The following is a 55,943-nucleotide window of genomic DNA, read 5'->3' on the forward strand; positions in this document are numbered from 1 at the left end:
ACTCTCCGTTGAAAACAACACCCAGGCACACCCCGAAGAGCACACCCAGAAAAAGAGATGCCTGACAGGAGACACTGACTAAATTGTCAGAATCATTGTCAAAGAAACCATCAACCAGCCACCTGACAAAGCAGGCAACCAGCCAACGGGGCATTACAAACTAATTCGTCGACTATGACACACTGTTGAGTTCTCAAGAATCAGACGCACCCGACCCTGACCCTCGCGGGCCCGGTGGCGGGGCAACCTGCAAAAACTTACCGGCTCCGACCCACCCCGTCAACTCGGGGCGATCCTCGCTGGTGCCGGGCGCGCGCCAACTCCGCTCGGTTGGCCTCGCGGCCCGAAGAGGGAGTCGCTCACCGCGACGAGAAGAACGTTAGCACCGGCGTCTCACGACCCCAAATCGGGTCGGCCCCGGGGCCGCAGCGGCGCCGCCGGGCGGTACGCCGACACGGTCGGCTCCCCCACCGCCCAGAACCGCCACGGGCGGTCGGCGGCGGCGCGCAGACCCACCCGCGGGCCGGTCGCGACCTCCGCCGGCGGCGGGCCCGGCTCGAGGGTCACCGGACCCGACGTCAGGTCGGTGCCGTCGTGGTCGAGGGTGATGCCGAGGGCGTTGCAGAGCCGGGCCGGACCCCGCGCCAGGTCGCGGTCGGACGCGCCGGGGCGGCGGGCCCGGGCCACGTCGACGCCGTCGACCACCTCGCCGGCGCGCAGCAGCACGGCGCTCGCGGTGCCCTCCGGCCCGCAGACGACGTTGCAGCAGACGTGCATCCCGTAGGTGAAGTAGCAGTAGAGGTGCCCGGGCGGCCCGAACATCACGGAGTTGCGCGGGGTGCGGCCCCGGAACGCGTGCGAGCCGGGGTCGTCCGCGCCGTCGTACGCCTCGACCTCGGTGAGCCGGACCGCGACCTCCCCGTGGCGCAGCACCGCGCCGAGGAGCCTGGGGGCGGTCTCGAGGACCGGTCCCGACAGGTCAGCCGAGCCGGGCACGGTGGTCGGCAGCGACGGCGACGACCTGGTCGAGCTGCTCGCGGACGCGGACCGGAGCCGTGCCGCCCCGCCCGTCGCGCGAGGCCACCGACCCCTCGACGGTCAGGACGTCGCGGACCGCGGGCGTCAGGGCCGGCGAGATCTCGGCCAGCTGCTCGTCGGTCAGCCCGTCCAGTCCGACCCCGAGCTCCTCGCAGCGCCGGACGCACGCACCGGCGACCTCGTGGGCGACCCGGAACGGCACCCCTTCGCGCACCAGCCACTCGGCGACGTCGGTGGCCAGCGAGAAGCCCTGCGGGGCCAGCTCGGCGAGCCGTTCGGTGTCGAAGACGAGGGTCGCGACCATCCCGGTGAACGCCGGCAGCAGCACCTCCAGGGTGTCGACGGAGTCGAAGACCGGCTCCTTGTCCTCCTGCAGGTCGCGGTTGTAGGCGAGCGGCAACGCCTTGAGCGTCGCCATCAGGCCGGCGAGGTTGCCGATCAGCCGCCCGGACTTCCCTCGGGCCAGCTCGGCGATGTCGGGGTTCTTCTTCTGCGGCATGATGCTCGACCCGGTCGACCACGAGTCGTGGAGCGTGACGAACCCGAACTCCCTCGTCGACCAGAGGATCACCTCCTCGGCGATCCGGCTGACGTCCACGCCGACCTGGGCGGCCACGTACGCGAGCTCGGCGACGAAGTCGCGGGAGGCGGTCCCGTCGATCGAGTTCGGGGAGGTGCCGGCGAACCCGAGCTCGGCGGCCACCAGCTCCGGGTCGAGCCCGAGGCTGGACCCGGCGAGCGCTCCCCCGCCGTACGGCGACTCGGCGGACGTGCGGCGGCGCCAGTCGGCCAACCGGTCGACGTCGCGGAGCAGCGTCCACGCGTGCGCGAGCAGGTGGTGGGACAGCAGCACCGGCTGGGCGTGCTGGAGGTGCGTGCGGCCGGGCATGATGCTCTCCTGGCCCGGGACCAGGTGGTCGCGGGCCTGGACGACCAGCGCGTCGACGAGGTCGAGCAGCAGCCCACCGACCGTGAGCGAGTGGTCGAGCAGGAAGCACCGGAACAGCGTGGCGATCTGGTCGTTGCGGCTGCGACCGGCACGGATCCGGCCGCCGATCTCCGGACCGACCTCGGCGACCAGGAGCCGCTCGAGGGCGCCGTGCACGTCCTCGTCGGACGGGTCGGGCTGCAGGTCACCGTCGGTGTACGCCTGGGCGAGCACGTCGAGGCCGCGGTGGACCTCCGCCTCCTCCGCCGGGCTGAGGTAGCCCGCAGCACCGAGTGCCTTCGCGTGCGCGTGCGACCCCGCGATGTCGTAGAGCGTGAGCCGCCAGTCGAAGTGGGTCGAGCGCGAGAGCGCCTCGAGCTCGGGCGAGGGACCGCCGGCGAACCGGCCGCCCCAGAGCTTCCCGGTGTTCGTGCTGCTCACTGCTGTCCTCTCACCGCGGCGATGGCGCTGGTCATGATGTCAGGGAGGTCGGCGGGGCGGACCGGGACACCGGCCATCGTCGTGGGCAGCCACCAGCCGGCGCCCAGGACGTTGCCGACCTCCTCCGGCTCCAGCTCGTCGAAGCTGATCTCCGCGCCGCGGTCGAGGGGCACCGCGAAGTAGGTGTGGTCGCCGACGTAGTCGACCCCGCCCCAGGAGTAGGGCTCCCGGTGGGAGAACACCGGGCCGAGCAGCCGGTCTGCGTCCGCGCGGATCCCGGCCTCCTCCCGGAGCTCTCGCACCGCCGCCGCCCGCAGCGACTCGCGCGGGTCGGGCGCACCTCCGATGCTGGACCAGTAGCGCTCGCCGAGGCGCGCGGGGTCCTGCTCCTCAAGCAGCAGCACGGCGCCGTCCGGGCTGACCGGGAGCACGCGGGCGGTGGCGCGGTGGACGGGCTCCATCAGTCGGTGCCGAACTCCATCGCGGCGCTGTCGAGCGCGACCTCGTCCGGCTCCTCGAGGGCCTCCGGGTTGGCCGTGATCCGGTCCGCCCCGCCCGCCTCGAGCTCGCCGTAGAGCGTGCCGTTCTCGACGAGGACCTGGCCCTGGTCGAGCGGCTGGGCGGCGTACTGCTCGAGCTTCGCGCGGGAGTCCGCGATGTCGAGGTTGCGCAGGGTGAGCTGGCCGATCCGGTCGAGCGGCCCGAACGCGGCGTTCTCGGTGCGCTCCATCGAGAGCTTGTCCGGGTGGTAGGAGAACGCGGGCCCGTCGGTGCGCAGGATCGAGTAGTCCTCGCCGCGACGCAGCCGCAGCGTGACCTCGCCGTCGACGAGCGAGGCGATCCAGCGCTGGATCGCCTCGCGCTGCATCAGCGCCTGCGGGTCGAGCCACCGGCCCTGGTAGAGCAGGACGCCGAGGCGGCGGCCCTCGAGGTGGTAGCTGGCGATCGTGTCCTCGTTGTGGATCGCGTTGAGGAGCCGCTCGTACGCGATCCACAGCAGTGCCATGCCCGGCGCCTCGTAGATGCCGCGGGACTTGGCCTCGATGATCCGGTTCTCGATCTGGTCGGACATGCCCAGGCCGTGCCGCCCGCCGATCGTGTTGGCCTCGTGGACCAGCGCGACGGGGTCGTCGTAGGAGACTCCGTTGATCGCGACCGGCCGACCCTCGCGGAACGCGATCGTGACGTCCTCGGGAGCGATCTCGACCAACGGGTCCCAGAACTTCACGCCCATGATCGGCTCGACGGTCTCGAGCGAGACGTCGAGGTGCTCGAGGGTCTTGGCCTCGTGGGTCGCCCCCCAGATGTTGGCGTCGGTGGAGTACGCCTTCTCCTTCGAGTCGCGGTAGGGCAGGCCCCGCTCGGTGAGCCACTGGCTCATCTCGGCGCGCCCTCCGAGCTCGGTGACGAAGTCGTGGTCGAGCCAGGGCTTGTAGATGCGCAGGTCGGGGTTGGCGAGCAGCCCGTAGCGGTAGAACCGCTCGATGTCGTTGCCCTTGAACGTCGAGCCGTCACCCCAGATGTCGACGCCGTCCTCGTGCATCGCGCGGACCAGCATGGTGCCGGTGACGGCGCGGCCGAGCGGCGTGGTGTTGAAGTAGGCGCGGCCTCCGGACCGGATGTGGAAGGCGCCGCAGGCCATCGCGGCCAGGCCCTCCTCGACCAGCTGGCGGCGGCAGTCGACGGCGCGGGCGATCTCGGCGCCGTACTGCTTCGCCCGGTCGGGCACGCCGGAGACGTCCGGCTCGTCGTACTGCCCGATGTCGGCGGTGTAGGTGCAGGGGACGGCGCCCTTGTCGCGCATCCACGCGACGGCCACCGAGGTGTCCAGGCCTCCCGAGAACGCGATGCCGACGCGTTCGCCGACCGGGAGGGACGTCAGGACCTTGCTCACGGGGTGTCTTCTCTCTGCTGGTGGCTGTCGGACGTGTGCGTGTCGGCGAGGGCGAGGAAGCGCCGGGCGAGGTCGTCGCCGCCCTGCGGGTCCCGGCCGATCACGAGGACGGTGTCGTCGCCGGCGATGGTGCCGAGGACGTCGGGGAACTCGGCCCGGTCGAACGCCGAGGCCAGGAACTGGGCGGCGCCGGGCGGGGTGCGCAGGACCACGAGGTTGGCGCTCGCGTCGGCGCTCACGAGGAGCTCGGCGCACAGCCGGGCCAGCCGGCTCGCGGCCGCGGCAGTCTCGCCGGGCGCCGCGGGTCGTCGGTCGCCGCCCTCGGCGGGGACCGCGTAGACCAGGGCGCCGGAGGGTGCGCGGACCTTGATCGCGTCGAGCTCGACGAGGTCGCGCGAGAGCGTCGCCTGGGTGACCCGCAGCCCGCTCTCGGCGAGCAGGTCGGCCAGCTCGCTCTGCGAGCGCACCTCCTGGTGGCTGACCAGCTCGAGGATGAGCTGGTGCCGGGCGTTCTTGGTGCCCGGACGCAGGGCGGTGCTCATGTCGACTCCTCGAGCAGGAACGTCAGGATCGCCTTCTGGGCGTGGCGGCGGTTCTCGGCCTCGTCCCACACGACGCTCTGCGGCCCGTCGATGACCTCGGCGTCGATCTCCTTGCCGCGGTAGGCCGGCAGGCAGTGCATCGCGATCGCGTCCGGCTTCGCCTGCTCGAACAGGGAGGTGGTGACGGAGTACGGCGCGAACACCTCCGCACGCGCCGCGGCCTCCTCCTCCTTGCCCATCGAGATCCAGGTGTCGGTCACGACGACGTCGGCACCGGTCACGGCGGCGACCGGGTCCGGCTCGAGCACTGCCGAGCCCCCGGTGGTCGTGGCGATGGCAGCAGCGCGGGCGACCATCTCCCCCGCCGGCGCGTAGCCCTCCGGCGAGCTCACCCGCACGTGCATGCCCGCGGTGGCGCCGGCGAGCAGCCACGAGTTGCCCATGTTGCAGGCGCCGTCCCCCACGAAGGCCACGGTGATGCCGGCGAGCTGCTGCTTGTGCTCGCGGACCGTGAGCAGGTCGGCGAGCAGCTGGCAGGGGTGGAAGTCGTCGGTGAGCGCGTTCACGACCGGGACGCCGGCGTGCTCGGCCATCTCCTCGAGACGGCTCTGGGCATAGGTGCGCCACACGATCATCGAGGCCTGGCGGCCCAGGACGCGGGCGACGTCGTGGACGGACTCCCGCACCCCGATGCCGGCCAGTGCGCCGTCGACGGTCATCGGGAACCCGCCGAGCTCGGCGACACCGGCGGCGAACGACGCCTGGGTGCGCAGCGTCTGCTTGTCGAAGATCATCGCGACCGTGCGCGGGCCGGCGAGCGGCTTGGCGTCGTACGGCGCCTGCTTGAGCTCGAAGGCGAGGTCGAGGACCCGGGCCTGCTCCTCCGGCGTCAGGTCGTCGTCGGCGAGGAAGTGTCGCGTTCCGGTGGCAGTCATCCGATCGCTCCGTCCAGGATGCCCGGCCAGGCGGCCAGGAACGAGGTGACGTCGTCCTCGGTGAGGACGAGCGGGGGCGCGAGCCTGATCCGGCGCGGCGTGGGGTTGTTGACGATGAACCCGGCCGCCTGCGCCGCCGCGACGACCTCGGCGGAGGCGTCGGCGGTCAGGTCGAGCCCGATCAGCAGCCCCTCGCCGCGGACCTCGGCGACGCGCGGGTCGGCCGCCAGGCCGTCGCGCAGCTTCTGGCCGAGCACCGTGACGTGCTCGAGCAGGTCGTCGTCCTCGATCGTGCGCACCACCGCGAGGGCGGCGGCGCACGCGACGGGGTTGCCGCCGAACGTCGTGCCGTGGTTGCCGGGCTGGAGCAGCCCACCCGCGTCGCCGACGCCGATGCAGGCGCCGATCGGGAAGCCACCGCCGAGTCCCTTGGCGACCGTCACGACGTCCGGGGTGACGCCGGAGGCCGCGTGGGCGAACCAGTCGCCGGTGCGCCCCATGCCGGTCTGCACCTCGTCGAGCCAGAGCAGCGCGCCGTGCTCGTCGGCGATCGCACGGGCCGCGCCGAGGTAACCCTCGGGCGGTACGACGACGCCCGCCTCGCCCTGGATCGGCTCGAGCAGCACCGCCGCGGTGTCGTCGGTCACCGCCGCGGCGAGCGCGTCGGCGTCGCCGTAGGGGACGAAGGTGACCTCGCCGGGCAGCGGCTCGAACGGGGCGCGGTAGGCCTCCTTGGCGGTGAGGGCGAGCGCCCCCATGGTGCGGCCGTGGAAGGAGCCCTCGGCGGCGACCACCTGGGTGCGGCCGGTGCGGCGGGTGAGCTTGAACGCGGCCTCGTTGGCCTCGGTCCCCGAGTTGGTGAAGAACACCTTGCCGGCCCCCGCCCCGACCCCGAGCACGTCGAGCAGCTTCTCCGCGAGCTCGACCTGAGGGGCGGTGGTGAAGAAGTTGGAGACGTGACCGAGGGTCCGCAGCTGCTCGGTGACGGCGTCGACCAGGGCCGGGTGGCCGTGGCCGAGCGCGTTGACGGCGATGCCGCCGAGCAGGTCGACGTACTCCCGGCCGTCGGCGTCCCAGACGTGGGACCCCGCGCCCCGGGTCAGCACCAGCCTCGGCGGACCGAAGGTGTTCATGAGGGAGGCGGCGTAGCGCTCCTGGTAGCTGCTCGTGGAGTCGGTCACTGGCTCGCGTCCCTCGCCTTCCGGGTCTTGGTCTCGACGCCCGGCAGCACCTGGGTGCCGACGCCCTCGTTGGTGAACAGCTCCAGCAGCACCGCGTGCGGCTCGCGGCCGTCCACCACGGTGGCCCGCGGGACGCCGCGCTGCACGGCCTGAAGGCAGGCGCTCATCTTCGGGATCATGCCCGAGGCGAGGGTCGGGAGGATCTCGGCGAGCGCCTCCGGACCGATCTCGCCGATCACGTCGTCGGCGTCCGGCCAGTCGAGGTAGAGCCCTTCGACGTCGGTGAGCACGAGCAGCTTCTCGGCGCCGAGCGCGACGGCGAGCGCGGCGGCGGCGGAGTCGGCGTTGACGTTGTGCACCACGCCGTCCACGTCGGGGGCGACGCTCGAGACCACCGGGATCCGCCCGGCCTCGATCAGGTCGAGGACCGACTCGGGACGCACCTGGGTCACCTCGCCGACCAGACCGAGGTCGACCTCCTCGCCGTCGACGACGGTGCCGGTGGTCGTCGCGGTGAACAGACCGGCGTCCTCGCCGGAGCAGCCGACCGCGAGCGGGCCGTGCTCGTTGATCAGCCCGACGAGCTCGCGCTGCACCTGGCCGACCAGGACCATCCGGACCACGTCCATCGCCTCGGGGGTCGTCACCCGCAGGCCGCCGCGGAACTCGGACTCGATGCCGAGCCGGTCGAGCATGGTGGAGATCTGGGGACCGCCCCCGTGCACGACGACCGGCTTGAACCCGGCGAACCGCAGGAACGCGATGTCCTCGGCGAACGCGCGCTTCAGCGTGTCGTCGGTCATCGCGTTGCCGCCGTACTTCACCACCACGATCTTGCCGTGGTAGCGCTTGAGCCAGGGCAGGGCCGCGGCCAGGGTGCGCGCCTTGGCCGGGTCCGGCTTGCTCGGGTCGTGGGGGGTGTGCTCGATGCTCATCGTCGTCCTTAGGAGGAGTACGCGCTGTTCTCGTGCACGTAGGCGTGGGTGAGGTCGTTGGTCCACACGGTCGCCCGCTCGGAGCCGGCCTTCAGGTCGATGGTCACCGTGACCTCGCGCGGCTCGAGGTCGACCGTGGCCGGGTCCGCGTGGGGGGTCGACCTCCGGCAGACCCAGACGCCGTTCATCGCGACGTCGAGGTCGGCGGGGTCGAACTGCGCGCTGGTCGTGCCGATGCTGGCCAGCACCCGGCCCCAGTTCGGGTCCTTGCCGAAGACGGCGGCCTTGAACAGGTTGGACCGCGCGACGCTGCGACCGACGTCGACGGCCTCGTCCTGGGTGGCCGCGTTGAGGACGGTGATCGCGATCTCGTGGTCCGCCCCCTCGGCGTCCTTGAGGAGCTGCATGGCGAGGTCGGTGCAGGCCTGGGTGAGGGCAGCGGTGAAGTCGCCGAGGCTCGGCGTGATGCCGCTGGCGCCGCTGGCCAGCACCGTCACGGTGTCGTTGGTGGACATGCAGCCGTCGGAGTCGAGCCGGTCGAAGCTGACCCGCGTCGCGGCGCGCAGTGCGGTGTCGAGGTCGGCGGCCGGCACGACGGCGTCGGTGGTGAGCACGACCAGCATCGTCGCCAGCTGCGGGGCGAGCATGCCGGCGCCCTTGGCCATCCCGCCGATGCTCCACCCGGCCCCCTCGACGAGGACTTGCTTGCTCACCGAGTCGGTGGTCATGATCGCGTGGGCGGCGTCGTCGCCCCCGTCGACCGCGAGCGCGTCGTACGCCGCCCGCGCGCCGGCGAGCACCTGGTCGCGGTCGTTGGTCAGCCCGATCAGCCCGGTGGAGCACACCACGACGTCGATCGGGCCGATGCCCAGGCACTGCGCCACGGTCTCGGCAACGGCGTGGGTGGTCTGGAAGCCCTCGGGGCCGGTGTAGCAGTTGGCGCCGCCCGAGTTCAGGAACACCGCGCGGACGGTGCCGTCCTTGACGACCTCCTGGCTCCACAGCACGGGGTTGGCCTTGCAGCGGTTGGCGGTGAAGACGCTCGCGGAGTCGAAGGCGGGGCCGTCGTTGACGACGAGCGCGACGTCCTTCGCGCCGGTGGACTTGAGGCCGGCGGCGACGCCGGCGGCGCGGAAGCCCCGGGGCGCGGTGATCACGGCGCCACCCCCACGGTCGAGAGGCCGGTGGTCTCGTCGAGCCCGAGGGCCAGGTTCATGCACTGGACGGCAGCACCGGCGGTGCCCTTCGCGAGGTTGTCGACCGCGCCGACGGCGACCAGCCGCCGGGCGTCCTGGTCGACGGTCACCTGCAGGTGCACCGCGTTGGAGCCGGTGACCGACTTGGTCTGGGGCCACTGGCCCGGCGGCAGCACGTGGACGAACGGCTCGTCGGCGTACGCCGTCGCGTACACCTCGTGCGCCTCCTCCGCCGTGAGCTCCGCGGTGAGCGTGGCCGAGCAGGTCGCGAGGATGCCCCGCGGCATCGGGACGAGCAGCGGGGTGAAGCTGACGCGGACCGACCCGTCGACCAGCCCGGAGAGGTTCTGGGTGATCTCCGGCGTGTGGCGGTGCACGCCACCGACGCCGTACGCGCTGGCGTTGCCCATCACCTCGCTCCCGAGCAGGTGCGGCTTCGCGGCCTTGCCCGCGCCGCTCGTGCCGGAGGCGGCCACGACGGTGACGTCGGGCTCGACGATCCCGGCGGCGACCGCCGGGGCCAGGGTCAGGGTGGAGACGGTCGGGTAGCAGCCCGGGATCGCGACCCGCGTCGCGCCCCGCAGGACGTCGCGCTGCCCCGGGAGCTCGGGCAGGCCGTAGGGCCAGGTGCCGGCGTGCGCACCACCGTAGAACCGCTCCCAGGCGGCGCTGTCCGCGAGCCGGAAGTCGGCGCCGCAGTCGACGACGACCGTGTCGTCGCCGAGCTGCGCGGCGAGCGGCCCGGACTCGCCGTGCGGGAGTGCGAGGAAGACCACGTCGTGGCCGCCGAGGGTTTCGAGGGACGTCTCCTCGAGCACCCTGTCGGCGAGGGGCACCAGGTGCGGCTGCAGGCCGCCGAGCGGTTGCCCCGCGTTGGAGGCGCCGGTGAGCGCGCCGATCTCCACGGCGGGGTGGCCGAGGAGCAGGCGCAGCAGCTCGCCCCCGGCGTACCCGCTGGCTCCGGCGACGGCGATCCTGGTCGACATGTGCATGACTATACATGCGTTCGCATGTCTATGTAATCGAGGTGCGTCTGTCGGTGCTGCCGCCTAGGTTCGCGACCATGACCCGACTTCCGGACGCCGAGTACCTCCGCCACATCGCCCAGGACTCCGCCCGCTTCCGCGCCGTCCTCGCCGACTGCGACCCGGGGACCCCGGTGCCCAGCTGTCCGGACTGGGCGGCCCGCGACCTCCTGTGGCACCTCGGCGAGGTCCAGCACTTCTGGGGGACGATGCTGCGCCAGCGTCCGGTGGGGCCCGAGGACTACAGCCACGCGCCGGTGCCGGAGACGCTCGCCGGCCTGCTGGACTACTTCGACGAGGGTGCCCGGCTCCTCCTGGACCAGCTGACCTCGGTCGACCCGGCCGAGGAGACCTGGACCTGGTCGCAGGACCACACGGCCGGCTTCATCCTCCGGCGCCAGGCCCACGAGGCGCTCATCCACCGGCTCGACGCCGAGCTCACCGCCGGTGCGGTGACGCCGCTGGACCCCGCGCTCGCCGCCGACGGGGTCGACGAGGCGCTGGACGTGATGTTCGGGGGCAAGCCGCCCTGGGGCACCTTCACCCCGCTTCCCCAGCACGTCCGGGTCGACATCGCCGATCGGGGCGAGTCGGTCTGGGTGCAGCTCGGGCGCTTCACCGGCACCGACCCCGAGAGCGGCACCCACCACGAGGACATCGACGACCTCGGGGTCGTCCCGGACCCCGGGACTCCCGCCGACGTCGTGCTCACCGGACCGGCCGGAGCACTGGACGCCTGGCTCTGGCGCCGCGGCGAGGACACGGAGATCTCGGTCGCCGGCGACGCGGAGGTCTACGACCGGTTCCGGTCCTGCGTGAACCACCCCATCAACTGACCGGTGAAACCGGCGTGAAGGCGGGCTGAAACCGCCGGGCTGCAGGGTGGGCACATGACACGAGTCACGGACACCGACCTGGCCGTCGCGGCCGCCGGGCTGGTCAAGACGTTCGGCGAGCAGCGCGCGGTCGACGGTGTGGACCTCGAAGTGCGGCGCGGCGAGGTCTTCGGCGTGCTCGGCCCCAACGGCGCCGGCAAGACCACCACCCTCCAGATGCTCGCGACGCTGCTGCCGATGGACGGGGGCAGCGCCCGCATCTTCGGCGTCGACGTGCGACGCGAGCCGCACGTGGTCCGTCAGCTCCTCGGCGTGACCGGGCAGTACGCGTCGGTCGACGAGAACCTCACCGGCTTCGAGAACCTCTGGCTCTTCGGGCGCCTCCAGGGCCTGCGCTCCGCGCGCGCGAAGCAGGTGGCGACCGACCTGCTCGGCCGGTTCGGCCTGGAGGACGCCGCCGACAAGCAGATCCAGCAGTTCTCCGGCGGCATGCGCCGACGGCTCGACCTCGCGGCGAGCCTGATCACCCGGCCGCCGCTGATCTTCCTCGACGAGCCGACCACCGGCCTGGACCCGCGCACCCGCGGTCAGATGTGGGAGACCATCCGGGAGCTGGTGCGTGACGGCTGCACCGTGCTGCTGACCACGCAGTACCTCGACGAGGCCGACCAGCTGGCCGGCCGGATCGCCGTGATCGACCGTGGCCGCAAGGTCGCCGAGGGCACTCCCGACGAGCTCAAGACGTCGATCGGCAGCTCGACCCTGCACCTACGGATGTCCGATCCCGCGGACACGCCTGACGCCGCCGCCGTCGTACGCCGGGTTCTCGGCGAGGACCCGGTCCTGACTCCCGAGGCGGGCGGGATGAACGCGGCCCTGCTCGACGCCAACCAGGCGGCCGACGTGCTCATCGCCCTGCGCCAGTCCGGCCTGTCGATCGCGGCCGCGACCGTGCAGAAGCCGACCCTCGACGAGGTGTTCCTCGCCATCACCGGCCACGGCACCGACGACGCACCCGCCCCGGACACCACCGACGACCGCACCCTGGAGGTGACCCGATGACCGTCCTGACGACCGACCCGACCAGCACCCCGCTGGACCGCGAGCTCGCGGCGCACCCCAGCATCGGCGACACCGTCGACCAGACCCTGGCCATGGCCTGGCGTGCGCTGAAGAAGATGCGCCGCAACCCCGAGCAGTGGTTCGACGTGACCATCCAGCCGCTGCTCTTCACGGCGATGTTCGCCTACATCTTCGGCGGCGCGATCTCCGGCAGCGTGCAGGACTACCTGCCGATCGTCATCACCGGGATCCTCGCCCAGACGGCGCTGACCGCCTGCATGGCGACCGGGATCCAGCTCCGCGAGGACATGGACAAGGGCGTCTTCGACCGCTTCAAGTCACTCCCGATCGCGCGGATCGCCCCGCTGGCGGGCCCGGCGCTGGCCGACCTGGTCCGCTACGGCACCGCGGCGACCCTGACGATCCTCACCGGCGTCGTGATGGGCTACCGCCCCGGTGGCGGGGTGCCGGGAGTGCTCGCCGGCTGGCTGATGACGGTGATCGCCGGCTGGTCGCTGGCGTGGATCTTCACCTACTTCGGCACCGTCGCCCGCAGCGCCCAGGCGGTCCAGGGCATCTCGATGCTCATCATGTTCCCGCTGACGTTCCTCTCGGACGCGTTCGTCCCGGCCGACACCCTCCCGGGTTGGCTGCAGACCTTCGTGAAGATCAACCCGGTCACCCTGGTCGTCAACGCGGTGCGGGACCTGATGAACGACGGGCAGTTCACCACCAACGTCGGCTGGGCGCTCCTCGGCTGCCTGGCCGTGGTCGTGGTCTTCCTGCCGCTCTCGGTGCGGTCCTACAGCCGGAAGATGTGATCCGAGAGGCAGCGGTGGGCAGCACCGTGGTGTCGAGGCTCGGCGCTGGCGCGCCTCACACCTCGACCACCGTGGCGAGGACTGGCGCGCCTCACACCTCGACCACCGAGCCGGGTCAGCCGAGCGCGGCGAGCAGCGCCTCGACCTCGTCGCGGAGGTCGACGGCCCGGCGGTCCCCGAGCCCGGCTCGCACCCGCGCCTCCTCGCCGGGGAGGGCCTGCTCGGCCAGCGCCAGGACCGGCGCCCAGGCCAGGCTGGGCAGCTGCCGGTTGTAGCCGAAGACGTCGGCGCAGACCAGCACCCGCACGGCTCGCCGGGCCCGCTCGGCGTCCGGGTCGTCGGTCAGCTCCCAGGTCGCGACGGCGAACAGCAGGGTGCCGAAGATCGGGTAGTCCAGGAACCCGGCGGTGCCACCCAGGACGACCGGCGCCTTCCCCAGCAGGCTGCGCCGCAGGCCCGCGGCGTGCTCCCGCCGGCCGTGGCGTGCGTGCGCGGCGACGGCCGCCGCCTCGGCGTACAGCACCCACGGCTCGTAGCCCAGCGTCGAGCCGAACGCGGGGAAGCTGCGCGCGGACAGCGTCGTGACGGCGTCCCGGTAGCGGCGCAGCCCGTCGTCCACCCGGCCGGCGGCGAGGTCGAGCTCGGCGCGCCCGCAGAGCAGGATGATCGCAGCGCCGAAGATCCCGGACCCGGCCTCGTTGGCCTCGATCTCGTCGAAGATCCGCTCGGCCTCGGCGAGCCGGCCGTCCTGCATGGCTCCGACGGCGAGCACGGCCTTGAGCTGGGCGGCGTCCTCGTCGGCGCCGAGGGCCTCCATGACGGGGATGGCGTCGCGGGCGTAGCCGATCGCCTCGGTCATGTCGCCGACCTGCATGGTCAGCCCGGCCAGCTGGGCGCGCGCCAGGGCACCGGTCCACGGCCCGGACGCGTCGTCGGCGAGCTCGAGCGCCCGGAGCGCGCGCTCCCGGGCGAGCCGGACCTCGCCCTGGTTCTCGTGGAACTGGCTCGACCACTGCAGCGCGAGGCGGGCGACCGCCGGGTCGTCGTCGTCGCAGAGCTGCTCGAGCTGGTGCGGACCCGGAGCCCGGCCGTCGCCCGGGGTCGCGATGCCGCTGCGGGCGGCCAGCAGGACCCGCGCCGAGACCTCGCTGCGGCTGCGCGCGGCGCCCCACCCGACCCGCTCGAGACGGTCGAACGCCCGACCCTCCAGCGAGTCGGTGAAGATCATCGTGTTGAACGCGATCGCGACCAGCGTCGTGCGCAGCGCCTCCTCGAGGCCGGCGCCGACCTCCGCGTCGGCGACCAGGTCCTCGACCTCACGGGAGAGGTTGACGACCTTGAGGTGGCTGCCCTCGATCGTCCAGAAGTCCGACAGGCACGCCATGATCGCGACCACGGCATCGACGTCGCCGTCACGCACGGCGGCGCGCAGCACGTCGACGAGGTTGCCCTCCTCCGCCCGGATCGCCGCCATCGTCACGACCTGCTCGGGTCCGAACAGCCGGTCGTCCGCGTCGAGCGCGAACGCCGTCGCCCAGGCGCGCTGCCGCCGGCGCGCCTCGGCCTCGTCGCCGGCACCGGCCAGCTGCAGCTGGCCGAACTCACGGACCGTCTCGAGCATCCGGTAGCGCAGCTGGTCGCCGCGCTCCTGCACGGTGGCCAGCGACTGGTCGACCAGCGCCGACAGCGGGACCAGGGCATCGCCGTCGACGACGGCATCGGCGCCCTCGAGGGAGAACCCGTCACGGAACACCGCCAGCCGGCGCAGGGCGGCGCGCTGCTCCTCGTCGAGCAGGTTCCAGCTCCAGTCGATGACGGCGAGCAGGGTCTGGTGCCGCTCGGGAGCGTCCCGCGTCCCGCCTCGCAGGAGCGCGAACCGGTCCTCGAGGCGCCGCTCGATCTCGGCCACCGACATCACGCGGACCTTGGCCGCGGCCAGCTCGACCGCGAGCGGCAGGCCGTCGAGGCGACCGACCAGGCTGCGCACCTCCTGGTCGTCGAGCCGGGCGCCGGGTCGCGCTGCCGAGGCGCGCTCGTCGAAGAGCTCGACGGCATCGTCGAGGCCGAGCTGCGGCAGCTGGTAGATGCGCTCGGCCGCGATGCCGAGCGGGGCCCGGCTGGTGGTGAGCACCTGCAGGGCCGGTGTCCGGACCACCAGCACCGACACCAGCTCGGCCACGGCGTCGACGAGGTGCTCGCAGTTGTCCAGGACCAGCAGCGCCGGTGCGGTGCCGACCTGGTCGACGATCCGGCTGAGCAGGTCGGTACGGCGGGCGACGGCACCGGTCAGCCGCCCGGTGACCGACTCGCGGACGCCCAGCACGTCGCCGACCTCGACGGCCACGCCCTCGGGAGACGTCACACCGGCGAGCTCGACGAAGTGCACGACCGGCTGCTCGGCGAGCCGGCCCATCAGGTGGGCGATCCGGGTCTTGCCGAGGCCGCCGGCTCCCACGATGGAGGTGACCCGTGAGCTGCGGATCATCGTCTCCAGCGCGGCGACGTCCTGCTCCCGGCCGATCAGGCGCGACGCCTCGTAGAGCAGCCCCTCGCGGACCGGCCGGTCGCGCGCGAGGAGCTCGGCGTGCAGCGCCCGCAGCTGCGGGCTCGGGTCGACGCCGAGCCGGTCGGCGAGGTCGGCACGGTAGGTCTCGTAGCGGTCGAGCGCGGCCGGGACGCCGTGGACCCCCGCGACCGCCCGCAGGAGGGCGGTGAGCACCTCGTCGTCGGGCTGCGCACGCTCGAGGAGCGGCAGCGCCGCGGCGTACTCCCCGGCGGCCGCCCGCCGCAGCCCCTCGGGGCGCAGCACCCACGCGTCGACGTCCGTGTCGGCGAGCGCGAGGCGGTAGCCGCGGTTCGTGCGCTCGATGACCGTCGGGCCGGTCACGGCGCGCCCGCGGGACACCACGACCTGCAGCGCCTTCGTGGGGTTGACCGGGACGTCGTCGCCCCAGACCTCCTCGACCAGCGCCGACTCGCTCAGGCCGCGGGACCCGGCCTCCACCAGGGCACGCAGCAGCGCGCGGGTCCGTTCTCCGGGGACCGGCGCACCCTCCCAGGTGACCTCGTCGAGGACCGCGAGCCGCGGAGCTGCCGGCTCGTCAGGTCCGCTGGACGGCACCGGTCCGTTCGGCCGCGACCGCCACGGCCGCGTCGCGCGCGGCACCGGTCTCCTCCTCGGTGAGGGTCCGGTCGGGCGCTCGGAAGCGCAGCGCGAAGGCCAGCGACTTGCGTCCGGCGCCGACCTGCTCGCCGACGTAGACGTCGAAGAGCCGGATCGACTCGAGCAGCGGTCCGGCGCCGGCTCGCAGGGCGGCCTCGACGTCGGCGGCCCGGACGTCGTCGGCCACGACCAGCGCGACGTCCTCCTTCGCGAGCGGGTAGGTCGAGAACTCCGGTCCCGGGACGACGTCGCGGGCGAGCCGCAGCAGGAAGTCCAGGTCGATCTCGACGGCGGCGCTGCGAGGCGGCAGGCCGAAGGCCTGGCAGACCTTGGGGTGCAGCTCGCCGGCGTGACCGAGCTCGGAGCCACCGGCGCGGATCTCGGCACAGCGACCCGGGTGCCAGGGCGCACGCGTCGCGGCGACGGCATCGACCTCGACGCCGAGCTCGGCACCGAGGCGCCGGACCAGGCCGATCGCATCGGACCAGCCGGCCTCGCGCCCCGCGCCCCACCAACCCGCACGCTCGCGCTCACCGGCGAGGACCACCGCCAGGAAGAGCGGCTGCTCGGGGATCGTCTCGAAGAGCTTGGCCAGCTCGTCGGGGCTCGGGCGCCAGTCGACGCCGAAGATCGGCGCCGGCCCGCGGTCGACGGGGAACGCGACCGTGCCGGTCTCGAAGAGCGCCACGCCGCTCGCGCCACGTCCGAGGTTGCGCGCGGCGGCCTTCAGCAGGCCGGGCAGCAGCGTCGTCGTGTACGACGGCTCCTCGCTCGACAGCGGGTTGGCCAGCCGGACGGTGCGGCGCCGCGGGTCGTCCGCAGGCAGCCCGAGCGCGTCGAACGCGGCGTCGCCGACGAACGGGAAGCTGATCACCTCGACGCAGCCGGCCCCGGCCAGGGTGCGGCCGACACGGCGGCGCAGCCGCTGCTCGCGGGACAGCCCGCGGCCGGCGGCCTCGCGCGGCAGCACCGAGGGCACCTGGTCGTAGCCGACGATCCGGGCGACCTCCTCCACCAGGTCGAACGGGTCGACGAGGTCCGGGCGCCACGGCGGCGGGGTGGCGGTCAGCGTGCCGTCGCCCTCCTCGAGCTCGCAGCCCACGGCCGCGAGGTTGGCGCTCGTGGTGGCTGCGTCGATGTCGATGCCGGTCACCCGGGCCGGCAGGTCGTGGCGGATCGTGATCCGGGGACGCTCGGGGGGCGTGCCCACGACCGTGACGCCGGGGTCGGCCGAGCCGCCGCCGTACGTCGTCAGCAGCTCGACGACGCGGTCGGCCGCCGCCGGGGTGATCACGGGGTCGACGCCGCGCTCGTTGCGCTTGCCGGCCTCGGAGCTGATCTTGTGGCGCTTGCCGGTGCGGAACATCGAGACCGCGTCCCAGTGCGCCGCCTCGACGAGGACGTTGGTCGTCGTCGACGACATCTCGGTCGTCTCGCCACCCATCACGCCGCCGAGGCCGATGATGCCGGAGTCGTCGGTGACGACGAGGTCCTCGGGCGAGAGCGCGCGGTCGACGCTGTCGAGCGTCGTCAGGCGCTCGCCCTCGTGGGCCCGCCGCACCCGGATCGGGCCCTGGAGCCGGTCCGCGTCGTAGCCGTGGATCGGCCGGCCGGTCTCGAGCATCACGTAGTTCGTGACGTCGACGGCCAGCGAGATCGGTCGCATCCCGGCCTGCTGGAGCCGCCGCGCCATCCAGTCCGGGGTCGGTGCGGCCGGGTCGAAGCCGGTGACCCTGCGGGCCACGAACACCGGGCAGCCGGCCGTATCGTCGACGACGACCGGGTAGCCGGCGTCGTTGGCCTCCGGGACCACGCGGTCGGCGGGGTCGCGGTACGGAGCGCCGTAGGCCAGCGCTGCCTCGCGGGCGATGCCGCGCAGGGAGAGCGCGTAGGCCCGGTCCGGGTTGATCTCGAACTCGATGACCTCCTCGCGGAGGCCGAGGACGTCGAACGCGTCGTCACCCGGCTCACCGGCGTCGGCCGGCAGCACGATGATCCCGTCGTGGTCCTCCCCCAGCCCGAGCTCGCGGGCCGAGCAGATCATCCCGGCCGAGACGTGGCCGTAGGTCTTGCGCGCGGAGATCTCGAACCCGCCGGGCAGCACGCCGCCCGGGAGCACCACGACCACGAGGTCGCCCGGGGCGAAGTTGTGTGCGCCGCAGACGATGCCCTGCGGCTCGCCGGTGCCGTTGGCGGCGCCGACGTCGACGGCGCACCAGTTGATGGTCTTGCCGTTCTTCTGCGGCTCGGGCTCCATCGTGAGCACGCGGCCGACGACCAGCGGGCCGCTGATGTCGGCCCCGGCGCTCTCGATCGCCTCGAGCTTGAGGCCGAGCGCGGTCAGCCGGTGGGTGAGGTCCGCGGTGGTCACGTCGGCCGGCAGGTCGACGTACTCGCGGATCCAGGAGGCAGGCGCCTTCATCTGGTCACAGCTCCGTTCCGAAGGCGGTGGTGAAGCGGACGTCGCCCTCGAAGAGCTCGCGCAGGTCCTCGATGCCGTGGCGGAACATCAGGGTGCGGTCGATGCCCATCCCGAAGGCGAAGCCGGTGTAGCGCTCCGCGTCGACCCCGCAGGCACGCAGGACGCGCGGGTTGACGACCCCGCAGCCGCCCCACTCGATCCAGCCCTCGCCGCGGCAGGTGCGGCACGGCGCGCCGTCGAGCTCGCCGGCACCGCGGCACACGAAGCAGACCAGGTCGACCTCGGCGCTCGGCTCGGTGAACGGGAAGTACGACGGGCGGAACCGCGTGCTGATGCCCTCGCCGAACATCTGCGCGGCGAAGTGGTCGAGGGTGCCCTTGAGGTGCCCCATGGTGATGCCCTCGTCGACGGCGAGGCCCTCGACCTGGTGGAACACCGGGCTGTGCGTGGCGTCGTACTCGTCGGTGCGGAAGACCCGTCCTGGGCACACGACGTAGATCGGCGGCGTGCGCGAGAGCATCGTGCGGGCCTGCACCGGCGAGGTGTGGGTGCGCAGCACCAGGTGGTCCTCGGGCGGGTCGGTCCAGAAGGTGTCCTGCATGGTGCGGGCGGGGTGGTCCGGACCCAGGTTGAGCGCGTCGAAGTTGAGCCACTCGGCCTCGATGACCGGGCCCTCGGCGACCTCCCAGCCCATCGCGACGAAGATGTCGGCGATCAGCTCGGCGCCGGTGGTCAGCGGGTGCCGCGCACCGGCCGGCACCCGGTCGGTCGGGAGCGTGACGTCGACGGTCTCCTCGACCAGCATCCGCTCCTCGTGCTCGGCCTCGAGCACCGCCTGGCGCGCGGCGAGCGCCTGGTTGACCGCACCGCGGGCCTGACCGATGCGCTGGCCGGCCTCCTTGCGCGCCTGGGGCGGCAGCGCCCCGATCTCGCGGTTGGCGAGCGCGAGCGGCGAGCGGTCGCCGGTGTGGTCGATGCGCACCTGCTTCAGCTCGGCGAGGTCGGCAGCGGCCGCGATCGCGGCGAGCGCCGCGTCGCGTGCGGCCTCGACCTCCTCGGGCTTCAAGGCGGTGACCTCCACGGGGTCGTAGTCGGTGTTGGGACCGGACACGGGGTGAAGTCTAGGAACGCGTCGGTCGCGGGCGCGAACCGGTTCCACCCGATGCGCACCGCCACCACGACCCGCGGGCGACAATCGGGGGGTGAGAACACCCCACACCGGGCGCACGATCGGCCTGGTCGCCCTCGTCTTCGCCCTGATCTGCCTGGTCGGCGGCGCCGGGGCGGCGGCCGCCGTCGAGTCCGACACGGTCCCGAGCTTCTGGGGTGGTCTGTGGTGGGCGCTGTGCCTGATGACGAACCTCGGGTTCGTCTACGGCCGACCGCACAGCGCGACCGGCGCCGTGGTCTCGGTCGTGCTGATGATGACCGGCTTCCTGCTGCTCTCACTGCTGAGCGCCACCTTGGCGGCGATGTTCATCCGCGCCGAGGCCGAGCCGGCGGAGCGGCTGAGCACCGACCTCGAGCGGGAGATCCTCGGACGCCTCGACGAGATCTCCCGTCGGGTCGAGGGCCTCGAGCAGCGGCTACCCGACAGGGAATGAGTCGACCGGGAGCATCACGGTCACCCGGGCTCCCCCACCGTCCGCGTCGCCGATCGTGGTCGTGCCCCCGTGCGCCTCGACCAGGCCGTGCACGAGGTAGAGCCCCAGCCCGGAGCCGCCACTGCGCCCGGACCTCCAGAACTTGGTGAAGACCCGGCGGCGCAGCTCGGGGTCGATCCCCTCGCCCTCGTCCGCCACGACCAGCCGGAGCCCGGAGACCCCGGGCGCCTCGCCCATCGGGTCGAGGGCGACCCGGACGGTGCCGGAGCCGTGCCGGACGGCGTTCTCGACGAGGTTGGTGACCACCTGGACGAACTTGTCCGGGTCGACCGTCACCCGCGGGACGTCCGGCGCGACGGTCAGCTCGATCGGCCGGCTGGTGCTGGCGCCGACCGACTCGACCACCCGGCGCACCAGCACCTCGGGCTCGACCGGTCGCGGGTGCAGCTGGAGCCGGCCGGTGTCGATGCGTGCGACGTCGAGGAGCTCCGCGATCAGCCGGCTCAGCCGGTCGGCGTCCGCGCTGACCGTGGTGAGCATCAGCTTCTTCTGCTCGTCGTTGAGCTTGTCCCAGCGGTTCAGCAGCGCCTGGACGAACCCCTTGACGCCGGTCAGCGGCGACCGCAGCTCGTGGGCGACCGTCGCGACCAGGTCGGAGCGCTCCCGGTCCAGCCGGGCTCGGCCGCGACCGGACCGGATGCTGACCGCGACCTGCTCGACCGGTCGGTCCAGCGCAGGTCGGTGCAGCCGGGCGACCACGAGCACCTCGGTGCCGTCGGGGAGCAGCCAGGACTGCTCGGGCACGGCCGTGCGCGTCGCGAGCCCGTCGTAGGGCTGGTTGGTGGAGCACCAGTCCCGACCGTCCTGGTCGCGGAGGGCCAGCACGTCGGCCAGGGGCCGCCCGGGGGCCCGGGCCGGGTCGACCCCGAGGTAGCGGCCGGCGACGGTGTTGACGGCCACCACCCGGCCGTCGGGACCGGCCAGCACGGCGCCGTCCGCGAGCGCGTCCAAGGCGTCCACGGCCGTCACCCTAGGCCATCAGCGCGCAGCGACACCGGCATGGACGACGGCAGCGCGCAGCCGGCGCGCCCAGGGGTCGCCGGCCCGCACGAAGGCGGCCGGCCGGCCGACCGGTGCGGACACCGTCAGGGTGCGGTCGCCGGCGTACCGGGTGCCGGTGAGCAGGTGCACCCAGGTCCCCGGGGGCAGCGTGACCTCGACGCGCCGAGCGCCTTCCTCGAGCACCGGCGCGACGAGCAGGTGGGCGCCGAGGAAGAACTGCCGGTCCGAGTCGGCGGCCGCGGTCCCGGGGACGACCAGCCAGCCGGGCCGCACCGCGGGCAGGCCGGTGCGGGTCGCCTGGTCGACGACCGAACGACGGTACGGCGCGAGTGCCGCGAACAGACGGGTCGCCCAGGCGAAGTCGCGAGCGGACGCACGGGTCGAGAACACCTGCCGGTTCGCGTCGGGACGGTTGCCCTCGTGGGTGCGCATGACGACCCCGAACGCCTGGTACTCCGCCCACCGCTGGAGCAGGTCGGGACCGCGGACGTAGTCCTTCACGAACGCGTTGACCGAGGTGTAGCCGCCGATGTCGGAGTGCACGAGCGGCCAGCCGGACACGCCGGCCGACAGCGTGCCGAGCAGCGCCGAGGCGAGCCCGTCCTGCCGGCTGTAGGTCACCAGCTGGTCGCCGTTCCAGAACAGCGGGGCCGACGCGGCCTGTCCGAGCGCGCCGCTGCGGAACCAGGTCACGCACCGGGGCTGGTCGGCGAGCCGGCAGGCCTGCCGGACCGTGCGCGCCCACAGGGTGGGCCACCGGTTGTGCAGCGCAGCCGCGGAGCCCGCGTGCAGCCGGGCGTCGAACGGCAGCCCCTCGGCGAAGTCCGCCATGAAGCCGCTGACCCCGTCGGCGAGCACGTAGCGGGCGATGGTCCGCGCGTACCAGGCGCGGGCGGCCGGGTCGGTCAGGTCGACGAGCGAGGCCTCGAACTCCCCCTGGTCCAGGAGGTACGGCGCACCGTCCGTCGTCTCCACCAGATAGCCCCGGTCCCGGGCGTCCGCCCAGAGGTTGCGGATCGTCGGGTCCCCCTTCGGGGCGGCGTCGACGAGGAACGGGTTGACGTAGGTCGTGGTGCGGATGCCCTGCCGGTCGAGTCGGCGGACCAGCTGCTCCCAGTGCGGGTAGCGCTTGCGGTCCAGCTGCCAGGTCCACCAGAGCCGGTCCCCGAAGGAGGTGGTGCGCTTGCCCGTCCAGTCCTGGAGCCAGACCCCGGCGACGTCGGTCCCGGCGTCGAGCAGGCGGTCGAGCTCCCGCTGGACCTCGCGGGTGCCGCCCTGCAGCCCCACGATCGCGCCGGCGGTCGCCCATCGGGCCAACGGCGGACGACGGTCCCCTGCCTGCTGCGCGACGACGAGCTGCGCCGGGGTCGCCGCCGCCGAGACCTGGGCCGCCATGGACGGCGACCACAGCTCCAGGGCCACCGCGTCCGGGGTGCGCGTGTCCGCGACGGCGAACGCGGAGGACGACGGCCGGCTCGCGTCCAGCCGCAGGCCGCGGACGTCGTCGGTCACGAACGACGGCCAGGCGGCGTAGGTCATCGCCTCGGTGCCGCCGGCCCCGTGGTTGGTCGCATCGGCCAGGTCGGTCAGGGGCTGCTCCCCGCGACCCACCCCCTGCTCGCGGACGACGAGCGGCACCAGCCGGCCGTCGAGGTCGAAGTCGGTGAACTGCTCGCCGAACCCGTGCACACCGGCACCGGCGCTGCGGCCGGAGACCAGGACCACGGAGGTCAGCGGCGTGGCCGCGGAGGTGGTGACCTCGACCGCCGCGCCGTCGGCCGGACGGGGACGGACCGTGAGCTCGTACGACGCGTCGCCGGCCGGGGCGACCGCGCCGGTGAGGGTCCCGCTGACGGTGACCGCGTCGTCGGTGACCGCGACGGCGTCGACGGACTGCTCGGTGAGCCGGTCGGTGTACGAGACCGTCGGCCAGAAGTAGCCCCGGTGCTCCTCCCAGGCCACCGCGCCCCGGCCACCGGCGACGAACGCGCTGCCGAGCGGCGACGACCAGACGGTGCGGTCCGCCACCGCCGCCTCCAGACCGTCCACGGACACCGTGACGGTGACGCCGCCGGCGGTCCAGGTCCCGACGGCCGCGGGGTCGACGGTCAGGGCACCGGGCGGGACCGTGTCCAGCGTGTCGACCGGGACGCCCGGCGCCGCTCGCGTGGCCGGGGACGCCTCTCCCGCGGGGACCAGCAGGAGCGACGCCAGCAGCGCCAGGGACGCGATCAGCAGCAGGCGCGGTCTCAGCACGACCCGCGACCCTACCGGCGTTGCGCCTGCGCCGAGGCGTAAAGGCAGACGGCGGCGGCGGTCGAGAGGTTGAGGCTCTCGGCCCGGCCGAGGATGGGGATGCGGACGCGGTGGTCCGCGGCCGCTGCGAGGTCGGGGTCGAGCCCGTGCGCCTCGTTGCCGAGCAGCCACGCGGTCGGCCGGGCGAGGATCTCGTGGGCGTCGAAGAGGTCGACCTCGCCGTGGGCGTCGGTGGCGAGCACCGAGAACCCGGCGGCCTGGGCGGCGTGCACGGCCTCGGCGGCCCCGACGCCGGTCGCGACCGGGAGGTGGAAGGCGCTGCCGGCGCTGGCCCGGACGGTCTTGCCGTTGTAGAGGTCGACCGAGCGGCCCGCCAGGACGACACCACCGGCGCCGGCGGCGTCGGCGCACCGGATCACGGTGCCGGCGTTGCCGGGGTCGCTCACGTCGGCGCAGAGCGCGACGTACCCACCGACGAGCGCCCGGTCCAGCGGCACGTCGAGGAAGCGGCACAGGGCGACGACGCCGGCAGGCGTGACCGAGTCGGTCAGCGCCTTGAGCGCCCGCTCGTCGACCCAGGTGAGCGGGACCCCCTCGGGGAGGTCGGGGAGCGAGTGGTCACGGTCCGGCTGGACGAAGACCTCCACCGCGACGCCGGCGGCGAGCGCGGCCTCGACGGCGTTGCGGCCCTCGGCGAGGAAGAGCCGCCGCTCGGAGCGTTCCGAGCGACGGCTCAACCGACGCAGCTGCTTGACGCGGGCGTTGCCCGCCGTCAGGACGGTGATGCTCAGGCCGAGACCTTGGGCGCGTTGACGTCCTCGGGCAGGGCGGCCTTGGCGGTCTCGACGAGCGCGTTGAACGCGGCGACGTCGTTGACGGCGAGGTCGGCGAGGATCTTGCGGTCGACCTCGACACCGGCCAGGTTCAGGCCCTGGATGAACCGGTTGTAGGTCAGGCCCTGCGCACGCGCGGCGGCGTTGATGCGCTGGATCCACAGGCGACGGAAGTTGCCCTTGTTCTTGCGCCGGTCGTTGTAGCTGTAGACCAGCGAGTGGGTGACCTGCTCCTTGGCCTTGCGGTAGAGCCGCGAGCGCTGGCCGCGGTAACCGCTGGCGCGCTCGAGGACGACCCGGCGCTTCTTCTGGGCGTTCACTGCCCGCTTGACGCGTGCCACTGTCTTACTCCTTGTTGCTCTCAGTACTCGGGTGCGGGGGTCGCGACGTGCTCGACCACCGGGTTCGTGCCGGTGCCACGGCGGGCGTGGTCACCGACGGGTGGGCGAGGTCAGAGACCCAGCAGCTTCTTCGCGCGCTTGACGTCGGCCTTGGCGACCTCGGTGGTGCCGCTCATGCGCCGGGTGACCTTGGAGGGCTTCTTCTCCAGGTTGTGGCGCAGCCCGGCCTTCTGGCGCCGGATCTTGCCGGACCCGGTCACGCGGAAGCGCTTGCTCGCACCGGAGTGCGTCTTGTTCTTCGGCATCTGTCTCTCTCTTCTCGTCCTGCTCTGGTTCGGTGTCCCGGCACGCTGGACCACGCACGTGGTCCGGCCCGGTCCACGGGACCGGTCTGGTCTCAGGCCTCGATCTCGGGATCGAGGTTCTCGGAGCGGCCGCGCTCCTTCTTCTTCGCGACCGGCCCGGCGGCGTGGGCGGCGTCGCGCTCGGCGCGCTCCTCGGCCTCCACGGCGGCCCGCTCGGCGGCGCGCGTCTCCTTCTCGGCCTTCATCTCGACCTTGGCGTCGGCCTTCTTCTTGTGCGGGCCGAGCACCATGATCATGTTGCGCCCGTCCTGCTTGGGCGCGGACTCGACGAAGCCCAGCTCGCTGACGTCCTCGGCCAGGCGCTGCAGCAGCCGGAAGCCCAGCTCGGGCCGGTGCTGCTCACGACCGCGGAACATGATCGTGATCTTGACCTTGTCGCCGGCGCGCAGGAACCGGACCACGTGACCCTTCTTGGTCTCGTAGTCGTGCGCGTCGATCTTGGGACGAAGCTTCATCTCCTTGATGATCACGTTCGTCTGGTTCCGACGTGCCTCACGGGCCTTCTGCGCGTTCTCGTACTTGAACTTGCCGTAGTCCATGAGCTTGCAGACGGGCGGCTTGCCCTGCGGGGCGATCTCGACGAGGTCGAGGTCCGCCTCCTGGGCGAGCTTGAGCGCCTGGTCCGTGGGAACGATGCCCACGGTCTCCCCGTTGGGTCCAACGAGACGGACCTCGGGAACCCGGATCCGATCGTTGATTCGAAGCTCGGTGCTGATGTGTCCTCCTGTGGCCATGCGATCGGAGGTCCCCCACCGTCCCGCAGCCCCCGAAGGCTCGCGAAATGACAGAAGGCTTCCGCTGTCAGCAAGCGGAAGCCAGTCCGACGACTCCCCACCGGGGGGAACGTCACCTACCGGCCCGGGTCTCCTCACGTACGGCGTACGTGCGAGGCCGAGGGCCTTCAGGACCGGACCCGACGACCTGTGGAGCAGGGCGGTCGATGCGGGTGGGAGGCGGTCGTGCGAGCCTCCGCTTGTAGATCCGTCCCACCGCGTGCACGGCGGAACTGATCGGTCAACGCTCGATGCTACTCGATGATTCCTCGTCCGGCCGAATCCAGGCGGACCGCTCGCCCAGGCGGGCCAGCGTCCAGCCCTCCGCGAGCCGCACCAGGTCGTCGCCCTCGACCACGAAGCGCACCGGCCCGGCGACGTCGACGACCAGGGCCGCCGCCCCGTCCTGGATCGCCGAGCGGGCGGCCAGGGCGGTCGCGACCGGCACCGGACGACCGTCGGGGTTCCAGGCACGGAGCGGGCCGGTGCCGGTGAAGGCGAGCAGCGCGAGCCGGCCGTCCGCGCCCCGCAGCAGCACCGTCGCCATGTCGCTGGTCTTCTCGCGGGCCAGGCCCGCCTCGTCGACCTCGACCTCGCCGAGCACCGCGACCACCGGCACCAGCACCCGGGACCGCTGCAGGGCCGCGAGCGCCTCGACGTACGACGTGGTGCCGGCCGCCCACCCGGCGAGGGCGTCGACGACCCCTCCCGGGGCCGAGCCGTCGTCGTCGGCGAACCCCGGATCGGGGATCACGCGGTCCTCACCCGGCTCGATCACCCGTCGATCGTCCCGCACGCCGCCGACCGCAGGCACATCGGCACGGATGTGAGCCACCGCACGTCCATTGTCGACTGTCTCAGTTGATTTAACTGGCTTAGACGTCTAGACATGGTGTCCATGACCGATCTCGTCACCGCCCAGCTGGCCGGACGCCGCCAGCACGATCCACCGCCGGTCGACCGCCCGCGCCGGTCGACCCGGTTCGCGTTCCTGCTCCGGTGGGTCTCGCCGGTCGTCCTCGTCGTCCTGTGGCAGGTCGCCTCGACCTCGGGCATCCTCGACGAGCGCAAGCTCGCCTCCCCCGGCCAGATCCTCACGACCGCGATCGAGCTGGTCCAGGACGGCACCCTCGGGACGGCGACGCTCGTCTCGGTCCAGCGGGTCGCGATCGGCTTCGCCATCGGCGCCGCCATCGGCATCTCCCTTGCGGTCGTCGCGGGGCTGAGCCGGTTCGGCGAGAACGCGGTCGACCCGCCGATGCAGATGCTGCGCATGCTGCCGCACTTCGGCCTGGTCTCGCTCTTCATCATCTGGTTCGGCGTCGGCGAGACGCCCAAGATCGTGCTGATCGCGATGGGCGCGACGTTCCCGCTCTACCTCAACACCTTCGGGGGCATCCGCGGGATCGAGCGCAAGGTCGTCGAGGCCGCCCGGTCGATGCACCTCAGCCAGGCCCAGCAGATCCGGCACGTGATCATCCCGGGTGCGCTCCCCCAGACCCTGGTCGGCCTGCGGCAGAGCCTCGGCATCGCCTGGCTCTCGCTGATCGTCGCGGAGACCATCGCCGCCCAGACCGGCCTCGGGGCGGTCATCAACAACGCCCGCGAGTTCCAGCAGACCGACATCGTCGTCGTCGGACTCGTGGTCTACGCACTCCTCGGCCTCACGACCGACTCCATCGTCCGCTTCATCGAGAGGAAGGCCCTGGCATGGCGGTCCTGACCCCTGACACCCGCGGGACCGACGCGACCGGACCGGTCGCCCGGGTCCGTGCGCACAGCCGCTCGTTCGGCGACACCCACGTGCTCCGGTCGATCGACCTCGACATCCGCGACGGCGAGCTGATCGCCCTGCTCGGCCGCAGCGGATGCGGCAAGTCGACGCTGCTGCGCAGCCTGGCCGGCCTCGACCCGGTCCCGCCCGGGGAGGTCGAGGTCACCGGTCGCACCGGCGTCGCGTTCCAGGAGCCCCGGCTCCTGAACTGGCGCACCGTGCACCAGAACGTGGCGCTCGCGCTGCTGAGCTCCCCGGAGCGCAAGCAGCGCTTCGAGCGCGCCGAGGGCGCGCTCGGCGAGGTGAGCCTGACCGACAAGCTGGACGCCTGGCCGCTGCAGCTCTCCGGCGGACAGGCCCAGCGGGTCTCGCTCGCGCGTGCCCTGGTCTCCAACCCCGCGCTGCTGCTGCTCGACGAGCCGTTCAGCGCGCTCGACGCGCTGACCCGCATCGAGATGCACCAGCTGGTCATCGAGCTGTGGCGCCGCCACGGCATGGCCATCTTGATCGTCACGCACGACGTCGACGAGGCGCTCGCCCTCGCCGACCGGGTCGTCGTCATGGACGGCGGCCGGATCGCCCACGAGTGGCGGATCACCGCCCGTCGCGACGAGCGGGACCACACCCGCCCCGAGATCGCCCGCCTGCGCGCGGACCTGCTCGAGGCACTCGGGGTCCCGCGAACCCCGCCCAACCAGAACCGCACCCAGCTCGAGAACCAAGGAGCAGCATGAAGCCCAGGTCCCTGATCCGCCGCCTCGCCGGCCCCCTCGCGATCGGCCTGACCGCCGCCGTCCTCCTCGCCGGCTGCGGCGGCGACGCGACCGGCAACGAGGACGCCGTCGGCGACGACGGGAAGGTCGACCTCTCCCAGGTCACCCTGATCGTCGGCGACCAGAAGGGTGGCTCGCAGGCCCTCCTGCAGGCCGCCGGCCTGCTCGACGACGCGCCGTACAAGATCGAGTGGAAGGAGTTCACCTCCGGTCCCCCGCTGCTCGAGGCGATGAGCAGCGGCTCGATCCACGTCGGCGGCGTCGGCAACACCCCGCCGCTCTTCGCGGCCGCGGCCGGCGGCGAGTTCAAGGTCGTGCAGGCCGCGACCTACGGCGGTGCCGGCGACGCGATCGTCGTGCCGAAGGACTCCCCGCTGAAGTCGGTCGCCGACCTCGAGGGGAAGGACGTCGCCGTCGCCGAGGGCAGCTCAGCAAACTACAACCTGCTCGCCCAGCTCCAGGAGGCCGGCTTGTCCTACGGCGACGTGACGGTGAAGAACCTCCAGCCGGCCGACGCGCTCGCCGCGTTCTCGGGCGGCCACGTCGACGCCTGGGCGATCTGGGAGCCCTTCACCTCCCAGGCCGAGATCGACGCCGACGCCCGGGTGCTCGCCGACGGCAGCAAGCTCGCCAACGGGTACACCTTCCAGGTGGCCTCGGACGCGGCCCTCGACGACCCCGCCACCGCAGCAGCGCTCGAGGACTACCTGGCGCGCATCGCCCAGGCCCAGCTGTGGTCCCAGACGCACAAGCAGGAGTGGGCCAAGGCCTGGTCGGAGGAGACCGGTCTGGCCGAGGACATCACCCTCTCCGCGGTCGACAACCGCCAGGTGCAGGTCGTCCCGATCGACGACACCGTCGTCGAGTCCGAGCAGCAGATGGCCGACGCGTTCACCGAGAACGAGCTGATCCCCGACGAGGTCGACGTGTCGTCGTACTTCAGCGACGAGTTCAACGAGGACACGACCGGGAAGGCCGTCAGCCAGGGGGCCGACCGGTGACCGGGGTGCGCCTGCACTGGTTCCTCCCGACCTCCGGCGACAGCCGCTCGCTCGTGGGCGCCGGCCAGGGCGTCCCGGGCGAGGTGCGGGGCGGGCTCCACGAGACGCTCCAGCACGGCTTCCGGCCGCCGACGATCGACTACCTCGCCGACGTGGCCCGGACCGCGGAGAAGGCCGGCTTCGAGGGGGTCCTCACCCCCACCGGCACGTTCTGCGAGGACGCATGGCTGACCACGGCAGCCCTGCTGCGCGAGACGTCGACGCTCAAGTTCCTGGTCGCGTTCCGTCCCGGTGCGATCAACCCGGTGCTCGCGGCGCAGATGGCGGCGGCCTACCAGCGGATCTCCGGCGGCCGGCTGATGCTCAACATCGTCACGGGCGGGGAGCCGCGCGAGCAGGCCCGGTTCGGCGACACCGCCTCGAAGGAGGTGCGGTACGCCCGCACCGACGAGTTCCTCACCGTGCTGCGCGGCGCCTGGTCGCAGGCGCCGTTCGACTTCCGTGGCGACCACTTCCAGGTCGAGGGCGCCATGGTGAGCGGCGGCCTCGACCCGGTGCCCGACATCTACTTCGGGGGCTCATCAGGGCCGGCCGGCCCGGTGGCCGCCCGGCACGCGGACGTCTACCTCACCTGGGGCGAGCCGCGCGAGCAGGTCGCCGAGAAGCTGGAGTGGATGCGCGGCCTGGCCCGCGAGCAGGGTCGCACCCTGCGCTTCGGGCTGCGGATCCACACGCTCTCGCGCGACACGGGCGCCGAGGCCTGGCAGCACGCCCAGTGGCTGCTGGACGGTCTCGACCCGGCGACGGTCGCCAGGGCCCAGGAGGCGCTCGGACAGAGCGAGTCCACCGGGCAGCAGCGGATGCTGGCGCTGCGCGAGGGGCGGTCGTCGTACACCGATGCCCGCGAGCTCGAGATCGCCCCGAACCTGTGGGCGGGCGTGGGCCTGGTCCGCGGCGGAGCGGGGACCTCGCTGGTCGGCAGCCACGAGGAGGTCGCCGACCGGATCGAGGAGTACCACGACCTCGGCATCGAGGAGTTCATCCTGTCCGGCTACCCGCACGTCGAGGAGGCCTACTGGTTCTCCGAGGGCGTGATGCCGCTCCTGCGGCGCCGCGGGCTGCTCGGCCCGGGCGCCGGCGCCACCGAGGACGAGGTGCGGGTGGCGGCCCTGGCCTGACGTGCGTCGTGTGGGACGCTTGACGTCGTGGACGACGCGGCCTGGGCAGCACTGACGCTGAGCCTCACGGTGCTCGGGGGGATCTGGACCTGGCTCTCCTTCCGGCGCCGGGGCGCGGCCTCCGGTCTGCGCGCCCTGGGCTTCACGCTGCTGCCGCTCGCGGCGTACCTCACCAAGACCCTCCAGATGTTCACCCACATCGCCGACGCCGTGACGAGCTGGGCGACCCACCTGGTCTTCAGCCCCGTCGTCTGGCTCGGGGTCGTGCTGGGCGGCGTGGGTATCACGCTCATCGTCGTCTCCGGGACCATGCGCTCGCGCCAGCTCGGCAGGACCGAGGCAGGGTCCTCGCACGAGCTCCCCCCGAGCCGGACGCCGGCGCGCGGCGCCCCCGCGATCGGGACCGACCCGGAGATGGCCGAGATCGAGGCCATCCTGCGCAAGCGAGGCATCCGCTGATGAGCACCCGACCGACCGGCCCCGCGCACGGGCCGAGCGCCGTGGACCGCAACCTGCTGTGGTCCCGGCTCGACGACGCCGTGGCCAAGCAGGGGGTGCCGCTCCCGACGCCGGTCTTCGTCGTCGACCTCGACGCCTTCGACGCCAACGCCGACGACCTGGTCCGGCGCGCCCACGGCAAGCCGGTGCGGGTGGCGTCGAAGTCCCTGCGCGTCCCGGCGCTGCTCGAGCGCGCCCTCGCGCACGAGGGGATGCAGGGCGTCCTGGCCTACACGCTGCGCGAAGCCCTCTGGCTGCACGAGCACGACATCAGTGACGACATCCTCGTGGCCTACCCGACCGTCGACCGCGGGGCGCTCGCCGAGCTGGTGGCCTCGCCCTCGGCGGCCGCCGTGATCACGCTCATGGTCGACGACGTGGCCCACCTCGACATGGTCGACTCGGTGCGCTTCTCCCCCGCCGTCCCGGTCCGGGTCGCGATCGACGTCGACGCCGGCCTCCGGGTGGCGGGCCAGCACGTCGGTCCCAAGCGCTCCCCGCTCGACGACGTGGGCTCGGTGCTGACCCTGGCCCGCGAGGTCGTCGCGCGCACCGGTTTCCGGCTGGTGGGCGCGATGACCTACGAGGGCCAGGTGGCCGGCGTGCAGGACGCCGTCCCCGACGCGCGGGTGCGGTCCGCGCTCATGCGCCGCATCAAGTCGATGTCGATCAGCCAGCTCGCCGTGCGCCGCCGCGAGGTGGCCGACGCCCTCGCGTCGCTCGTCGAGCTGGAGTTCTGGAACGGCGGTGGGTCCGGCTCCGTCGAGGAGACCGCCGCGGACCCGGTCGTCACCGAGATCGCCGCCGGCTCGGGGCTGCTCGTGCCGACGCTGTTCGACCACTACCGTTCCTTCGAGCCCCGGCCCGCGTCCTACTACGGCCTGCCGGTGACCCGCCGGCCCGCACCCGGCGTGGTGACGGTGCACGGTGGTGGGCTGGCGGCCTCCGGGGCTGCCGGACGGGACCGGCTGCCGACCCCGTGGGCACCGGCCGGGCTGGAGCTGACGGGCCTCGAGGGCGCCGGCGAGGTGCAGACGCCCCTCGTGGGGCCGTCCGCCGACCGGCTCGAGATCGGCGACCTGGTGTGGTTCCGCCACGCGAAGTCCGGCGAGGTCTTCGAGCACGCCACCACCGTGCACCTGCTCGCCGGGGACGAGCTCGTGGACGCCGTCCCGACCTACCGCGGGTGTGGACAGGCCTTCTGACGCGGAGCGGGTGCTGACCCTCGCCCTGGCCCGTCCGCCCACGCTCGGCACCGCGCGACTGGTGTGCGTCGACGGCCCGTCCGGGTCGGGGAAGACGACGCTGGCGACCGCGCTCGCACGGCACAGCAGCGACGTCCGGGTGGTGCACCTGGACGCGATGTACGACGGGTGGGGCGGCCTGCCGCGGATCGACGACCAGCTGCGGACGCTGGTGGTCCCCCTCGCCGCGGGCGGGCCCGGGCGGTACCGGCGCTACGACTGGCACGCGGGCCGGTACGCCGGCGAGGTCGTCGTCGCGCCCCGGCCGGTGCTCGTGCTCGAGGGCGTCGGCTCCTGGTCGCCGGCGTTCGCCGACCTGGTGACGCTGCTGGTCTGGGTCGAGGCGGCACCGGCGGAGCGGCTGGCCCGGGCGCTGCTGCGCGACGGCCCGGCCTCCGAGGGCCGGCTGCGGCAGTGGGCGCGCGACGAGGACGAGCACTTCGCCCGCACCGGCGCGCGGGAGCGGGCGGACCTCCTGCTGCACCGGTGACCCGCACCCCTAGGGTGTCGCCCATGCTCGCGCCCAGTGGAGACCAGTACGAGATCTCGGCGGGCGGCTACCGCGCCGTGGTCACCGAGAGCGGGGGCACGCTGCGGGTGCTCGAGCACGAGGGCCGGCCGCTGCTCGACGGCTTCCCCGAGGACGAGATGGCGGCGGGCGGGCGCGGCCAGCAGCTGGTCCCGTGGCCCAACCGGCTCCGCGACGGCGCCTGGACCTTCGGCGGCCACGACCTCCAGCTCCCGCTCTCCGAGCCGGCGCGGCACAACGCCTCGCACGGGCTGGTCCGCTGGGCGGCGTGGTCGGTGGAGGAGCACACGCCCCGCTCGGTGGCGCTGACCTACCGGTTGATGGCCCAGACCGGCTACCCGTGGACGCTGGACCTGCACGTGGTCTACGACCTCTCGGCCGACGGCCTGACGGTGACGCAGTCGGCGACGAACCTGGCGGCCGAGCCCGCGCCGTACGCGAGCGGTGCGCACCCCTACCTCGCCGTCGGTCCCGGGCCCGTCGACGGCTGGGAGCTGACGCTCCCCGCCGCGACCCGGCTGCTCGTCGACGACCGGCTGCTGCCGGTCGGTCGGGTAGACGTCGACGGGACGGCGTACGACTTCCGGATCGCGCGACCGATCCGCGACGTCGGCTTCGACGACGGGTTCACCGACCTGGTGCGCGACGACGAGGGCACCGCGACCGTCGTGGTCACCGACCGTGCGACCGGTCGCGGGGTGGCGCTGTGGGTCGACGGGCAGCACCGCTGGCTCCAGGTCTTCAGCGCCGACGACGTCCCCGGCACCGCCCGCCGGTCGCTGGCCGTCGAGCCGATGACCGCTCCGGCCGACGCGTTCCACAGCGGCACGGACCTCGTGGTGCTCGAGCCAGGTGGCGACTTCTCCGCGTCCTGGGGGATCCGGGCGCTCTGAGGGACCTGGCGCGGGCGGCGGCGAGCCGGCGATGAGCCGGGACCGGCGGGCCGGCGGGGCGGCGGTGAGCTGTCCACCTGCTGCCGGCGTCATTCGGTGGAAGAACCACCGCTGACCCCGCGCCACGCCGGGCCACGCCGCGCCGGCGGGCGGCGGCGGGCCGGCGGTGAGCCGTCCACCTGCTGCCGGCGTCGTTCGGTGGACCACCCACCGCCGGTCGGCCGCTCAGGCCAGGGCCGAGCGGTCCTCGACGACGGTGCGCAGCTCGCGCACGGCCTGCCGGGCCCGGCTGCCGTCGGAGCCCTGGATGCCCATCGCGGCCACGGTGGTGCCGTCGGCGAGGTCCAGGGTGACCCACGGCGCACCCGGGGGGAACCGGACCGCGACCACCTGGGCGTAGTCGTAGTCGTGGCGCCGGTAGCCGTTGACCACCACGAGGTGCTCGTCGGTCGCCAGCACCCGCGAGCGGACCAGGGCGTGGAACAGCATGAACACCCCCACGCCGATCGCGAGGAGCGTGAGCCGCTGGAACACCGTGAACTTGTCCCGGGTCTCCTGGTCGAAGGTGAACCAGGTCATCGCGCACACCACGAGCAGCCCGCCGCCGAGCACGGCCCCGGCGAGGCGGACGCCGAACGGCCGCCAGGTGCGCGGCAGCGACACCGGGCGCACCGGCTCAGAGCCGGCAGGCATGGATGTCGGTCAGCAGGATGCCGCGGGCGCCGATCTCGAACAGCTCGTCCATCAGGCGCTGGGCGCCGTCGCGCGGGACCATGGCACGCACCGCCGACCAGCCCTCGCGATGCAACGGGGAGACCGTGGGGCTCTCGATCCCGGGGGTGAGCCGGACCGCGTCGGAGACCCGGTCGCTGGGGATGTCGTAGTCCATCATCACGTAGCTCCGCGCGACCAGGACGCCCTCGATCCGGCGCCGGAAGATCTCGAAGCCGTCGGGCACCGCGCCGCTGCGCGTGACGAGCACCGCCTCGGACTCGAGGATCACCTCGCCGAAGACCTCCAGCCCGGCCTGCCGCAGCGTGCTGCCGGTCTCCACGACGTCGGCGATCACGTCGGCGACGCCGAGCTGGATGCTGGTCTCGACGGCGCCGTCGAGGCGGGTCACCGTGGCCTCGATGCCGCGCTCCTCGAGGAACGACCGCACCACGCCGACGTACGACGTGGCGATCCGCTGTCCCGCGAGCTGGCTCGGGTCGGTGAAGACCCCCTTCGGGCCGGCGAAGCGGAACCGGCTCCGGCCGAAGCCCAGCCCCATGACCTCCTCGGCCTTGGCACCGGAGTCCTTGAGCAGGTCGCGGCCGGTGATGCCGACGTCGAGCGTGCCCTCGCCGACGTAGAGCGCGATGTCGCGGGGACGGAGGTAGAAGAACTCGACGTCGTTCTCGGCGTCGGTGAGCGTGAGCTGCTTGGTGTCGTCGCGCTGCCGGTAGCCCGACTCCCGCAGGATGTCGGCGGCCGCGACGGCGAGTGAGCCCTTGTTCGGGACCGCGATGCGGAGCAGTGCCATGGGTCTGACCTCAGAGGTGTGCGTAGACGTCGTCGAGCTCGATGCCGGTCGCCAGCATCAGCACCTGGGCGTGGTAGAGCAGCTGGCTGATCTCCTCGGCGGCGCGGTCGCGTCCCTCGTGCTCGGCGGCCATCCAGGACTCGGCGGCCTCCTCGACCAGCTTCTTCCCGCAGGCATGGACGCCGGCGTCGAGCTGGCGCACGGTGCCGGATCCCTCGGGGCGGGACCGGGCCTTGTCGCTCAGCTCGGTCCAGAGCTCGTCGAACGTCTTCACGATCGTCCAGGGTACGGCGTCTGCTCGGCGAGCTCCGCCAGGGTCCGGGCGGTGAGCAGGGCGGCGGCGGTCGCCTCGTAGCCCTTGTCCTCCGCCGAGCCCTCGAGGCCGGCGCGGTCGAGCGCCTGCTCCTCGGTGTCGCAGGTGAGCACCCCGAACCCGATCGCGACGCCGTGGTCGAGCGCCACCCGGGTGAGGCCGTCGGTGGCCGCGCCGCAGACGTACTCGAAGTGCGGGGTCCCGCCGCGGATGACGACGCCGAGCGCCACCACGGCGTCGTACCCGCGGCGGGCCAGGGCGTCGGCGACCACGGGCAGCTCGAAGGTGCCCGGCGCGCGGACGACGTGGGCGTCGGTGCCGAAGTCCTGCAGGGCACGCCGGGCGCCGGCCAGCAGGCCGTCCATCACCTGGGTGTGCCAGCTGGCGGCGACGACGGCGACCCTCAGGCCGCTCGCGTCGAAGGTCTCGGTGTCGGGGGCGCCGTGTCCGGCCATCTCAGGCTCCGTCCTTCTCGAGGTCCGGCAGGTGGTGACCCATCCGGTCCCGCTTGGTGAGCAGGTAGGCGAGGTTGTGGTCGTTGGGGTGCGGGGTGAGCGGGACCCGGGCGGAGACGTGCACGCCGAAGTCCTCGAGGTTCGCGACCTTGTCGGGGTTGTTGGTCATCAACCGCACGTCGGTGACCCCGAGGTCGCGCAGCACCTGCGTCGCCGTGCCGTAGTGGCGGGCGTCGGCGGGCAGGCCGAGGTCCAGGTTGGCGTCGACGGTGTCGCGACCGCCGTCCTGGAGCTGGTAGGCCTGCAGCTTCGCCACCAGGCCGATCCCCCGGCCCTCGTGGCCGCGCAGGTAGACGACCACCCCGCGACCCTCCTCGACGACCCGGGCCAGCGCCTCCTCCAGCTGCGGTCCGCAGTCGCAGCGGCTGCTGCCGAACACGTCGCCGGTCAGGCACTCCGAGTGGACCCGGGTCAGCACCGGCTCCGGCCCGGAGATGTCGCCGTGCACCAGCGCGATGTGCTCGGAGCCGTCGACGGTGATCCGGTAGCCGTACGCCGTGAAGTCGCCGGCCTTGGTGGGCAGCCGGGTTTCGGCGACCCGCTCGACGAGGTTCTCGTGCCGGCGCCGGTAGCGCACCAGGTCGTCGATCGAGATCATCGCCAGCCCGTGCTCGTCGGCGAACTCCCGGAGCTGGGGCCCGCGCTTCATGGTGCCGTCGTCGTTGACGACCTCGACCAGCACGCCGGCCGGGGTGAGGCCGGCCAGCGTGGCCAGGTCGACGGCCGCCTCGGTGTGGCCGCGGCGGACCAGCACGCCGCCCTCGCGGTAGCGCAGCGGGAAGACGTGGCCCGGCCGGGTGATCTCCCAGGGCTCGGTCGCGGAGTCCGCGAGCACCCGCACCGTGTGGGCCCGGTCGGCGGCGGAGATGCCGGTGGTGACGCCGTCGCGGGCGTCGACCGAGATCGTGTACGCCGTGCGCAACCGGTCCTTGTTGTGCGGCGTCATCAGCGGGATCTCGAGCCGGTCGAGCATGTCGGCGGGCATCGGGACGCAGATGACGCCGCTGCTGTAACGGATCGTGAACGCCATCAGCTCCGGTGTCGCCTTGCTGGCGGCGAAGATGATGTCGCCCTCGTTCTCGCGCTCCTCGTCGTCGACGACCACGACGGCGCGGCCGGCCGCGATGTCGGCGATCGCCCGCTCGACGGGGTCGAGGCGGATGCCCTCGTGCTCGGTCATGCAGCCACCTCCTGGGTTCCTGACGGTTCGACCGTCCGTGGTGTCGCCCGGCTCGCCCGCCACCAGGTCACGAAGCCGACGACGCACAGGCCGCCGTAGAAGACGTAGAGGATCGCCGACGGGTAGTAGCCGGAGTGCCACAGCAGCGGCACGCCGACCAGGTCGACCGCGATCCACGCCAGCCAGAAGTCGTTCCAGCCGCGGGCCATCGCGTAGGTGGCCAGGATCGAGCCGACGAAGATCCAGGCGTCGCACCAGTAGTACCAGCGCGGTGCTGGCCAGCCGGCCCCGACGACGCTGAACGCCCACTGGCACACCACGACGCCGACCAGCGCCGCGACGAGGTAGCGGGCCCGCTCGCGCACGGTCGCCCAGCGGGGGTCGATCGCGGGGGCGTCGCCGCCCCCGCGCAGCCGGCGCTGCTCGCTCCAGCGGTACCAGCCGTAGATGCTCGTGGCGATGAAGAAGACCTGCCGCCCGGCCTGCCCGAACAACGGCTGCTGGGCCTGGGCGTCGAAGGTCGCGGCGACGAACACGGTGAAGAGCAGCACGTTGCCGACGATGCCGACCGGCCAGGCCCACACCCGGCGGCGCAGACCGCCGACGGCCGAGGCGAACCCGAACGCGTTCCCGACGATCTCCCGCCAGGTGATGGCGTGGCCCGCGACGGTCAGGTGGGCGTCGTACAGGGCGGAGATGCTCATGAGCGCTCCTGGTAGGGCAGCAGGCGCTCGACGTACTTGGCGATGACGTCGACCTCGAGGTTGACCCGGTCGCCCGGGCCACGGGTGCCCAACGTGGTGCGGGCGAGGGTCTCGGGGATCAGGCTGACCGTGAACCGGTCCTCGCCGGCCTCGACCACGGTGAGGCTGACGCCGTCCACGGTGATCGAGCCCTTGTCGACGAGGTAGCGCGCGAGCTCGGTCGGCAGCGAGATCTCGACGACCTCCCAGTGCTCGCTCGGCGTCCGGCTGAGCACGGTCCCGACCCCGTCCACGTGGCCCTGGACGATGTGGCCGCCCAGGCGCTTGTCGGCCGTGACCGCGCGCTCGAGGTTGACCGGGTCGCCGGGCCGCACGCCGCACAGGCTGGTCTTGTCGAGCGTCTCCTGCATGACGTCGGCGGTCCAGGTGTCGCCCTCGAGCGTCGTGACCGTCAGGCAGCAGCCGTTGACGGAGATCGAGTCCCCGAGCCCGGCGTCCTCGAGCACCGTCGTGGCCCGGACGGTGAGCCGGACGGCGTCGCCCTGGTCCACCACGGCGGCGACGGTGCCGAGCTCCTCGACGATTCCGGTGAACATCTCAGTCCTCTCCTGGTGCGAGGGTCAGACGAACGTTGGGCTCGTCGCCCTCCAGCACGGTGATGTCGGTGACGCGGGGACGGAACGCGTCGGCGATCGTGGTGATTCCGAGGTCGGCCACGGCGCTCCGTCCGGCGCCGAGCAGCATCGGGGCGACGTAGACGACGATCTCGTCGACCAGGCCGGCCCGGAGGAACCCGGCAGCCAGGGTCGGGCCGCCCTCGAGGAAGACGTGCTGCCGGTCCCGGGCGCGCAGCTCGGCGAGAGCCGCGTGCGGGTCGCGGGTGCGCAGGTGCACGGTCTCGGCGTCCTCGTTGAACACCCGGCGGTCCGCCGCGAGGTCGCGCTCCCCCATCACGGCCCGCAGCGGCTGGCGCTCGCGGGGCCGGTCCTGCTCGTCCCGGACGGTCAGCAGCGGGTCGTCGACCTCGACGGTGTTGGTCCCGACCAGCATCACGTCGGCGAGCGCCCGCAGCCGGTGGGTGTCCCGGCGGGCGGCCGGGGAGCTGACCCAGCGGCTGGTCCCGTCGGCGGCGGCGCTGCGGCCGTCCAGGGTGGTCGCGAGCTTCCAGGTGACGAACGGGCGGCCGTGCTCGACGGCGAAGGTCCAGTGCCGGTTGACCGACCGCGCCTCGGCGGCCAGCAGGCCCGACTCGACCTCGACGCCGGCCGCGCGCAGCGTGCCCGCGCCACCGGCGGCGGTCGGGTTGGGGTCGTCCTGGGCGAACACCACCCGTCGTACGCCGGCCTCGGCGAGCGCCTGCGCGCAGGGCCCGGTCCGGCCGGTGTGGTTGCACGGCTCGAGGGTCACGACCGCCGTCGTGCCTCGCGCCCGTGCCCCGGCCCGGGCCAGGGCGTCGGCCTCGGCGTGCGGGGTGCCGGCACCGCGGTGGAAGCCCTCGGCGACCGTGGTGCCGCCGGCGTCGAGGAGGACGCAGCCGACCCTCGGGTTCGGACCGAGCGGGACGCCCGGGGTCGCCGCCAGCGCGAGGGCGCGACGCATCGCGGCCTGCTCGGCGCCGGTGAAGCCCATCGGTCCTGCCCCTCGTGTCCGGTCGCGGACTCCGGGGCGTGATGGGTGCGGCGCACGTCGTCCGCGACGGGACGACGAGGCGGTCCTCACCTGCGTGCGCTTCCCATCCGGACTTTCACCGTCGGTCCAGGAGTTCCACCTGGTCAACCGCACACTGGCTGTGAGCGGGTCGCGGACTTCTGAACGAAGTTGCCTTCGTCCAGATCACCGCCGGCTCGGAATTACACCGACCCCAGAGCACGCGAGCTTCTCAACTCGTCGCGGCAAGTTTGCCACACGAGGCACCATGCGGCGGCGTGGCTCCGGTCACAAGGCTCCGTGCGGCCCGCGTGAGTTTCTCCGACCCCGCTCAGCCGGCGGCGGCCTCGGCGCGGGCGCGGAGGTCGGCGACCATCCGGTCGGGGTCGTCGGCGGAGTAGACGGCGGAGCCGGCGACGAAGACGTCGGCGCCGGCCTCGGCGCAGCGCTCGATCGTCTCCAGCGAGATCCCGCCGTCGACCTGCAGCCAGGTCTCGACGCCGTGCTTGGCCATCAGCTCGCGGGCACGGCGGATCTTCGGGAGGCAGAGGTCGAGGAACTTCTGGCCGCCGAAGCCCGGCTCCACCGTCATCACGAGCAGCATGTCGAGCTCGGGGAGCAGGTCCTCGTAGGGGTCGACGGGCGTCGCGGGCCTGAGCGCCATCGCGGCCCGCGCCCCGTGGGCGCGGATCTCGCGGGCCAGCCGGACCGGCGCCTGCGCCGCCTCGACGTGGAAGGTCACCGACCCGCAGCCGGCCTCGACGTACGCCAGGGCGTTGCGGTCGGCGTCCTCGATCATCAGGTGGGCGTCGAGCGGGACGTCGGTGGAGCGGGCCAGCGCCTCGACCATCGTCGGCCCGAAGGTCAGGTTCGGGACGAAGTGGTTGTCCATCACGTCGACGTGCACCCAGTCGGCGCTGCCGATCCGGGCGACCTCCTCGCCGAGGCGCGCGAAGTCGGCGTTGAGGATGCTCGGCGTGATCTGGATGCCCACGGACGGCAGCCTATTCGCCCGCGTCCTCGGGGTCGGCCGGTGGTGCGGCGCCGTCGCGCTCGTCCCGCGCGGCCCACTCCAGGAGCGGGGCGATGTCGAAGACGTGGTCGTCGATGTCGGCGTGCAGGTCGCCGATCTCGGCGAAGCGGTCGGGCACCGTGAAGATCGTGCAGTCACGCGGGTCGACGTCGTCGACCTCGTCCCAGCGGATCGGCGTCGAGACCCGGGCGTCCGGCAGGCCGCGGACCGAGTACGCCGCGGCGATGGTGTGGTCGCGCGCGTTCTGGTTGTAGTCGACGAAGAGCTGGTGCGGGTCTCGGTCCTTCTTCCACCAGGTGGTGGTGACGTCGTCGGGGGCCCGGCGCTCGACCTCGCGCGCGAAGGCGAGCGCGGCCCGCCGTACGTCCTTGAAGCCGTGCTCGGCGGCGATCCGGACGTAGACGTGCATCCCCTTGCTGCCGCTGGTCTTGGGGTAGCCCACCGCACCGAGCTCGTCGAGGACCTCGTGCGCGACGTGCGCGACCCGCCGGACCTGGTCGAAGTCGCTGAGCGGCCCCGGGTCGAGGTCGATGCGCCACTCGTCGGGCAGCTCGGTGTCGGGTCGCCGGCTGTTCCAGGGGTGGAACTCGACCGTGGACATCTGCACGGCCCAGATGACCGACCCGAGCTCGGTGACGCAGAGCTCGTCGGCGGTGCGGTTCCACCGCGGGAAGTGCAGCCGGACCGTCTCCACCCAGGGCGGCGCGCCGGCCGGGAGCCGCTTCTGGTGCACCTTGTCGCCGGCGAGGCCCTTCGGGAACCGGTGCAGCATGCACGGCCGCTCGTAGAGCGCGTTGACGATGCCCGGGCCGACCGCCAGGTAGTACTCGACCAGGTCCAGCTTCGTCGCACCGGACTCCGGGAAGTAGACGCGGTCCGGGTTCGACACCCGCACGACCCGGTCGTCGACCTCGATCTCGACCGACGGCGACTTCGAGGGCATGGCGCCAATCTAGGGGGTGGGTCGGCATACGGTTCGGACGTGGACTTCGACCAGCCGCCCGTGATGCGCGTCGAGGTGGATCCCGGGCGACAGCTCGCCCCGGACACCTGGCCGATGACCATCCCGGCCGTCGCGCAGCTCGCACGCGAAGGTCTCGACCTCTCGCCGTTCGTCACCTTCCTGGTCGGCGAGAACGGCTCCGGGAAGTCGACCCTCGTCGAAGCGATCGCGATGGCCTACGGCCTCGGCCCGGAGGGTGGGTCCACCGGCAGCCGGCACGCGACGCGGTCGTCGGAGTCCCCGCTCGGGCGGACCCTGCGCCTGCATCGCGGACTCGGCGCCGGGCGATGGGGCTTCTTCCTCCGGGCCGAGACGATGCACGGGTTCTACAGCTACCTGGAGGACAACCCCGGCCCCCAGGATGCCGCGCGCCGGGATCCCCGCTTCCACGAGATGAGCCATGGCGAGTCGTTCCTCGAGGTGCTCAGGACGCGCTTCGACTCCTCGGGCTTCTACTGCCTCGACGAGCCGGAGGCGGCGCTGTCGTTCTCCTCGACGCTCGGCCTGATCTCGACCCTCGGCGCCGTCGTCGAGGGCGGCGGCCAGGTCCTGTGCGCCACCCACTCGCCGGTCCTGGCGGCGATGCCGGGCGCCACCATCCTCGAGGTCGGCCCCTGGGGTCTGCGTCGCTCGAGCTGGGAGGACCTCGAGCTCGTCCAGCACTGGAAGGCGTACCTCGACGCGCCGGGGCGGTACCTGCGGCACGTCCTGGACTAGCCGCGTCCTACGAGGTCCGACGCAGCAGCGCCATGAACATCGCGTCTGTGCCGTGCCGGTGCGGCCACAGCTGGAGCGTGCCCGGCACCGGGCCGGCGCAGTCGGGGACGTCGGGGAGCAGCGGCGTGGCGTCCTCGAGGCGTACGTCGGCATGGCCCTCGAGCACCGACGCCACGACGCCCCGCGTCTCGGAGAGCACCGGCGAGCAGGTCGCGTAGAGCACCACCCCGCCCGGGCGCACCAGGTCGATCGCCGCCGCGACCAGCTGGCGCTGGAGCAGGACCAGGCCGAGCAGGTCGTCCGAGCGCCGCCGCCAGCGCGCCTCGGGGCGGCGACGGAGCGCTCCGAGCCCGGTGCACGGAGCGTCGACCAGGACCCGGTCGAAGACGCCGTGCCGGTAGGGCGGCGCGGTGCCGTCGGCCGTCACCACCCCGGCGACCCCGTCCGCGCCGCGCAGGGCGCGGCGCACCAGCCCGGCCCGGTGCTCCTGACGCTCGTTGGCGACGATCCGCGCGCCGCGCTCGGCGGCCAGGGCCGCCAGCAGCGCGGCCTTGCCGCCCGGCCCGGCGCACAGGTCCAGCCAGTGCTCGTCCCTGCCCTCCACCGCCGCGGCAGCCAGGGCGATCGCAACCAGCTGTGAGCCCTCGTCCTGCACCCCGGCCCGGCCCGCGGCCACGGCCGGGACCTCCCCGGGGTCACCCCCCGGGAGCACCGTGCCGTACGGCGAGAACGGCGTCGGCTCGCCCGGCAGCTCGTCGCGGGTCGCCCGTCCCGGGCGCGCGACCAGCGTCACCCGGGGCGGCTCGTTGTCGGCGGCGAGCAGCGCGTCGAGCTGGTCGGGGCCGACCGCGGCGGACAGCTCGTCGACCACCCACTCGGGATGGCTGAAGGCGATCGACGCGTACCGCGTCGGCGCGGTCCGCCGGTCGGGTGCGACCTGGGCGATCCAGGTGTCCAGGTCCTGCTGGGCGACCCGGCGCAGCACGGCGTTGGTGAAGCCGCCGGCGCCCGAGGTGCCCTTGGCGCGGACCAGGTCGACGGAGGTGCTGATCGCGGCGTGGGGCGGGACCCGCATCGACAGCAGCTGGTGGCAGCCCAGCCGGAGCGCGTCGAGCACCTTCGCCTCGACCTTGCGCAGCGGCCGGTCCACGCAGGAGGCGAGGATCGCGTCGTAGGTGCCCTGGCGCCGGATCGTGCCCGAGACCAGCTCGGTCGCGAACGCGGCGTCGCGCCCGTGCAGGTCGAACTGCCGGAGCACCGAGGGCAGCACCAGGTTCGTGTAGGCGCCGTCCACCCGCACCGCCTTGAGCACCTCGAGGGCCGCGAGCCGGACCGGGTCCACGCCCGGCCGGGGACCGCCCGGACGCCGCCCGCGTGCGGCCCCGCCACTGTCGGGCCCGGAGCCGGTCCGGCGGGTCGACCCGTCACCCATCCGTGGCGGACTTCCGCGACTCCCGAGTGGTGGACGGCCACGTCATGGGATGACCGTATCGACTCGACGCTCAGCGCTCATCGGTGGCTCCTACCGTGGACCCCGAGCCGACCCGGACGCCGCGGGCCCAGTCCGCGGCCGGCATCTGCTTGCGGCCGAACGGGCGCACCTCCCCCAGCCGCACGGCCCGGGTGCCGGTGCCGACGAGCACCTCGCGCTTGGTGACCAGCAGCTCGCCGGCCGGCAGCTCGACGTCGGCCAGGGTCACCGGGCCCAGCTTGAGCCGCTCCCCGTCGTAGGTCGTCCAGGCCCCGGGCGCCGGGGTGCAGGCGCGGACCTGTCGGTCGATCGCGACCGCCGGGTCGGTCCAGTCGACCCGGGCGTCCTCGACCTCGACCTTGGGGGCGTAGGAGACGCCCTCGGCCTGCTGCGGCCGGGCCTCGAGGGAACCGTCCTCGAGCCCGTCCAGGGTCGCGACCAGCAGCCCCGACCCACCCTCGGCCAGCCGCTCGAGGAGGGTGCCGGCGGTGTCGTCCGGGCGGATCAGCTCGGTCATCACGCCGAACGCCGGTCCGGCATCGAGCTCCTTGACGAGGCGGAAGGTGGTCGCCCCGGTGACCTCGTCGCCGGCCCAGATCGCCCACTGGACCGGGGCGGCACCGCGCCAGGCCGGCAGCGCGGAGAAGTGCAGGTTGACCCAGCCGAGCGGCGGGATGTCGAGGGCGGACTGCGGGACGAGCGCGCCGTAGGCGACGACCGGGCAGCAGTGCGGCTCGAGCGCGCGCAGATGCTCCTGGAACTCCGGGTCCCGCGGGTGGGCCGGCTTCAGGACCGGGACGCCGAGCTCCTCGGCGCGCTGGGCGACCGGGCTCGAGACCAGCCGGCGTCCGCGCCCGGACGGGGCGTCCGGGCGGGTGACGACGCCGACCAGCTCGTGGTGCGACGCGGCGATCGCGTCGAGGGAGGGGACGGCGACCTCCGGGGTGCCGGCGAACACGACCCGCATCGGCTGCTCAGAACCCCAGACCGTTGGTCGCGTGCGGCGAGACCTTGACCATCGGACGCTCGAGACCGAACCACTCGGACTCGCGGATCGCCCGCATCGCCGCCTTCCGCGCCTCCGCGTCGAGGCGGTCGATGAAGAGGATCCCGTCGAGGTGGTCGGTCTCGTGCTGGATGGCCCGGGCGAGCAGGTCGGACCCGGTCACGACCAGCGGCTCCCCGTGCATGTCGAAGCCGCGGGCCACCACCGACAGCGCACGCGTGCAGTCGAAGCTGAGGTCGGGCAGCGAGAGGCAGCCCTCGGGGCCCTCCTGGAGCTCGGCGGAGAGGTCGAGCCGCGGGTTGACCAGGTGGCCGACCTCGCCGTCGACGTTCCAGGTGAAGACGCGCAGGCCGACGCCGATCTGCGGAGCGGCGAGCCCGGCTCCCGGGGCCTCGAGCATGGTGTCGGTCAGGTCCTCGACCAGCTTGCGCAGCTCCTTGTCGAAGTCGACGACCTCGAGGGCGGGCTTGCGCAGGATCGGGTCCCCGAACAGGCGGATCGGCGTGACGGCCACGGACCCATCCTAGGAGGACCCCCAGGACGGTCACTCCCCCGCCGTCGCTCCCCCGCCGTCGCTCGCCCGTCGACGGGTCCGGCCGTCACAGCGTCGGCGGGTCCACCTGGATCCGGACCGCCTGGAGCTTGCGGCTCGACCGCAGCCGTTGCAGCTCGCGGAGCGCCGCGGAGAGCCCGGCACCCTGGGCACGTGGGACCCGGACGACGACGCGACTCTCGCCGTCGGCCACGTCGACCGGTCCGAGCACCTCGGCTCCGGCGGGTGCGACCAGGAGCGTGAGCGCGTCGTCGACGGCGCCGGGGTCCCCGGTGATGGTCGCCAGCCGGCTGGCCGGGGGCAGGTGCGCCGCCATCCGCTCGGCGGTCTCGCGGGCGGCGAAGCCGGCGGGGTCCCACCGCACCAGGGCCTGCAGGGCCGGGTGGGCGGGGTCACCGACCGCCACGACCCGGCCGCCGAGGCGGGCGAGCGCCGCGGCGCCGGCCCAGCGGCGCAGGGCCTCCTCCTCGGCACGCAGGTCGATCCGCGACAGCAGCAGCCAGGTGTCGAGCAGCACGACGGCGGCGTACCCGCCGGTCGCCACGGGCTCGGCGCCCGGCGTGGCCACCACGATCTCCGGGGTGTCCCCGACCGTCGCGAGCACCCGGTCGCCGGAGCTGGTGCGCACGGGCGTGCCGGGGAACGCCCGGCCCAGCTCCTCCGCGGTCCGCGCGTCGCCGAGCACGGGGGCGCGCAGGCCGCGGTGGCCGCACTCGGCGCACGCCCAGCCCTCGGCGGCGGTGCCGCACCAGCGGCACGCGGGCGGGGTCGTGGCGCCGGTGAGGCCCAGGGGCCCGCGGCAGGCCGCGCACCGGGCCGGGGTGCGGCAACGCTCGCAGGCGAGCGCGTTGACGTAGCCGAGCCGTGGCGTCTGCACCAGCACCGGCCCGGACCCGAGCGCGTCGCGGACCACCACGTGCACGTCGTGGGGGACCCGGCCACCCCGGGCACGGGTGTCGCTCTCCCCCACCACGGTGACCCCGACCCGGCGCCGGGCCTCGCGGGTCGCCGCGAGCTCGCGCGCCCAGCCGGTGCGCAGGAGGTACTCGCCCTCGACGGTGCGCACGAAGCCGCCGACCAGCGCGGCCGCACCCTCCCGCTCGGCACGCAGCAGCAGCGTGTCGCGGGTGTGCGGGTAGGGCGCCCGCGGCTCGGCGTGCAGGTCGTCGCCGTCGTCCCAGACCACGACGAGCCCGAGGTCGTGCACCGGGGCGAACGCCGCAGCGCGGGTGCCGACCACCACCCGGCGGGCACCGCGGCTGACGGCGAGGAAGTCGGCGTAGCGCCGGGCGGGCCCGGCGTCCGCGGTCAGCGTGACGTGCTGGTCGGGCCCGAGCACGGCAGTCAGTGCGGCGTCGACCCGGGCGACGTCCTTGCGGTCGGGGACACAGACGAGCACGCCGCGCCCGGACGCCCGGGTGGCGGCGGTCGCGTGGGCGAGGAGCAGCGGCCAGTCGGTCGCCGGCGCCGCCGTCCACACCGCCCGGGGGCTGCCGCCCTCCGCGAGGTGGCGCAGGAAGGCGGCGGCCGGCTCGTGGCCGGCCCAGGCGGACTCGGCCGCGCCCGCGTCGTACGGCGGCAGGTCCGGTGCGGGTGGCGACGGCCTCTTCTCCGTGGTGGCGTGCCGGGCGGGGACGGCGAGGCGGAGCACGTCGGAGCGGGTGCCGGCGTAGCGCGACGCGAGCTCACCGGCCAGGGCGGCGACCTGGGCTGCGAGCACCGGCTCGGGGCTGACCACCCGACGCAGCGGTGCCAGGCGCCCGTCGTGGTCGCTGGTGGCCGCGCGGGCGAGGACGAACCCGTCGACGTCCTGCCCCGCGAAGCGGACCTTCACCCGGGCACCGGGCCGGGCGTCGTCGGCCATCGTCGACGGCACGGAGTAGTCGAAGGTCCGGTCGAGGTGCGCCAGCGGCACGTCCACCAGGACCCGGGCGACCGGGTCGACGGCCGCGGGTCCGGCCGGCGGGCGGCTCCGCGCCGCCCGCGCGCGGGCCGCCTTCACCTCCGCCCGCGCGAGCCCGGGCAGCAGCTCGGGCTGCGCCTCGGGTGGGGGGTCGGCCATGCGGGCAGTTCTACCAGCGCCCGCCCCCGGCGCCGGGGCCGCGTCCACGGCCCCGGCGTCGGCCGGCTCAGGTCACGGGACCGACAGCCTTCGAGGTCGCCGAGACGGGGTCCGCACCGGACTTCTTCGCCGTCACCCGGACCGCGATCTTCCGGCCCTTGTCGCCCTTGACGAGCTTGTAGGTCTTCGCCTTCGCCCCACCGATGGCGTTGCCGTTGCGCAGCCACTGGTAGCTGAAGGTCACGCCGGCAGGCGTCCAGGTCCCCGGCTTCGCGGTCAGCGTCTTGCCCACCTTCGGCGTCCCGCTGATGCTCGGCAGCTTCGTGTTCGTGATCGGGACGTCGCAGGTGTAGACCCGGACGTCGTCCACGAACCAGCCGATGAAGCCGACGGACGAGTCGGTGAAGACGTAGAACGACGGAGTCACCGCCTGGCCGGCCCACGACGACAGGTCGAGCCGGCTGGCCACCCAGCCGAGGCTGTCGCCGCCGAAGGCCGGGACGCCGCCGAGCGGGTTGCCGTACTGGGTGGACAGCACGTCCTCCGGGCCGTTCACCCACGGCTTGTCGCTCGTCTCGACGTCGTTGATGCCGACCACGCCGCCGTCGTAGAACGCGTTGCTGTCGTAGTCGAGCAGCCGCCAGTGCTGGAACCACAGGTAGCTCTTCTGGCCCGCCGGCAGGGGGATCGCCGAGGTCGCGACGATGCCGCTGCCGCCGGTGGCGGGCGGGTCGCTGGAGTACCAGGAGTCCTGGCCCGAGCTGGCGTTGCTCCCCCAGTTCAGCGACTCGCCGCGGTTCCACGTCGGGCCGGCCTCGAACTTCGACGTCGGGTCGCCGGTCTCGCTGTCGAACAGCACCCGCTTGGTCGTGCCCGCCGGGCAGGTGTCGGGCGCGTCGGCCGGCTGCGGGGCGTTCGGCGGGGTGGTCGTGAGCTCGGTGGCGAGCCCCGCCTTGTGGACCGAGGTGCAGGTCGCAGCGGTGAAGCCGGCGACCCCGGCGCCGACCAGGTCCTCGCAGCCCTGGTCGAGGACGGACGCCAGGTCGGCGAAGTCGCTGCCGGAGGAGAGCATCGTGATCACGTCGAGGTAGAGGACAGCGGTCTTCGTCAGCCCGGCGTCACCCCCGTCGATCCCGGTGACGGTCTGGCCGTTGAACGTGCCGCCCTGGGAGATCAGGTACGCCGTCTTGTTGCCGACCCCGCTGTTGGTGTGCACGCCGCCGTTGTCGTCGTACGTCGCGTCCGCGGTGTAGAACCCGCTGGTCATCCGGTCGGGCTGGTCGTAGATGGTCGGGTCGTGCAGGTCGCGGATCGCCCCGATCGGCAGGTCCTCGCCGAGCCTCCAGTCGGTCGGCGAGTCACCCGGCGTGGCGTAGCGGTGGTCGACGATCTCGCCCATGATGTCGGCCATCGACTCGTTCATGGCGCCGGACTGGCCCCAGTAGAAGAGCTCGGAGCTGTGGTCGACGATCCCGTGGGTCATCTCGTGGCCGACCACGTCGTCGGCGCTGGCGTACCCGTCGCCGTAGTACATCTGGTGCCCGTTCCAGAACGCGTTGGCGTACGGGCACGGGCGGCTGGCGTAGCAGAACCGGACGGTCGAGGCGAGCTTCTGCACACCGCCGACGTCGATGCCGAGCACCTGGGTGAGGTCGATGCCGCCGATCGCGGCGTAGAAGTCGGAGACGGCGCCGGCGTACTCGAAGGCCTTGTTCACGTCGTTGACACCGCTGGCGGGCCCGCCCTCGGTCCGCGCGAAGCCCGAGCTGCACGGCGACTCCGAGGCGACCGGTCCGTTCGCCGCGTCGCAGATCACCCGGTCGATGCCCTCGATCGTGTCGAGGTTCATCAGCACCGCGCCGGAGCGGACGTCCACCAGCACCAGGCGCCGGATCCCGACCCCGTCGCCGACCTCGAAGCGCCACACGGTGCGGGTGCCGAGCCGCGCCGGGGCGTCGAGGACCCGCGGGTCGAGCAGCCAGCGACCCTGCGAGCCGACCTCCAGCCGGCCAGCGGGGACGCCAGCAGCCTTGGCGGCCGCGGTGCGCGCGGTGGCCGCCGCGGCCCCCTCGCCGACGACCGGCTCGGCGGCCGAGGTCTCGGCGGACACCGTGGCCAGCACCGAGCCGAGCTCCCGGTCCGGCCGCAGCCCGACGACCACCTCGCCACCGATGACGGGGACGCCGTCGACCCGCTGCTGGAACCGCACGACGTCCTGGTCGGCGACCGAGCGGGCCACGGCGTGCAGGACCAGCTGGTCCGCCGCGACGCCGACCGCGGCGCCGTACCGCTCCAGGTGGGTCCGGGCGGCCGCGACGACGGGGGTGGCCCGGCCGACGCCGGGGTCGTCGACGGACGACGCGGCCGGGATCCCGATGAAGCCGGGCCGGATCCGCAGGGCGCCGTCCGCGTCCGCGCGCAGCGCCGCGCGGGCCGAGTCGCGCGCGGACGGAGCCGCCGAGACCACGGCTGGCGCGACCGTCAACGAGGCGGCGGCGAGCGCACCGATGGTTCCGAGACCGACGAGGACACGTAGTCGGGTCATACCTGCGAGCCTAGGAACCACCACCCGCGGGCGGCATGGCCCAGATGGGCCCCGGCGCCGCCACCCTCAGGGCACCGTCGGGCGCACCACCAGGCCAGTGCGCCTGGGCGTCGACCCTGGGGTCAGAGGCCGGCGGCCGCCCGCAGCGCGTCGGCGCGGTCGGTGCGCTCCCAGGTGAACTCGGGGAGCTCACGACCGAAGTGGCCGTACGCCGCCGTCTTGGCGTAGATCGGGCGCAGCAGGTCGAGGTCCCGGATGATCGCCGCCGGGCGCAGGTCGAAGACCTCGAGCACGGCCTGCTGGATCTGCTCGTCGCTGACGACGCCGGTGCCGAAGGTCTCGACGAAGACACCGACCGGCTGGGCCTTGCCGATGGCGTAGGCGACCTGCGCCTCGCAGCGGCGGGCCAGGCCGGCCGCGACCACGTTCTTGGCCACCCAGCGCATGGCGTAGGCAGCGGAGCGGTCGACCTTCGACGGGTCCTTGCCCGAGAAGGCACCGCCACCGTGGCGCGCCATGCCGCCGTAGGTGTCGACGATGATCTTGCGGCCGGTCAGGCCCGCGTCGCCCATCGGACCGCCGACCACGAAGCGGCCGGTCGGGTTCACGAGCAGGCGGTAGCCCTCGGAGGGGATCGGGAACCCCGCGAGCACCGGGTCGATCACGTGCTTCTTCACGTCGGCCTCGAGGGTGCCGAGCTCGGTGTCCTCGTCGTGCTGGGAGGACAGGACGACCGTGTCGACCCGGACCGGGCGGTTGGCCTCGTCGTACTCGATCGTGACCTGGGTCTTCCCGTCGGGCCGCAGGTAGGGCAGCGTGCCGTCCTTGCGGACCGCGGTGAGCTGCTCGGCGAGCCGCTGGGCGATGACGATCGGCAGCGGCATGAGCACGTCGGTGTCGTCGCAGGCGTAGCCGAACATCAGGCCCTGGTCGCCGGCGCCCTGCTTGTCCATCGCGTCGACCGAGCCGGTGCGGCTCTCGTGGCCGGTGTCCACGCCCTGGGCGATGTCACCGGACTGGCCGCCGATCGCCACCATCACCCCGCACGAGTGCCCGTCGAAGCCCTTGACCGAGGAGTCGTAGCCGATCTCGATGATCCGCTCGCGGACGACCTTCTTGACGTCGACGTAGCCGGTGGTGGTGACCTCGCCGGCGACGACGACGAGGCCGGTGGTCAGCAGCGTCTCGACGGCGACCCGGCTGTAGGCGTCCTGCTCGAGCATCGCGTCGAGCACGGAGTCGCTGATCTGGTCGGCGATCTTGTCGGGGTGGCCCTCGGTCACTGACTCCGAGGTGAACAGGCGTCCGGTCATGCGCACACCCTAACCAGAGGCCAGGCGGGCCGTGACCTCGTCCCAGATGACATGCGCCAGGGCGGTCTTGGACCCCCGCGGGACCTCGACGGCCGGGCCGTCGGCGGCGAGGATCACGGCCTCGTTCTCGGAGCTCCCGAACACCGCTCCCCCGCTGACGTCGTTGACGACGAGGAGGTCGCAGCCCTTGCGGGCGAGCTTGGCCCGGGCCAGGTCGAGGACCGACCCGGTGTCGTCGCCGGTCTCGGCGGCGAACCCCACCACCACCTGCCCGGGGCGGAGCCGCTCGGCGCTGAGCTCGCGGAGGATGTCGGGGTTCTGGGTCAGCTCGAGCGGCGGGACCGCGCCGTCGGCCGTCTTCTTGATCTTGTGCTCGCTCGCGTCGACGGGGCGGAAGTCGGCCGGCGCGGCCGCCATCACGACGGCGTCGGCCGCGGCCGCCGCGGAGACGACCTCCTGGCGGAGCTGGGCGGTGGTCTCGACCCGGACCACCTTCACGCCCGCCGGGTCCAGCAGCGTGGTGTTGGCCGCCACCAGGGTCACCTCGGCACCGCGGGCCGCCGCGGCCCGCGCGAGCGCGTAGCCCTGGAGCCCGGACGAGCGGTTGCCGAGGAAGCGGACCGGGTCGAGGTACTCGCGGGTGCCGCCCGCGGACACGACGACCCGGCGACCGGCCATGTCGGGCCTGGTGGCGCCGCGGCCGAGCACCTCACGGCAGACGTCGAAGATCTCGGCGGGCTCGGGCAGCCGGCCCTTCCCGGTGTCCTTGCCCGTGAGCCGGCCCTCGGCCGGCTCGACGACGAGGCCGCCCCGCTCGCGCAGGGTGGCGACGTTGGCCTGGGTCGCCGGGTGCTCCCACATCTCGGTGTGCATCGCGGGGGCGAACACGACCGGGCAGCGGGCGGTGAGCAGGGTGTTGGTGAGCAGGTCGTCGGCGAGGCCGTGGGCCGCCTTGGCCATCACGTCGGCGGTCGCCGGGGCGACCACCACCAGGTCGGCCGACTGGCCGATCCGCACGTGCGGCACCTCGTGGACGTCGGTCCACACGTCGGTCGCCACCGGCTTGCCGGACAGTGCCGACCAGGTCGGGGCGCCCACGAACTCCAGTGCTGCCGCCGTCGGGACCACGGTCACGTCGTGGCCGGACTCGGTGAACAGCCGGAGCAGCTCGCAGGCCTTGTACGCCGCGATGCCGCCGGACACGCCCAGGACGACGCGGGGCCGCCCCCCGGACTGGGGAGCGGCCTCGGACGTGGTGGTGCTGGTCAGCGGATCACTCTCAGGCGCCCGCGGCGTCGGCGGCGGCAGCCGCGGCGGCGGCCTCCTCGGCAGCGAGCTCGGCGGGGTCGATGTCCTCGCAGGTGAGGAGGTCCTCGTTGATCTCGCGGAGCGCGATCGAGAGCGGCTTCTCCTGCACGTGGGTGTCGACCAGCGGGCCGACGTACTCCAGCAGGCCTTCGCCGAGCTGGGAGTAGTAGGCGTTGATCTGCCGGGCGCGCTTGGCGCTGTAGAGGACCAGCTTGTACTTGCTGTCGGTCTTCGTCAGCAGGTCGTCGATCGAGGGGTTGGTGACGCCCTCGGCCGCGATGGTGGGTCCGGACACGCTAAAGCCTCACAGATCAGTCGGGGATGGCTCCATCAAGGCTACCAACTGCTCGGCTGCATCGTGAATCTCGTGGTTGACGATGGTCCGGTCGAACTCGTCCTCGGCGGCCAGCTCCTCGCGTGCGGTCTCGAGCCGGCGGGCGCGCTCGTCCTCCGACTCGGTGCCGCGGCCGACCAGCCGGCGCACCAGCTCCTCCCACGACGGGGGCTTCAGGAACACGAACAGCGCCTCGGGCATCGTCCGGCGGACCTGCCGGGCGCCCTGGAGGTCGATCTCGAGCATCGCCGGCCGACCGGACGCCAGCGCCAGGTCGACGGGCTGGCGCGGGGTGCCGTAGCGCGCCGCCTTGTGCACCACGGCCCACTCGAGCAGCTCGTCGTGGGCCACCATCCGGTCGAACTCCTCGTCGGAGACGAACCAGTAGTGCACGCCGTTGACCTCCCCCGGGCGCGGCGGTCGCGTGGTGGCGGAGACGGAGATCCACACCTCGGGGTGGCAGCGGCGCACCTCGGCGGCGACCGTGCCCTTGCCGACCGCGGTCGGGCCGGCGAGGACCAGCAGACGGGACCGGCGCTCGGGAGCGGCCGCACCTGCCGGCTCAGTCACGCGCGGCGAACTCCTTCTCCAGCGCGGCGACCTGCTTGGCACCGAGCCCGCGGACCCGGCGGCTCTCGGCGATCCCGAGCTTCTCCATCAGCTGGCGGGCCCGGACCTTGCCGAGGCCGGGCATCGACTGGAGCAGGTCGACGACCCGCATCTTGCCGATGACGTCGTTGCGCTGGCCCTCGTGGAGGACGTCGACGATCGAGGCGCCCGAGTTCTTGAGCCGGTTCTTCACCTCGGCCCGCTCCCGGCGGGAGGCGGCGGCCTTCTCGAGGGCCGCCTGGCGCTGTTCGGGGGTGAGCGGGGGCAGAGCCACGGGCGGGTCCTTGTCAGGGAGGTCGGGGAGGTCGGGAGGGGCGCGGCCGGTCCGGCCGATGCGAGGTCAATCTAGTCAGAACTGTTGTGGCGCAGCAATCGAGGCCGGACTGGTCTTGGCGGCTCTCCCCGGCCGGCGACGACTCGGGCACCGGTCCCGGTGCCGCGGCTAGAGCGTGAGCGGGGTCTTGCACACGTCGCGGGCCTGCTGGTCGAGGTCCTGGAGCGCGCGCAGCGTGGTCCCGCTGCCCAGCTGCTTCGCCGCGGCGTCGATCCGGGCCCTGTCCTCGGCGGAGAGCCCGGCCGGCGGGTGGGCGCGGTCGTACGTCGCCGGGTCGACCCCCGCGTCCTCGAGGGCCTGCTGGAGCGCCTCGATGCTGGTCACCACCTGCTGCCACTCGTCGGTGATGTCACCGGGCGCCTGGTCCTGCAGCTCGCGGAAGATGTCGAGCGCCGCGAGGAGGGCGTCGGGGTCCCCGCTGCCGACGATGTCGCTGAGCTCCTGCTGGTGGTCCTTCACCGCCCCGCAGTACGCGTCCTGGTCGGACCCGCCGCAGGCGGTGAGCGTCGGCAGCACCACGCCGACGACCGCGCCGAGGACCAGGACCCGCCTCACGCGCGGAGCTCCTCGTTGGTGCGCAGCACGGCCTCGCGCATCGCCGCCACGTCCGGCCCGAGCCGGAGGACCTCGCGGGAGGAGCTGGGCAGCACGGCCGCGGCGGCACCGAAGATCCGGCGCACGTCGGCGACGGTCCCGCCCTGCGCGCCGAACCCCGGCGCGAGGACCGGCCCGCCGAAGGCGAGGTCCTCCTCGGTGGAGCCGATGGTCGCGCCGACCACGGCACCGAAGGAGCCGAGCGGCTCGGCGTCGGCGTTGAGACGGCGCAGGTGCTCGAGCACCCGGCCGGCGACCGTGCCGCCGTCGTCGGTGCGGGCGTGCTGCACCTCGGGACCCTCCTTGTTGGAGGTGAGGGCGAGCACGAACAGCCCGGCGTCGTGCCGCCGGGCGGTGTCGACGAACGGGTCGAGGGACCCGAAGCCGAGGAACGGGCTGACCGTGATCGCGTCCGCGGCGAGCGGCGAGGCGGGGTCGAGGTAGGCGTCGGCGTACGCCTGGCTGGTCGAGCCGATGTCGCCGCGCTTCACGTCGAGCAGCACCAGGGCCCCGGCAGCACGCGACGCGGCCACCACCTGCTCGAGCACGGCGACGCCGCGGCTGCCGAACCGCTCGTAGAAGGCCGACTGAGGCTTGACCACCGAGGCGTGCGGCGCCACCGCCTCGACGGTCGTCAGCGCGAACCGCTCGAGCCCGGCCACGTCGTCGTCCAGGCCCCACTCCTGCAGCAGGGCGGCGTGCGGGTCGATCCCGACGCAGAACGGCCCCCGCTCGGCGATCGCGGCGTGCAGGCGGGCACCGAACCCGTGGTCGGTCATGGGGTCTCCTCGGTTCTCGGGGCGGGCTCGCCCGCCATCGTGGCGAGCTCGCTCGCCAGGCGGGCGATGGTGGTGGGGTCGTGGAGGAGCGCGGTGCCGACCTGGACGGCGATCGCGCCGGCGTCGAGGAAGCTCCGGGCGTCCGCGGCCGTGGCGATCCCGCCGCAGCCGACGATCTCGGCGTCCGGCAGCGCGGCCCGCACCTCGGTGACGCAGCGCAGGGCGACCGGGCGGATCGCGGGACCGGACAGGCCGGCATCGCGGCCGTCGGGCAGGGCGGCCGGCAGGGCGCCGCCGACCACCACGGCGCCGGCGCCGGCGTCGAGGACCGCGCGCGCGGGCTCGGCGACCCGGCCGAGGGCGGGGCGCAGCTTGGCGAGCACCGGGATGCCGCGGGGCAGGTCGCGGGCGACGGCTCCGACCAGGGCGGCGGCGTGGAACGGCTCGCCGCCGACCGCCACCTCGATCGCGGCCAGCCCGGGCGCGCGTCCCAGCCTCCGGGCCACCTCGGCGTGCTCCCCCAGCGTCGCGCCGCCGATGGAGACGACCACCCGGGTGCCCGACCGCGCCAGCCAGGGCAGCTCCCCGGCGAGGAACGGCTCCAGGCCCGCGCTGGGCTGGCCGGTGGCGTGCAGCATCCCGGACGGCGTCTCGAGCACCCGTGGCGGGTGGTCGCCCGGGCGCGGGTTGAGCGTCACCGAGCGGGTCACGAACGCGCCCAGGGCGCCGAGGTCGCCGCCGGGGAGGTACGGCGCGAGCTCCCGGCCGGTGCCGCCGCACCCGGCGGCCACCAGCACGGGCCCGGCCAGCGTCAGGCCGGCGAGGCCGACCGTCGTCGTCGAGGCGCTCATCCCA

Annotated in this window: 57 protein-coding genes and 1 riboswitch (1 of these 58 running past the window's edge); of the genes, 13 read left to right on the top strand and 44 right to left on the bottom strand. The window is 73.4% G+C overall.

Features of this window, described 5'->3' with window-relative positions; genetic code table 11:
- Positions 1-393: 393 nt before the first annotated feature.
- Genes ACILQ5_RS14195 through argC form a run of 10 tightly spaced genes read right to left on the bottom strand, consistent with a single transcriptional unit; the run spans position 394 to position 10,076 of the window.
- Complete coding sequence (locus ACILQ5_RS14195; protein ID WP_395658667.1) at positions 394-996, bottom strand: DNA-3-methyladenine glycosylase; 603 nt, start codon at positions 994-996, stop codon at positions 394-396.
- Entirely contained in the window at positions 980-2,407 is a 1,428-nt protein-coding gene (gene argH / locus ACILQ5_RS14200; protein WP_395658668.1) for an argininosuccinate lyase, read from the bottom strand. Before argH ends, ACILQ5_RS14195 begins: the two co-directional genes overlap by 17 nt.
- A complete protein-coding gene (locus tag ACILQ5_RS14205) occupies positions 2,404-2,868 on the bottom strand; it encodes an NUDIX hydrolase (RefSeq protein ID WP_395658669.1) in 465 nt (154 codons plus the stop codon). Before ACILQ5_RS14205 ends, argH begins: the two co-directional genes overlap by 4 nt.
- Positions 2,868-4,301, bottom strand: a complete 1,434-nt coding sequence (gene argG, locus ACILQ5_RS14210) for an argininosuccinate synthase (RefSeq protein ID WP_395658670.1) — start codon at positions 4,299-4,301, stop codon at positions 2,868-2,870. The genes ACILQ5_RS14205 and argG overlap by 1 nt, the downstream gene beginning before the upstream one ends.
- Entirely contained in the window at positions 4,298-4,843 is a 546-nt protein-coding gene (locus ACILQ5_RS14215; RefSeq protein ID WP_395658671.1) for an arginine repressor, read from the bottom strand. The genes argG and ACILQ5_RS14215 overlap by 4 nt, the downstream gene beginning before the upstream one ends.
- Positions 4,840-5,778 carry an ornithine carbamoyltransferase gene (gene argF / locus ACILQ5_RS14220; protein ID WP_395658672.1) on the bottom strand — a complete coding sequence of 313 codons (939 nt, stop codon included), beginning with the start codon at positions 5,776-5,778 and terminating at the stop codon, positions 4,840-4,842. Before argF ends, ACILQ5_RS14215 begins: the two co-directional genes overlap by 4 nt.
- The gene (locus tag ACILQ5_RS14225; RefSeq protein WP_395658673.1) at positions 5,775-6,959 is read right to left on the bottom strand and encodes an acetylornithine transaminase; all 1,185 of its coding nucleotides are present in this window, start codon (positions 6,957-6,959) and stop codon (positions 5,775-5,777) included. Before ACILQ5_RS14225 ends, argF begins: the two co-directional genes overlap by 4 nt.
- Positions 6,956-7,894 (bottom strand): acetylglutamate kinase, encoded by a 939-nt coding sequence (gene argB, locus ACILQ5_RS14230; RefSeq protein WP_395658674.1) that lies wholly within the window; start codon positions 7,892-7,894, stop codon positions 6,956-6,958. Before argB ends, ACILQ5_RS14225 begins: the two co-directional genes overlap by 4 nt.
- An 8-nt stretch (positions 7,895-7,902) precedes the next feature.
- Positions 7,903-9,051, bottom strand: a complete 1,149-nt coding sequence (gene argJ / locus ACILQ5_RS14235; RefSeq protein ID WP_395658675.1) for a bifunctional glutamate N-acetyltransferase/amino-acid acetyltransferase ArgJ — start codon at positions 9,049-9,051, stop codon at positions 7,903-7,905.
- Positions 9,048-10,076, bottom strand: coding sequence for an N-acetyl-gamma-glutamyl-phosphate reductase (argC, locus tag ACILQ5_RS14240; RefSeq protein ID WP_395658676.1), 1,029 nt, complete (start codon positions 10,074-10,076; stop codon positions 9,048-9,050). The genes argJ and argC overlap by 4 nt, the downstream gene beginning before the upstream one ends.
- 77 nt (positions 10,077-10,153) lie before the next feature.
- Here argC and ACILQ5_RS14245 point away from each other — a divergent pair, with 77 nt between their 5' ends.
- From ACILQ5_RS14245 to ACILQ5_RS14255, 3 genes are read left to right on the top strand one after another with little or no spacing between them, the layout of a single operon-like run.
- The gene (locus ACILQ5_RS14245; protein WP_395658677.1) at positions 10,154-10,951 is read left to right on the top strand and encodes a maleylpyruvate isomerase family mycothiol-dependent enzyme; all 798 of its coding nucleotides are present in this window, start codon (positions 10,154-10,156) and stop codon (positions 10,949-10,951) included.
- 54 nt (positions 10,952-11,005) lie between these two features.
- The gene (locus ACILQ5_RS14250; protein WP_395658678.1) at positions 11,006-12,013 is read left to right on the top strand and encodes an ATP-binding cassette domain-containing protein; all 1,008 of its coding nucleotides are present in this window, start codon (positions 11,006-11,008) and stop codon (positions 12,011-12,013) included.
- Positions 12,010-12,834 (top strand): ABC transporter permease, encoded by an 825-nt coding sequence (locus ACILQ5_RS14255; protein ID WP_395658679.1) that lies wholly within the window; start codon positions 12,010-12,012, stop codon positions 12,832-12,834. The genes ACILQ5_RS14250 and ACILQ5_RS14255 overlap by 4 nt, the downstream gene beginning before the upstream one ends.
- A 115-nt stretch (positions 12,835-12,949) precedes the next feature.
- Here ACILQ5_RS14255 and ACILQ5_RS14260 read toward each other — a convergent pair whose 3' ends face one another.
- From ACILQ5_RS14260 to pheS, 3 genes are read right to left on the bottom strand one after another with little or no spacing between them, the layout of a single operon-like run.
- Complete coding sequence (locus tag ACILQ5_RS14260) at positions 12,950-16,000, bottom strand: ATP-binding protein (RefSeq protein ID WP_395658680.1); 3,051 nt, start codon at positions 15,998-16,000, stop codon at positions 12,950-12,952.
- Positions 15,936-18,419, bottom strand: a complete 2,484-nt coding sequence (gene pheT, locus ACILQ5_RS14265; RefSeq protein ID WP_395658681.1) for a phenylalanine--tRNA ligase subunit beta — start codon at positions 18,417-18,419, stop codon at positions 15,936-15,938. The genes ACILQ5_RS14260 and pheT overlap by 65 nt, the downstream gene beginning before the upstream one ends.
- 4 nt (positions 18,420-18,423) lie before the next feature.
- Positions 18,424-19,530 (bottom strand): phenylalanine--tRNA ligase subunit alpha, encoded by a 1,107-nt coding sequence (gene pheS / locus ACILQ5_RS14270; RefSeq protein ID WP_395658682.1) that lies wholly within the window; start codon positions 19,528-19,530, stop codon positions 18,424-18,426.
- A 91-nt stretch (positions 19,531-19,621) separates the two neighbouring features.
- Between pheS and ACILQ5_RS14275 the strand changes: the two genes are divergently transcribed.
- Positions 19,622-20,023 carry an ion channel gene (locus tag ACILQ5_RS14275; RefSeq protein WP_395658683.1) on the top strand — a complete coding sequence of 134 codons (402 nt, stop codon included), beginning with the start codon at positions 19,622-19,624 and terminating at the stop codon, positions 20,021-20,023.
- Here the strand turns inward: ACILQ5_RS14275 and ACILQ5_RS14280 are convergent.
- The 7 genes from ACILQ5_RS14280 to ACILQ5_RS14310 all read right to left on the bottom strand — a co-directional run bounded on the left by ACILQ5_RS14280 (position 20,006) and on the right by ACILQ5_RS14310 (position 26,431).
- Entirely contained in the window at positions 20,006-21,043 is a 1,038-nt protein-coding gene (locus tag ACILQ5_RS14280; RefSeq protein WP_395658684.1) for an ATP-binding protein, read from the bottom strand. The genes ACILQ5_RS14275 and ACILQ5_RS14280 overlap by 18 nt on opposite strands.
- A gap of 18 nt (positions 21,044-21,061) precedes the next feature.
- Positions 21,062-23,341, bottom strand: coding sequence for an alpha-glucosidase (locus tag ACILQ5_RS14285; protein ID WP_395658685.1), 2,280 nt, complete (start codon positions 23,339-23,341; stop codon positions 21,062-21,064).
- 11 nt (positions 23,342-23,352) lie between these two features.
- A complete protein-coding gene (locus ACILQ5_RS14290) occupies positions 23,353-24,132 on the bottom strand; it encodes a TrmH family RNA methyltransferase (RefSeq protein WP_395658779.1) in 780 nt (259 codons plus the stop codon).
- Entirely contained in the window at positions 24,129-24,515 is a 387-nt protein-coding gene (gene rplT / locus ACILQ5_RS14295) for a 50S ribosomal protein L20 (RefSeq protein WP_395658686.1), read from the bottom strand. The genes ACILQ5_RS14290 and rplT overlap by 4 nt, the downstream gene beginning before the upstream one ends.
- Before the next feature lie 110 nt (positions 24,516-24,625).
- Positions 24,626-24,820: a 50S ribosomal protein L35 gene (gene rpmI / locus ACILQ5_RS14300; protein ID WP_371302015.1), complete on the bottom strand. Its 195-nt coding sequence runs from the start codon at positions 24,818-24,820 to the stop codon at positions 24,626-24,628.
- Between the two features lie 92 nt (positions 24,821-24,912).
- Complete coding sequence (infC, locus tag ACILQ5_RS14305) at positions 24,913-25,614, bottom strand: translation initiation factor IF-3 (RefSeq protein WP_395658687.1); 702 nt, start codon at positions 25,612-25,614, stop codon at positions 24,913-24,915.
- A 280-nt stretch (positions 25,615-25,894) separates the two neighbouring features.
- Positions 25,895-26,431: an SseB family protein gene (locus ACILQ5_RS14310; RefSeq protein WP_395658688.1), complete on the bottom strand. Its 537-nt coding sequence runs from the start codon at positions 26,429-26,431 to the stop codon at positions 25,895-25,897.
- A 120-nt stretch (positions 26,432-26,551) separates the two neighbouring features.
- On the opposite strand from ACILQ5_RS14310, the gene ACILQ5_RS14315 reads away from it, so the two are divergent.
- The 8 genes from ACILQ5_RS14315 to ACILQ5_RS14350 are packed head-to-tail and all read left to right on the top strand — an operon-like array spanning position 26,552 to position 33,543.
- Positions 26,552-27,376 carry an ABC transporter permease gene (locus ACILQ5_RS14315; protein ID WP_395658689.1) on the top strand — a complete coding sequence of 275 codons (825 nt, stop codon included), beginning with the start codon at positions 26,552-26,554 and terminating at the stop codon, positions 27,374-27,376.
- Positions 27,364-28,161: an ABC transporter ATP-binding protein gene (locus ACILQ5_RS14320; RefSeq protein WP_395658690.1), complete on the top strand. Its 798-nt coding sequence runs from the start codon at positions 27,364-27,366 to the stop codon at positions 28,159-28,161. Before ACILQ5_RS14315 ends, ACILQ5_RS14320 begins: the two co-directional genes overlap by 13 nt.
- Positions 28,158-29,201 carry an ABC transporter substrate-binding protein gene (locus ACILQ5_RS14325; protein WP_395658691.1) on the top strand — a complete coding sequence of 348 codons (1,044 nt, stop codon included), beginning with the start codon at positions 28,158-28,160 and terminating at the stop codon, positions 29,199-29,201. The genes ACILQ5_RS14320 and ACILQ5_RS14325 overlap by 4 nt, the downstream gene beginning before the upstream one ends.
- On the top strand, positions 29,198-30,379 hold the full coding sequence (locus tag ACILQ5_RS14330; RefSeq protein ID WP_395658692.1) for an LLM class flavin-dependent oxidoreductase: 1,182 nt from the start codon (positions 29,198-29,200) through the stop codon (positions 30,377-30,379). The genes ACILQ5_RS14325 and ACILQ5_RS14330 overlap by 4 nt, the downstream gene beginning before the upstream one ends.
- Positions 30,380-30,406: 27 nt before the next feature.
- Positions 30,407-30,838, top strand: coding sequence for a hypothetical protein (locus ACILQ5_RS14335; protein ID WP_395658693.1), 432 nt, complete (start codon positions 30,407-30,409; stop codon positions 30,836-30,838).
- Positions 30,838-32,082: an amino acid deaminase/aldolase gene (locus tag ACILQ5_RS14340; protein WP_395658694.1), complete on the top strand. Its 1,245-nt coding sequence runs from the start codon at positions 30,838-30,840 to the stop codon at positions 32,080-32,082. The genes ACILQ5_RS14335 and ACILQ5_RS14340 overlap by 1 nt, the downstream gene beginning before the upstream one ends.
- Before the next feature lie 10 nt (positions 32,083-32,092).
- Positions 32,093-32,611, top strand: a complete 519-nt coding sequence (locus ACILQ5_RS14345) for a uridine kinase (protein WP_395658695.1) — start codon at positions 32,093-32,095, stop codon at positions 32,609-32,611.
- Positions 32,612-32,634: 23 nt separating this feature from the next.
- A complete protein-coding gene (locus tag ACILQ5_RS14350; protein WP_395658696.1) occupies positions 32,635-33,543 on the top strand; it encodes an aldose 1-epimerase family protein in 909 nt (302 codons plus the stop codon).
- A 225-nt stretch (positions 33,544-33,768) separates the two neighbouring features.
- Here the strand turns inward: ACILQ5_RS14350 and ACILQ5_RS14355 are convergent, their stop codons facing one another.
- From ACILQ5_RS14355 to ligD, 10 genes are all read right to left on the bottom strand, one after another.
- The gene (locus tag ACILQ5_RS14355; RefSeq protein WP_395658697.1) at positions 33,769-34,236 is read right to left on the bottom strand and encodes a PH domain-containing protein; all 468 of its coding nucleotides are present in this window, start codon (positions 34,234-34,236) and stop codon (positions 33,769-33,771) included.
- Positions 34,220-35,068 (bottom strand): ATP phosphoribosyltransferase, encoded by an 849-nt coding sequence (gene hisG, locus ACILQ5_RS14360; RefSeq protein ID WP_395658698.1) that lies wholly within the window; start codon positions 35,066-35,068, stop codon positions 34,220-34,222. The genes ACILQ5_RS14355 and hisG overlap by 17 nt, the downstream gene beginning before the upstream one ends.
- Positions 35,069-35,078: 10 nt before the next feature.
- Positions 35,079-35,342: a phosphoribosyl-ATP diphosphatase gene (locus ACILQ5_RS14365; protein ID WP_395658699.1), complete on the bottom strand. Its 264-nt coding sequence runs from the start codon at positions 35,340-35,342 to the stop codon at positions 35,079-35,081.
- Entirely contained in the window at positions 35,339-35,836 is a 498-nt protein-coding gene (gene ribH / locus ACILQ5_RS14370; protein ID WP_395658700.1) for a 6,7-dimethyl-8-ribityllumazine synthase, read from the bottom strand. Before ribH ends, ACILQ5_RS14365 begins: the two co-directional genes overlap by 4 nt.
- A gap of 1 nt (position 35,837) precedes the next feature.
- Positions 35,838-37,076 carry a bifunctional 3,4-dihydroxy-2-butanone-4-phosphate synthase/GTP cyclohydrolase II gene (locus ACILQ5_RS14375; protein ID WP_395658701.1) on the bottom strand — a complete coding sequence of 413 codons (1,239 nt, stop codon included), beginning with the start codon at positions 37,074-37,076 and terminating at the stop codon, positions 35,838-35,840.
- A complete protein-coding gene (pnuC, locus tag ACILQ5_RS14380; protein ID WP_395658702.1) occupies positions 37,073-37,780 on the bottom strand; it encodes a nicotinamide riboside transporter PnuC in 708 nt (235 codons plus the stop codon). Before pnuC ends, ACILQ5_RS14375 begins: the two co-directional genes overlap by 4 nt.
- Positions 37,777-38,376, bottom strand: a complete 600-nt coding sequence (locus ACILQ5_RS14385) for a riboflavin synthase (protein ID WP_395658703.1) — start codon at positions 38,374-38,376, stop codon at positions 37,777-37,779. The genes pnuC and ACILQ5_RS14385 overlap by 4 nt, the downstream gene beginning before the upstream one ends.
- 1 nt (position 38,377) lies before the next feature.
- On the bottom strand, positions 38,378-39,409 hold the full coding sequence (gene ribD, locus ACILQ5_RS14390) for a bifunctional diaminohydroxyphosphoribosylaminopyrimidine deaminase/5-amino-6-(5-phosphoribosylamino)uracil reductase RibD (RefSeq protein ID WP_395658704.1): 1,032 nt from the start codon (positions 39,407-39,409) through the stop codon (positions 38,378-38,380).
- Between the two features lie 90 nt (positions 39,410-39,499).
- Positions 39,500-39,654: riboswitch (FMN riboswitch) on the bottom strand.
- A gap of 104 nt (positions 39,655-39,758) precedes the next feature.
- Positions 39,759-40,421: a ribulose-phosphate 3-epimerase gene (rpe, locus tag ACILQ5_RS14395; protein ID WP_395658705.1), complete on the bottom strand. Its 663-nt coding sequence runs from the start codon at positions 40,419-40,421 to the stop codon at positions 39,759-39,761.
- 10 nt (positions 40,422-40,431) lie between these two features.
- A complete protein-coding gene (ligD, locus tag ACILQ5_RS14400; RefSeq protein WP_395658706.1) occupies positions 40,432-41,403 on the bottom strand; it encodes a non-homologous end-joining DNA ligase in 972 nt (323 codons plus the stop codon).
- A 39-nt stretch (positions 41,404-41,442) separates the two neighbouring features.
- On the opposite strand from ligD, the gene ACILQ5_RS14405 reads away from it, so the two are divergent.
- A complete protein-coding gene (locus tag ACILQ5_RS14405) occupies positions 41,443-42,180 on the top strand; it encodes an AAA family ATPase (protein ID WP_395658707.1) in 738 nt (245 codons plus the stop codon).
- Between the two features lie 7 nt (positions 42,181-42,187).
- Here ACILQ5_RS14405 and ACILQ5_RS14410 read toward each other — a convergent pair whose 3' ends face one another.
- From ACILQ5_RS14410 to ACILQ5_RS14475, 14 genes are all read right to left on the bottom strand, one after another.
- A complete protein-coding gene (locus ACILQ5_RS14410) occupies positions 42,188-43,522 on the bottom strand; it encodes an RsmB/NOP family class I SAM-dependent RNA methyltransferase (protein ID WP_395658708.1) in 1,335 nt (444 codons plus the stop codon).
- Positions 43,523-43,682: 160 nt separating this feature from the next.
- Positions 43,683-44,618, bottom strand: a complete 936-nt coding sequence (gene fmt / locus ACILQ5_RS14415; protein ID WP_395658709.1) for a methionyl-tRNA formyltransferase — start codon at positions 44,616-44,618, stop codon at positions 43,683-43,685.
- A gap of 7 nt (positions 44,619-44,625) precedes the next feature.
- A complete protein-coding gene (gene def, locus ACILQ5_RS14420) occupies positions 44,626-45,171 on the bottom strand; it encodes a peptide deformylase (RefSeq protein WP_395658710.1) in 546 nt (181 codons plus the stop codon).
- An 85-nt stretch (positions 45,172-45,256) separates the two neighbouring features.
- Positions 45,257-47,272 carry a primosomal protein N' gene (locus ACILQ5_RS14425; protein WP_395658711.1) on the bottom strand — a complete coding sequence of 672 codons (2,016 nt, stop codon included), beginning with the start codon at positions 47,270-47,272 and terminating at the stop codon, positions 45,257-45,259.
- Positions 47,273-47,339: 67 nt separating this feature from the next.
- Positions 47,340-49,817, bottom strand: coding sequence for a M4 family metallopeptidase (locus ACILQ5_RS14430; protein ID WP_395658712.1), 2,478 nt, complete (start codon positions 49,815-49,817; stop codon positions 47,340-47,342).
- Between the two features lie 122 nt (positions 49,818-49,939).
- Positions 49,940-51,130, bottom strand: a complete 1,191-nt coding sequence (metK, locus tag ACILQ5_RS14435; RefSeq protein ID WP_395658713.1) for a methionine adenosyltransferase — start codon at positions 51,128-51,130, stop codon at positions 49,940-49,942.
- Positions 51,131-51,139: 9 nt separating this feature from the next.
- Positions 51,140-52,333, bottom strand: a complete 1,194-nt coding sequence (coaBC, locus tag ACILQ5_RS14440; protein WP_395658714.1) for a bifunctional phosphopantothenoylcysteine decarboxylase/phosphopantothenate--cysteine ligase CoaBC — start codon at positions 52,331-52,333, stop codon at positions 51,140-51,142.
- A gap of 76 nt (positions 52,334-52,409) precedes the next feature.
- The gene (rpoZ, locus tag ACILQ5_RS14445) at positions 52,410-52,733 is read right to left on the bottom strand and encodes a DNA-directed RNA polymerase subunit omega (RefSeq protein ID WP_395658715.1); all 324 of its coding nucleotides are present in this window, start codon (positions 52,731-52,733) and stop codon (positions 52,410-52,412) included.
- Positions 52,734-52,742: 9 nt separating this feature from the next.
- Positions 52,743-53,342 carry a guanylate kinase gene (gene gmk / locus ACILQ5_RS14450; protein WP_395658716.1) on the bottom strand — a complete coding sequence of 200 codons (600 nt, stop codon included), beginning with the start codon at positions 53,340-53,342 and terminating at the stop codon, positions 52,743-52,745.
- The gene (gene mihF / locus ACILQ5_RS14455) at positions 53,335-53,655 is read right to left on the bottom strand and encodes an integration host factor, actinobacterial type (protein ID WP_395658717.1); all 321 of its coding nucleotides are present in this window, start codon (positions 53,653-53,655) and stop codon (positions 53,335-53,337) included. Before mihF ends, gmk begins: the two co-directional genes overlap by 8 nt.
- Before the next feature lie 168 nt (positions 53,656-53,823).
- A complete protein-coding gene (locus ACILQ5_RS14460; RefSeq protein WP_395658718.1) occupies positions 53,824-54,270 on the bottom strand; it encodes a hypothetical protein in 447 nt (148 codons plus the stop codon).
- Positions 54,267-55,088, bottom strand: a complete 822-nt coding sequence (pyrF, locus tag ACILQ5_RS14465) for an orotidine-5'-phosphate decarboxylase (RefSeq protein ID WP_395658719.1) — start codon at positions 55,086-55,088, stop codon at positions 54,267-54,269. The genes ACILQ5_RS14460 and pyrF overlap by 4 nt, the downstream gene beginning before the upstream one ends.
- Positions 55,085-55,939, bottom strand: coding sequence for a tRNA-dihydrouridine synthase (locus ACILQ5_RS14470; RefSeq protein ID WP_395658720.1), 855 nt, complete (start codon positions 55,937-55,939; stop codon positions 55,085-55,087). Before ACILQ5_RS14470 ends, pyrF begins: the two co-directional genes overlap by 4 nt.
- Positions 55,936-55,943, bottom strand: the 3' portion of a protein-coding gene (locus ACILQ5_RS14475) for a hypothetical protein (protein ID WP_395658721.1). It continues 796 nt past the right edge of the window; the window shows 8 of its 804 coding nt (coding positions 797-804); its start codon lies off the right edge, out of view; the stop codon is at positions 55,936-55,938. The genes ACILQ5_RS14470 and ACILQ5_RS14475 overlap by 4 nt, the downstream gene beginning before the upstream one ends.

The sequence above is a fragment of the Nocardioides sp. genome (assembly GCF_044226305.1).
In the GTDB taxonomy this organism is placed as follows: Bacteria; Actinomycetota; Actinomycetes; order Propionibacteriales; family Nocardioidaceae; genus Nocardioides.

Excerpts from the sequence above, each read along its gene's own strand:
- ACILQ5_RS14385 (WP_395658703.1), bottom strand. The coding sequence starts at position 38,376 with ATGTTCACCGGAATCGTCGAGGAGCTCGGCACCGTCGCCGCCGTGGTG.
- ACILQ5_RS14425 (WP_395658711.1), bottom strand. The coding sequence starts at position 47,272 with ATGGCCGACCCCCCACCCGAGGCGCAGCCCGAGCTGCTGCCCGGGCTC.
- hisG (WP_395658698.1), bottom strand. The coding sequence starts at position 35,068 with ATGGCACTGCTCCGCATCGCGGTCCCGAACAAGGGCTCACTCGCCGTC.
- argC (WP_395658676.1), bottom strand. The coding sequence starts at position 10,076 with ATGTCGACCAGGATCGCCGTCGCCGGAGCCAGCGGGTACGCCGGGGGC.
- argB (WP_395658674.1), bottom strand. The coding sequence starts at position 7,894 with ATGAGCATCGAGCACACCCCCCACGACCCGAGCAAGCCGGACCCGGCC.
- ACILQ5_RS14470 (WP_395658720.1), bottom strand. The coding sequence starts at position 55,939 with ATGAGCGCCTCGACGACGACGGTCGGCCTCGCCGGCCTGACGCTGGCC.
- pnuC (WP_395658702.1), bottom strand. The coding sequence starts at position 37,780 with ATGAGCATCTCCGCCCTGTACGACGCCCACCTGACCGTCGCGGGCCAC.
- ACILQ5_RS14325 (WP_395658691.1), top strand. The coding sequence starts at position 28,158 with ATGAAGCCCAGGTCCCTGATCCGCCGCCTCGCCGGCCCCCTCGCGATC.
- ligD (WP_395658706.1), bottom strand. The coding sequence starts at position 41,403 with ATGCCCTCGAAGTCGCCGTCGGTCGAGATCGAGGTCGACGACCGGGTC.
- ribH (WP_395658700.1), bottom strand. The coding sequence starts at position 35,836 with ATGGCCGGACACGGCGCCCCCGACACCGAGACCTTCGACGCGAGCGGC.
- ACILQ5_RS14250 (WP_395658678.1), top strand. The coding sequence starts at position 11,006 with ATGACACGAGTCACGGACACCGACCTGGCCGTCGCGGCCGCCGGGCTG.
- ACILQ5_RS14255 (WP_395658679.1), top strand. The coding sequence starts at position 12,010 with ATGACCGTCCTGACGACCGACCCGACCAGCACCCCGCTGGACCGCGAG.
- ACILQ5_RS14350 (WP_395658696.1), top strand. The coding sequence starts at position 32,635 with ATGCTCGCGCCCAGTGGAGACCAGTACGAGATCTCGGCGGGCGGCTAC.
- ACILQ5_RS14205 (WP_395658669.1), bottom strand. The coding sequence starts at position 2,868 with ATGGAGCCCGTCCACCGCGCCACCGCCCGCGTGCTCCCGGTCAGCCCG.
- ACILQ5_RS14430 (WP_395658712.1), bottom strand. The coding sequence starts at position 49,817 with ATGACCCGACTACGTGTCCTCGTCGGTCTCGGAACCATCGGTGCGCTC.
- fmt (WP_395658709.1), bottom strand. The coding sequence starts at position 44,618 with ATGCGGGTCGTGTTCGCCGGCACCCCGGAGGTCGCCGTCCCCTCCCTC.
- pyrF (WP_395658719.1), bottom strand. The coding sequence starts at position 55,088 with ATGACCGACCACGGGTTCGGTGCCCGCCTGCACGCCGCGATCGCCGAG.
- ACILQ5_RS14245 (WP_395658677.1), top strand. The coding sequence starts at position 10,154 with ATGACCCGACTTCCGGACGCCGAGTACCTCCGCCACATCGCCCAGGAC.
- ACILQ5_RS14215 (WP_395658671.1), bottom strand. The coding sequence starts at position 4,843 with ATGAGCACCGCCCTGCGTCCGGGCACCAAGAACGCCCGGCACCAGCTC.
- ACILQ5_RS14320 (WP_395658690.1), top strand. The coding sequence starts at position 27,364 with ATGGCGGTCCTGACCCCTGACACCCGCGGGACCGACGCGACCGGACCG.
- infC (WP_395658687.1), bottom strand. The coding sequence starts at position 25,614 with ATGGCCACAGGAGGACACATCAGCACCGAGCTTCGAATCAACGATCGG.
- ACILQ5_RS14315 (WP_395658689.1), top strand. The coding sequence starts at position 26,552 with ATGACCGATCTCGTCACCGCCCAGCTGGCCGGACGCCGCCAGCACGAT.
- ACILQ5_RS14355 (WP_395658697.1), bottom strand. The coding sequence starts at position 34,236 with ATGCCTGCCGGCTCTGAGCCGGTGCGCCCGGTGTCGCTGCCGCGCACC.
- ACILQ5_RS14375 (WP_395658701.1), bottom strand. The coding sequence starts at position 37,076 with ATGACCGAGCACGAGGGCATCCGCCTCGACCCCGTCGAGCGGGCGATC.
- pheT (WP_395658681.1), bottom strand. The coding sequence starts at position 18,419 with ATGAAGGCGCCTGCCTCCTGGATCCGCGAGTACGTCGACCTGCCGGCC.
- metK (WP_395658713.1), bottom strand. The coding sequence starts at position 51,130 with ATGACCGGACGCCTGTTCACCTCGGAGTCAGTGACCGAGGGCCACCCC.
- ACILQ5_RS14340 (WP_395658694.1), top strand. The coding sequence starts at position 30,838 with ATGAGCACCCGACCGACCGGCCCCGCGCACGGGCCGAGCGCCGTGGAC.
- ribD (WP_395658704.1), bottom strand. The coding sequence starts at position 39,409 with ATGGGCTTCACCGGCGCCGAGCAGGCCGCGATGCGTCGCGCCCTCGCG.
- argF (WP_395658672.1), bottom strand. The coding sequence starts at position 5,778 with ATGACTGCCACCGGAACGCGACACTTCCTCGCCGACGACGACCTGACG.
- rpmI (WP_371302015.1), bottom strand. The coding sequence starts at position 24,820 with ATGCCGAAGAACAAGACGCACTCCGGTGCGAGCAAGCGCTTCCGCGTG.